The 57671-nt window shown below is 41.5% G+C and carries 59 protein-coding genes (1 of these 59 running past the window's edge); 16 read left to right on the forward strand and 43 right to left on the reverse strand.

What is annotated here, in order from left to right:
* Window positions 1-50 precede the first annotated feature (50 nt).
* Window positions 51-617 carry a D-glycero-beta-D-manno-heptose 1,7-bisphosphate 7-phosphatase gene (gmhB, locus tag PSF11_RS18440; RefSeq protein WP_004916695.1) on the reverse strand — a complete coding sequence of 189 codons (567 nt, stop codon included), beginning with the start codon at window positions 615-617 and terminating at the stop codon, window positions 51-53.
* Window positions 618-787: 170 nt separating this feature from the next.
* Between gmhB and metN the strand changes: the two genes are divergently transcribed.
* The 6 genes from metN to proS all read left to right on the forward strand — a co-directional run bounded on the left by metN (window position 788) and on the right by proS (window position 6474).
* Window positions 788-1819: a methionine ABC transporter ATP-binding protein MetN gene (metN, locus tag PSF11_RS18445; protein WP_004916698.1), complete on the forward strand. Its 1032-nt coding sequence runs from the start codon at window positions 788-790 to the stop codon at window positions 1817-1819.
* A complete protein-coding gene (metI, locus tag PSF11_RS18450; RefSeq protein WP_004916702.1) occupies window positions 1812-2465 on the forward strand; it encodes a methionine ABC transporter permease MetI in 654 nt (217 codons plus the stop codon). The genes metN and metI overlap by 8 nt, the downstream gene beginning before the upstream one ends.
* A 62-nt stretch (window positions 2466-2527) precedes the next feature.
* A complete protein-coding gene (locus PSF11_RS18455; RefSeq protein WP_004916705.1) occupies window positions 2528-3349 on the forward strand; it encodes a MetQ/NlpA family lipoprotein in 822 nt (273 codons plus the stop codon).
* Window positions 3350-3490: 141 nt separating this feature from the next.
* Window positions 3491-3895 carry an Rcs stress response system protein RcsF gene (gene rcsF / locus PSF11_RS18460; protein WP_004916709.1) on the forward strand — a complete coding sequence of 135 codons (405 nt, stop codon included), beginning with the start codon at window positions 3491-3493 and terminating at the stop codon, window positions 3893-3895.
* Window positions 3896-3902: 7 nt separating this feature from the next.
* Complete coding sequence (gene tsaA / locus PSF11_RS18465) at window positions 3903-4625, forward strand: tRNA (N6-threonylcarbamoyladenosine(37)-N6)-methyltransferase TrmO (RefSeq protein ID WP_060560934.1); 723 nt, start codon at window positions 3903-3905, stop codon at window positions 4623-4625.
* A 121-nt stretch (window positions 4626-4746) separates the two neighbouring features.
* Entirely contained in the window at window positions 4747-6474 is a 1728-nt protein-coding gene (gene proS, locus PSF11_RS18470) for a proline--tRNA ligase (RefSeq protein ID WP_004916715.1), read from the forward strand.
* 40 nt (window positions 6475-6514) lie between these two features.
* Here proS and chbG read toward each other — a convergent pair whose 3' ends face one another.
* From chbG to nlpE, 7 genes are all read right to left on the reverse strand, one after another.
* Window positions 6515-7270 (reverse strand): chitin disaccharide deacetylase, encoded by a 756-nt coding sequence (gene chbG / locus PSF11_RS18475; RefSeq protein ID WP_072502894.1) that lies wholly within the window; start codon window positions 7268-7270, stop codon window positions 6515-6517.
* On the reverse strand, window positions 7267-8655 hold the full coding sequence (locus PSF11_RS18480; protein ID WP_072502893.1) for a 6-phospho-beta-glucosidase: 1389 nt from the start codon (window positions 8653-8655) through the stop codon (window positions 7267-7269). The genes chbG and PSF11_RS18480 overlap by 4 nt, the downstream gene beginning before the upstream one ends.
* A gap of 55 nt (window positions 8656-8710) precedes the next feature.
* On the reverse strand, window positions 8711-9562 hold the full coding sequence (gene chbR / locus PSF11_RS18485; protein ID WP_014657692.1) for a transcriptional regulator ChbR: 852 nt from the start codon (window positions 9560-9562) through the stop codon (window positions 8711-8713).
* Between the two features lie 15 nt (window positions 9563-9577).
* On the reverse strand, window positions 9578-9919 hold the full coding sequence (gene chbA / locus PSF11_RS18490) for a PTS N,N'-diacetylchitobiose transporter subunit IIA (protein WP_004916722.1): 342 nt from the start codon (window positions 9917-9919) through the stop codon (window positions 9578-9580).
* 33 nt (window positions 9920-9952) lie between these two features.
* Window positions 9953-11311 carry a PTS N,N'-diacetylchitobiose transporter subunit IIC gene (gene chbC / locus PSF11_RS18495; protein ID WP_004916725.1) on the reverse strand — a complete coding sequence of 453 codons (1359 nt, stop codon included), beginning with the start codon at window positions 11309-11311 and terminating at the stop codon, window positions 9953-9955.
* Window positions 11312-11410: 99 nt separating this feature from the next.
* Entirely contained in the window at window positions 11411-11728 is a 318-nt protein-coding gene (locus tag PSF11_RS18500) for a PTS sugar transporter subunit IIB (RefSeq protein WP_036944146.1), read from the reverse strand.
* Between the two features lie 366 nt (window positions 11729-12094).
* Complete coding sequence (gene nlpE / locus PSF11_RS18505; RefSeq protein WP_004916731.1) at window positions 12095-12751, reverse strand: envelope stress response activation lipoprotein NlpE; 657 nt, start codon at window positions 12749-12751, stop codon at window positions 12095-12097.
* 272 nt (window positions 12752-13023) lie between these two features.
* Here nlpE and rof point away from each other — a divergent pair, with 272 nt between their 5' ends.
* Window positions 13024-13287 (forward strand): Rho-binding antiterminator, encoded by a 264-nt coding sequence (rof, locus tag PSF11_RS18510; RefSeq protein ID WP_004916733.1) that lies wholly within the window; start codon window positions 13024-13026, stop codon window positions 13285-13287.
* A 71-nt stretch (window positions 13288-13358) separates the two neighbouring features.
* Here the strand turns inward: rof and tilS are convergent, their stop codons facing one another.
* From tilS to rpsB, 19 genes are all read right to left on the reverse strand, one after another.
* Entirely contained in the window at window positions 13359-14711 is a 1353-nt protein-coding gene (gene tilS / locus PSF11_RS18515; protein ID WP_272682858.1) for a tRNA lysidine(34) synthetase TilS, read from the reverse strand.
* Window positions 14712-14730: 19 nt separating this feature from the next.
* The gene (locus PSF11_RS18520; RefSeq protein WP_072502892.1) at window positions 14731-15615 is read right to left on the reverse strand and encodes a DMT family transporter; all 885 of its coding nucleotides are present in this window, start codon (window positions 15613-15615) and stop codon (window positions 14731-14733) included.
* A 245-nt stretch (window positions 15616-15860) separates the two neighbouring features.
* A complete protein-coding gene (gene accA / locus PSF11_RS18525) occupies window positions 15861-16820 on the reverse strand; it encodes an acetyl-CoA carboxylase carboxyl transferase subunit alpha (RefSeq protein WP_004916741.1) in 960 nt (319 codons plus the stop codon).
* Window positions 16821-16832: 12 nt separating this feature from the next.
* Window positions 16833-20315, reverse strand: a complete 3483-nt coding sequence (dnaE, locus tag PSF11_RS18530) for a DNA polymerase III subunit alpha (RefSeq protein WP_040132401.1) — start codon at window positions 20313-20315, stop codon at window positions 16833-16835.
* Window positions 20316-20326: 11 nt separating this feature from the next.
* Window positions 20327-20920 carry a ribonuclease HII gene (rnhB, locus tag PSF11_RS18535; RefSeq protein ID WP_004916745.1) on the reverse strand — a complete coding sequence of 198 codons (594 nt, stop codon included), beginning with the start codon at window positions 20918-20920 and terminating at the stop codon, window positions 20327-20329.
* Entirely contained in the window at window positions 20920-22074 is a 1155-nt protein-coding gene (gene lpxB / locus PSF11_RS18540) for a lipid-A-disaccharide synthase (protein ID WP_036943426.1), read from the reverse strand. Before lpxB ends, rnhB begins: the two co-directional genes overlap by 1 nt.
* Window positions 22075-22121: 47 nt before the next feature.
* Window positions 22122-22919 carry an acyl-ACP--UDP-N-acetylglucosamine O-acyltransferase gene (lpxA, locus tag PSF11_RS18545; RefSeq protein ID WP_004916754.1) on the reverse strand — a complete coding sequence of 266 codons (798 nt, stop codon included), beginning with the start codon at window positions 22917-22919 and terminating at the stop codon, window positions 22122-22124.
* Between the two features lies 1 nt (window position 22920).
* Window positions 22921-23373 carry a 3-hydroxyacyl-ACP dehydratase FabZ gene (gene fabZ, locus PSF11_RS18550; RefSeq protein ID WP_004916757.1) on the reverse strand — a complete coding sequence of 151 codons (453 nt, stop codon included), beginning with the start codon at window positions 23371-23373 and terminating at the stop codon, window positions 22921-22923.
* A gap of 130 nt (window positions 23374-23503) precedes the next feature.
* Window positions 23504-24541, reverse strand: coding sequence for a UDP-3-O-(3-hydroxymyristoyl)glucosamine N-acyltransferase (gene lpxD, locus PSF11_RS18555; RefSeq protein ID WP_004916761.1), 1038 nt, complete (start codon window positions 24539-24541; stop codon window positions 23504-23506).
* A gap of 3 nt (window positions 24542-24544) precedes the next feature.
* Window positions 24545-25039 carry a molecular chaperone Skp gene (gene skp / locus PSF11_RS18560; RefSeq protein ID WP_004916764.1) on the reverse strand — a complete coding sequence of 165 codons (495 nt, stop codon included), beginning with the start codon at window positions 25037-25039 and terminating at the stop codon, window positions 24545-24547.
* 90 nt (window positions 25040-25129) lie between these two features.
* Window positions 25130-27544 (reverse strand): outer membrane protein assembly factor BamA, encoded by a 2415-nt coding sequence (gene bamA, locus PSF11_RS18565; protein WP_004916767.1) that lies wholly within the window; start codon window positions 27542-27544, stop codon window positions 25130-25132.
* Window positions 27545-27584: 40 nt separating this feature from the next.
* The gene (gene rseP / locus PSF11_RS18570; RefSeq protein WP_004916769.1) at window positions 27585-28937 is read right to left on the reverse strand and encodes a sigma E protease regulator RseP; all 1353 of its coding nucleotides are present in this window, start codon (window positions 28935-28937) and stop codon (window positions 27585-27587) included.
* Window positions 28938-28945: 8 nt separating this feature from the next.
* Complete coding sequence (cdsA, locus tag PSF11_RS18575; protein WP_072502891.1) at window positions 28946-29809, reverse strand: phosphatidate cytidylyltransferase; 864 nt, start codon at window positions 29807-29809, stop codon at window positions 28946-28948.
* Window positions 29810-29821: 12 nt separating this feature from the next.
* Entirely contained in the window at window positions 29822-30574 is a 753-nt protein-coding gene (uppS, locus tag PSF11_RS18580) for a polyprenyl diphosphate synthase (RefSeq protein WP_004916773.1), read from the reverse strand.
* Between the two features lie 180 nt (window positions 30575-30754).
* Window positions 30755-31954 carry a 1-deoxy-D-xylulose-5-phosphate reductoisomerase gene (gene ispC / locus PSF11_RS18585; RefSeq protein WP_036943421.1) on the reverse strand — a complete coding sequence of 400 codons (1200 nt, stop codon included), beginning with the start codon at window positions 31952-31954 and terminating at the stop codon, window positions 30755-30757.
* A gap of 134 nt (window positions 31955-32088) precedes the next feature.
* Window positions 32089-32646 carry a ribosome recycling factor gene (gene frr / locus PSF11_RS18590; protein WP_004916781.1) on the reverse strand — a complete coding sequence of 186 codons (558 nt, stop codon included), beginning with the start codon at window positions 32644-32646 and terminating at the stop codon, window positions 32089-32091.
* A 108-nt stretch (window positions 32647-32754) separates the two neighbouring features.
* Window positions 32755-33483, reverse strand: a complete 729-nt coding sequence (gene pyrH / locus PSF11_RS18595) for a UMP kinase (RefSeq protein WP_004916784.1) — start codon at window positions 33481-33483, stop codon at window positions 32755-32757.
* Window positions 33484-33636: 153 nt separating this feature from the next.
* Entirely contained in the window at window positions 33637-34488 is an 852-nt protein-coding gene (tsf, locus tag PSF11_RS18600) for a translation elongation factor Ts (protein WP_004916787.1), read from the reverse strand.
* Window positions 34489-34631: 143 nt separating this feature from the next.
* A complete protein-coding gene (gene rpsB, locus PSF11_RS18605; RefSeq protein ID WP_004916790.1) occupies window positions 34632-35357 on the reverse strand; it encodes a 30S ribosomal protein S2 in 726 nt (241 codons plus the stop codon).
* Between the two features lie 678 nt (window positions 35358-36035).
* Here rpsB and map point away from each other — a divergent pair.
* From map to PSF11_RS18625, 4 genes are all read left to right on the forward strand, one after another.
* Window positions 36036-36833 (forward strand): type I methionyl aminopeptidase, encoded by a 798-nt coding sequence (gene map, locus PSF11_RS18610; RefSeq protein ID WP_072502889.1) that lies wholly within the window; start codon window positions 36036-36038, stop codon window positions 36831-36833.
* Between the two features lie 185 nt (window positions 36834-37018).
* Window positions 37019-39658 carry a bifunctional uridylyltransferase/uridylyl-removing protein GlnD gene (gene glnD, locus PSF11_RS18615; RefSeq protein WP_072502888.1) on the forward strand — a complete coding sequence of 880 codons (2640 nt, stop codon included), beginning with the start codon at window positions 37019-37021 and terminating at the stop codon, window positions 39656-39658.
* Window positions 39659-39706: 48 nt separating this feature from the next.
* Window positions 39707-40531, forward strand: coding sequence for a 2,3,4,5-tetrahydropyridine-2,6-dicarboxylate N-succinyltransferase (gene dapD, locus PSF11_RS18620; RefSeq protein ID WP_040132403.1), 825 nt, complete (start codon window positions 39707-39709; stop codon window positions 40529-40531).
* A 331-nt stretch (window positions 40532-40862) separates the two neighbouring features.
* Window positions 40863-41249, forward strand: coding sequence for a DUF3461 family protein (locus PSF11_RS18625; RefSeq protein ID WP_014657679.1), 387 nt, complete (start codon window positions 40863-40865; stop codon window positions 41247-41249).
* Between the two features lie 61 nt (window positions 41250-41310).
* On the opposite strand, the gene PSF11_RS18630 is transcribed toward PSF11_RS18625, so the two are convergent.
* The 3 genes from PSF11_RS18630 to PSF11_RS18640 are packed head-to-tail and all read right to left on the reverse strand — an operon-like array spanning window position 41311 to window position 42886.
* Window positions 41311-41763, reverse strand: coding sequence for a flavodoxin (locus tag PSF11_RS18630; protein ID WP_072502887.1), 453 nt, complete (start codon window positions 41761-41763; stop codon window positions 41311-41313).
* A gap of 21 nt (window positions 41764-41784) precedes the next feature.
* The gene (gene truC / locus PSF11_RS18635; protein ID WP_004916802.1) at window positions 41785-42543 is read right to left on the reverse strand and encodes a tRNA pseudouridine(65) synthase TruC; all 759 of its coding nucleotides are present in this window, start codon (window positions 42541-42543) and stop codon (window positions 41785-41787) included.
* 7 nt (window positions 42544-42550) lie between these two features.
* The gene (locus tag PSF11_RS18640; protein ID WP_004916805.1) at window positions 42551-42886 is read right to left on the reverse strand and encodes a YqcC family protein; all 336 of its coding nucleotides are present in this window, start codon (window positions 42884-42886) and stop codon (window positions 42551-42553) included.
* A gap of 259 nt (window positions 42887-43145) precedes the next feature.
* Here PSF11_RS18640 and PSF11_RS18645 point away from each other — a divergent pair, with 259 nt between their 5' ends.
* The gene (locus PSF11_RS18645; RefSeq protein ID WP_036943413.1) at window positions 43146-44060 is read left to right on the forward strand and encodes a VirK/YbjX family protein; all 915 of its coding nucleotides are present in this window, start codon (window positions 43146-43148) and stop codon (window positions 44058-44060) included.
* Window positions 44061-44465: 405 nt separating this feature from the next.
* On the opposite strand, the gene syd is transcribed toward PSF11_RS18645, so the two are convergent.
* Window positions 44466-45026, reverse strand: a complete 561-nt coding sequence (gene syd, locus PSF11_RS18650; protein WP_072502886.1) for a SecY-interacting protein — start codon at window positions 45024-45026, stop codon at window positions 44466-44468.
* A 155-nt stretch (window positions 45027-45181) separates the two neighbouring features.
* Here syd and queF point away from each other — a divergent pair, with 155 nt between their 5' ends.
* Window positions 45182-46027, forward strand: a complete 846-nt coding sequence (gene queF / locus PSF11_RS18655) for an NADPH-dependent 7-cyano-7-deazaguanine reductase QueF (RefSeq protein WP_072502885.1) — start codon at window positions 45182-45184, stop codon at window positions 46025-46027.
* 484 nt (window positions 46028-46511) lie between these two features.
* Complete coding sequence (locus tag PSF11_RS18660; RefSeq protein WP_272682859.1) at window positions 46512-46772, forward strand: hypothetical protein; 261 nt, start codon at window positions 46512-46514, stop codon at window positions 46770-46772.
* Between the two features lie 109 nt (window positions 46773-46881).
* Here the strand turns inward: PSF11_RS18660 and PSF11_RS18665 are convergent, their stop codons facing one another.
* The 4 genes from PSF11_RS18665 to PSF11_RS18680 all read right to left on the reverse strand — a co-directional run bounded on the left by PSF11_RS18665 (window position 46882) and on the right by PSF11_RS18680 (window position 48799).
* Window positions 46882-47283, reverse strand: coding sequence for a type II toxin-antitoxin system death-on-curing family toxin (locus PSF11_RS18665; protein WP_210853565.1), 402 nt, complete (start codon window positions 47281-47283; stop codon window positions 46882-46884).
* A gap of 6 nt (window positions 47284-47289) precedes the next feature.
* The gene (locus PSF11_RS18670) at window positions 47290-47508 is read right to left on the reverse strand and encodes a hypothetical protein (protein ID WP_238564469.1); all 219 of its coding nucleotides are present in this window, start codon (window positions 47506-47508) and stop codon (window positions 47290-47292) included.
* An 81-nt stretch (window positions 47509-47589) separates the two neighbouring features.
* Window positions 47590-48645 (reverse strand): phage antirepressor N-terminal domain-containing protein, encoded by a 1056-nt coding sequence (locus tag PSF11_RS18675; protein ID WP_442958775.1) that lies wholly within the window; start codon window positions 48643-48645, stop codon window positions 47590-47592.
* A complete protein-coding gene (locus tag PSF11_RS18680; RefSeq protein WP_008915211.1) occupies window positions 48635-48799 on the reverse strand; it encodes an Arc family DNA-binding protein in 165 nt (54 codons plus the stop codon). The genes PSF11_RS18675 and PSF11_RS18680 overlap by 11 nt, the downstream gene beginning before the upstream one ends.
* A gap of 84 nt (window positions 48800-48883) precedes the next feature.
* On the opposite strand from PSF11_RS18680, the gene PSF11_RS18685 reads away from it, so the two are divergent.
* Both PSF11_RS18685 and PSF11_RS18690 read left to right on the forward strand, forming a co-directional pair.
* Window positions 48884-49138 (forward strand): Arc family DNA-binding protein, encoded by a 255-nt coding sequence (locus PSF11_RS18685; RefSeq protein ID WP_272682860.1) that lies wholly within the window; start codon window positions 48884-48886, stop codon window positions 49136-49138.
* Window positions 49139-49185: 47 nt separating this feature from the next.
* Window positions 49186-49719 carry a hypothetical protein gene (locus tag PSF11_RS18690; protein ID WP_272682861.1) on the forward strand — a complete coding sequence of 178 codons (534 nt, stop codon included), beginning with the start codon at window positions 49186-49188 and terminating at the stop codon, window positions 49717-49719.
* Here the strand turns inward: PSF11_RS18690 and PSF11_RS18695 are convergent.
* The 8 genes from PSF11_RS18695 to PSF11_RS18730 form a co-directional block, all read right to left on the reverse strand.
* Entirely contained in the window at window positions 49695-49973 is a 279-nt protein-coding gene (locus PSF11_RS18695; RefSeq protein ID WP_272682862.1) for a hypothetical protein, read from the reverse strand. The genes PSF11_RS18690 and PSF11_RS18695 overlap by 25 nt on opposite strands.
* Window positions 49974-50056: 83 nt before the next feature.
* Complete coding sequence (locus tag PSF11_RS18700; protein ID WP_272682863.1) at window positions 50057-51913, reverse strand: hypothetical protein; 1857 nt, start codon at window positions 51911-51913, stop codon at window positions 50057-50059.
* A 25-nt stretch (window positions 51914-51938) separates the two neighbouring features.
* A complete protein-coding gene (locus PSF11_RS18705; RefSeq protein ID WP_272682864.1) occupies window positions 51939-54413 on the reverse strand; it encodes a host specificity factor TipJ family phage tail protein in 2475 nt (824 codons plus the stop codon).
* Complete coding sequence (locus tag PSF11_RS18710) at window positions 54400-54792, reverse strand: NlpC/P60 family protein (RefSeq protein ID WP_036943377.1); 393 nt, start codon at window positions 54790-54792, stop codon at window positions 54400-54402. The genes PSF11_RS18705 and PSF11_RS18710 overlap by 14 nt, the downstream gene beginning before the upstream one ends.
* Window positions 54792-55259 (reverse strand): DUF1833 family protein, encoded by a 468-nt coding sequence (locus PSF11_RS18715; protein ID WP_036943373.1) that lies wholly within the window; start codon window positions 55257-55259, stop codon window positions 54792-54794. Before PSF11_RS18715 ends, PSF11_RS18710 begins: the two co-directional genes overlap by 1 nt.
* A complete protein-coding gene (locus tag PSF11_RS18720) occupies window positions 55256-55738 on the reverse strand; it encodes a hypothetical protein (protein ID WP_006661951.1) in 483 nt (160 codons plus the stop codon). Before PSF11_RS18720 ends, PSF11_RS18715 begins: the two co-directional genes overlap by 4 nt.
* A 32-nt stretch (window positions 55739-55770) precedes the next feature.
* Window positions 55771-56394, reverse strand: a complete 624-nt coding sequence (locus tag PSF11_RS18725) for a hypothetical protein (RefSeq protein ID WP_036943368.1) — start codon at window positions 56392-56394, stop codon at window positions 55771-55773.
* Window positions 56394-57671, reverse strand: partial view of a tape measure protein gene (locus tag PSF11_RS18730; protein WP_272682865.1) — the 3' portion only. 2058 nt of this gene lie beyond the right edge of the window; 1278 of the gene's 3336 nt are visible here — the last part of the coding sequence; the start codon falls outside the window, past its right edge; the stop codon is at window positions 56394-56396. The genes PSF11_RS18725 and PSF11_RS18730 overlap by 1 nt, the downstream gene beginning before the upstream one ends.

Consider the following 57671-nt stretch of genomic DNA (forward strand, 5'->3'; position numbering starts at 1 on the left):
GTGTTTTTTGAAAAAAAAATTATCACTTGGTCAAATATCACTCACAAAGCCTATTTTTTGATACTTTTTACTACTTTTGGTAGCTCTGCGATACTTTCAATCACCATATCGGCATTCGCAATCGCTTCTTCTGATACCGCTTCACCACTTTTCACTAGAATAGTTGTACCCACTTTTGCTGCTTTCCCTGCTTGCATGTCTGCTAATTTATCTCCCACCATTATAGAAGATGCCATATCTATATTAAGAAATGATTGAGCATCTAGCAGCATGCCGGGTTTAGGTTTACGACAATCGCAATCTTGACGATACTCTTTATCTTTAGCTTCTGGGTGATGAGGGCAAAAATAGATGCCATCCAGATCAACACCGCGGTCGGCTAATGACCAATCCATCCATTCTGTCAGTTGCATAAAACTATCTTCAGAATAGATCCCTCTACCGATGCCTGATTGGTTCGTCACTACGACAAGCGCGTAACCCATTTTCTTTAACTCAGCCATGGCTTCAATGGCACCTTCAATAAATTGAAAGTCATCTATTTTGTGTACATAGCCGTGATCAATATTGATTGTACCGTCTCTATCTAAAAAGATTGCTGGTATGCCTTTACTCACCGATTTACTCCTCAAACTAAATGAGTTTTAAGTATCTCATGAAAAGAAAATAAATGAGAATAGAATAAATAAACCAAACCTTGTTGACTTAGACGTCTAGACGCCTTAACATCCAACCATATTAGATTTAGACATCTAAAAATTGATTCCTATATACTTAGAAGAAATAAATGATAAAGCTCTCAAATATTAATAAAGTTTTCCAGCAAGGAAGCCGTAACATTCAGGCACTTACAGATATTAGCCTGCATGTTCCTGCTGGACAGATCTATGGTGTTATCGGTGCTTCTGGCGCGGGTAAAAGTACGCTAATCCGTTGTGTAAATATGCTTGAACGCCCTACCTCTGGGCAAGTTATCGTTGACGGTCAAGATTTAACGGCTTTACCTGAAAAATCTTTGACGAGAGCACGTCGTGGTATTGGCATGATCTTTCAACATTTTAATTTGCTATCTTCTAGGAACGTATTTGATAACGTGGCACTGCCACTTGAGCTAGATAATACGCCTAAAGATAAAATTAAAGCGCGTGTTAGCGAATTACTGGATCTTGTTGGCCTAACAGAGAAAAAAGATGCTTATCCCGCGAATCTTTCGGGAGGGCAAAAGCAGCGTGTAGCAATCGCGCGTGCATTAGCCAACTCGCCAAAAGTTTTATTATGTGATGAAGCTACGAGTGCACTGGATCCTGCGACAACACGCTCCATCTTAGAGTTACTCAAAGATATAAACCGCCGTTTAGGGCTAACTATTCTCTTAATCACCCATGAAATGGATGTGGTGAAGAATATTTGTGACCAAGTCGCTGTCATTAGTGGCGGTCAGTTGATTGAACAAGATAAAGTGAGTGAAGTTTTCTCTCATCCTAAAACGCCTGTAGCACAAGAGTTTATTAAATCAACGTTGGTCATTGATATTCCTGATGACTATAAAGAACGACTCAAAAATGAACCAGCAGCAGATTTATCGCCTTTATTGAAGCTAGAATTCACAGGGCAATCTGTTGATGCACCACTAATTTCTATGGCTGTTCGTAAATTTGACATCGATATCAATATATTAAGTTCACAAATTGACTATGCCGGTGGCGTAAAATTTGGCGTCATGCTCGCTGAATTACATGGGGTTAATGGCGGTGTTGAAGCAACCATTGAATTTTTGAAAGAGCATCATGTCAAAGTAGAGGTTTTGGGTTATGTCTGATGGAATGATTTCACTGCTTATATCGGGAACGATTGATACTATTATTATGACTTTCGTTTCGGCGATCCTCGGTTTTATCATGGGCGTACCTACAGGGGTTCTACTCTATGTGACTCGCCGAGGGCAAGTCATGGAAAATACGGCTCTTTATGCGGTGATCTCGGCTATAGTGAACATTTTCCGTTCAATACCATTTATTATTCTATTAGTCTGGATAAGCCCATTTACCAAGTTTTTAGTCGGCTCAGCAATCGGCATTGAAGGTGCTATTGTTCCCCTTACTGTTGGTGCAATCCCTTTTATTGCTCGTATGGTTGAAAATACCTTATTAGAAGTACCAAGTGGTTTGATTGAAGCATCCAGAGCTATGGGCGCTACACCACTGCAAATTATTCAAAAGGTTCTATTACCTGAGTCTTTACCTGGGATCATCAACGCTGCAACGATCACCTTAATTATGCTGGTTGGGTATTCTGCAATGGGCGGTGCTGTCGGTTCAGGTGGCCTAGGCCAAATAGCAATGCAGTATGGTTATTACAGTTATAATCCATTAGTGATGAATACTGTACTTGTCCTGTTAGTCATCTTAGTTTTCGCCATTCAATTTACTGGTGAATACTTAATGAAAAAAGTGTCACATAAATAGTCCGTAAAATAGCAGCGCCGTTATTAAGGTGCTATAAAGAAAAGCATTTAAGGGGTATATCTATGTCTATTAAGTTGAAATCTATCGCAGTTGTCGGCGCGCTATTAGGATCATTAGTTCTAGTGGGTTGCGGCGAAAAAGAAAAAGATCCCAATAGCATCAAAGTCGGTGTTATTATGGGGAAAGAGCTAGAAGTTGCTGAAGTTGCACAAAAAGTAGCAAAAGAAAAATATGGTTTGAATGTCGAACTGGTTGCGTTTAATGACTTTGTTCTACCAAACGAAACCTTAAGCAAAGGTGATCTTGATGCCAACGCATTCCAACACAAACCGTATCTTGATCAGCAAATTAAAGATCGTAACTATAAATTAGTGCCTGTAGGTAATACATTTATCTACCCAATCGCGGCATACTCTAAACAAATTAAATCAGTTGATGAACTTGCCGATGGCTCACAAATTGCGTTGCCTAACGATCCAACTAACTTAGGTCGTTCACTACTTCTGCTAGAAAAACAAGGCTTAATTAAACTGAAAGAAGGTACTGGTTTAATGCCGACCGCTTTGGATGTGGTCGAAAACCCTAAGAACTTGAAATTTGTTGAATTAGAAGCACCACAATTGCCACGTGCATTGGATGATAAAAAAATTGCTCTGGCCATCATCAACACAACTTGGGCGAGCAGCGCAACGCCTAAACTGACGCCAGCAAAAGATGGTTTATTTGTAGAAGATAAAGATTCTCCCTATGTCAACATTATTGTGACTCGTGACGATAATAAAGATAATGAGAATGTGAAGAAGTTTGTTCAAGCATATCAATCAGATGAAGTTGCTAAGAAGGCAGATGAAGTCTTTGATGGTGGTGCAGTTAAAGGCTGGTAATCTTTTTTATTAGTAAAAAAGCGATTAATATACTAGGTGGTCAGTGCCACCTAGTATTTTTTGTATTATATAAAGACAACACATAGCAAATATCATTTTCCCAATACCTATAAGACTATAAGATTAAAAAAGGAAAAACTTATGAGATTGTTATTGCTCACCCTAGCAACTTTTGTTCTCGCTGGGTGTGGAATGAATCAATACATTCATCAGGGTCCAAATAAAGGCTTCACAAGTATGAAGCTTTCAAAACCAGTACCAAAAACAGACACCAAACCTAGCACGACAAATGTAAAACTCATGAACAGCCCTGAAGAGCTATTGGGAATGCCATTTAAAGATTTAGGTGTTGTTTCAGGTCAATCATGTCGTGAAAGCCTTCAAAGCCCACCAGCAAATCTGAATACTGCGAAGAAAAGTATGTTAACCAAAGCAGCGTATATCGCCGCCGATGCTGTTGTATTGCATCAATGCCAAACAATGGCTTCTCCTGGTTGCTACCAAGCAACGATTTGTGAAGGTAGTGCGATAAAAATTGTCGAATAAATACCTAATGAAATCGTTCGAATGTAATGTAATTGGGCATATTGAATCCCCCTATAAGGAAAAATTTGCCATCCCACGCCAACCTGGACTTGTTCCAGGTGGCTCGGGGCGATTGCATTTGCATCCTCCCTATAATGATCCTAATTCGATTAGAGGTTTAGACCAGTTCAGCCATATTTGGGTACTATTTGTTTTCCACCAAACCATGCAAGGGGGGTGGAAACCACTAGTGCGCCCTCCTCGGCTTGGTGGTAATGAGAAAATGGGCGTTTTCGCTACACGCTCAACCTTTAGACCAAACCCAATTGGCATGTCATTAATTGAATTAAAAGGAATAAGCCAAAATAATAATCAAATTATTTTGGAGTTAGGGAGTTTAGATTTAGTTGATGGCACTCCAGTCATTGATATCAAACCATACTTACCTTTTGCTGAAGCTATCCCTACAGCGCAGGCTGGTTTTGCTCAAGATGCCCCGGCGGATGATATGCAAGTGATTTTTCATCCCCAAGTTCAGCAAGATTTATTAAAATACCAAACAAGCTACCCTGGGATCGCGCAATTTATACAGCAAGTTCTCATGCAAGATCCACGTCCAGCCTACAAGAAACAGGCTATGACTGAAGAGCGTAACTATGCTGTGCATTTACTCGATTTTAATGTGCGTTGGAGAGTGCTCAATAATATAACAGAAGTGTTCGCCATCGAACCTTATGAAAAAATCGACTAACCCCTTTTGGTAAAGCACGGTCGCTGGTAGACTAGCTGTTTTATCATGCTGCTTTTGCAACCTAGATTAAGTTGGCAAGAACATTTTTGCCATCACCCGTTGTTCTAATGGAACCTATACAATGCGTACTAGCAAATATCTGCTCTCAACACTAAAAGAGACTCCTGCAGATGCCGAAGTGATCAGTCACCAATTGATGCTTCGTGCAGGAATGATCCGTAAACTTGCATCTGGCCTTTATGACTGGTTACCGACTGGTGTCCGTGTTCTGCGTAAAGTCGAAAACATTGTCCGTGAAGAAATGGAAAATGCGGGCTCAATTGAAGTGTCTTTGCCCGTTGTTCAACCCGCTGATTTGTGGCAAGAGAGTGGTCGCTGGGAGCAGTATGGTCCTGAATTACTGCGTTTCGCTGATCGTGGCGAGCGCCCTTTCGTTTTAGGTCCAACCCATGAAGAAGTCATTACTGATTTAGTGCGTAATGAAATTACTTCATACAAACAGCTACCACTGAATTTATTCCAAATTCAGACAAAATTCCGTGATGAAGTGCGCCCACGTTTCGGTATCATGCGCTCACGTGAATTTATTATGAAAGATGCTTACTCTTTCCATACATCGCAAGAATCATTGCAAGAAACCTATGATGCAATGTATGAAGCCTACAGCAAAATCTTTACTCGTATCGGTTTTGATTTCCGTGCTGTACAAGCTGACACAGGCTCAATTGGGGGCAGTGCTTCTCACGAATTCCAAGTGCTTGCGCAAAGCGGTGAAGACGATATCGTATTCTCTACAGGCTCTGATTTCGCAGCAAATATTGAGCTGGCTGAAGCCATCACTCCGCTAACACCACGTTCAGCGCCAACAGAAGAAATGCGCCTTGTCGATACACCAAACGCAAAAACTATTGCGGAGTTGGTGGAGCAATTCGGTTTGCCTATCGAAAAAACCGTTAAAACACTCATTGTTAGAGCTAAAAAAGAGTCTGGGCACACATTAGTTGCCTTATTAATTCGTGGCGATCATGAATTAAACGAAGTTAAAGCGGAAAAACACCCATGGATCTCTAGCCCATTAGAGTTTGCATCTGAAGAAGAAATCAAAGCGGCAGTTAAAGCAGCACCGGGCTCATTAGGCCCTGTCAATATGCCTCTGCCAATGGTGATTGACCGTAGTGTTGCCGTAATGAGTGACTTTAGTGCAGGTGCCAATATCGATGGCAAACACTACTTTGGTATCAACTGGGAACGTGATTTAGCACAACCTGAAACGTTCGATTTACGCAATGTTGTTGAAGGGGATCCAAGCCCAGACGGCAAAGGCACATTGCTGATTAAGCGTGGTATTGAAGTAGGGCATATCTTCCAACTGGGGACTAAGTATTCAGAAGCGATGAAAGCTTCAGTACAAAATGAAGAAGGTCATAATCAAATCGTAACCATGGGTTGCTATGGTATTGGTGTTACGCGTATTGTTGCGGCGGCAATTGAACAGAGCCACGATGAGCGTGGTATCATTTGGCCAGATGCGATTGCGCCATTCCATGTTGCGATCCTGCCGATGAATATGCACAAATCTTATCGAGTCAAAGAAGTCGCGGAAAAACTGTATGCTGACTTAAAAGCACAAGGTATTGACGTTATTTTTGATGACCGTAAAGAGCGCCCAGGCGTTATGTTTGCTGATATGGAGCTTATCGGTGTTCCATACACCATTGTTATTGGCGACCGTAACTTAGACAATAATCAAGTTGAGTATAAAGCTCGCCGTAATGATGAAAAAGCCCTTATCGGTCTTGATAATGTTGTCAGTTTCTTAAAAGAGAAGCTCGCAAATACTGTGCGCTAATCCTTCCTGCCCAACCTATTACCTGATAGGTTGGGCATATTTATGATAAATCTAAATACGAACCAAGTAAAAACCCCTTCTCAGCAATAGCCGCTTTTAAGTTTTTTGACGTTAAAACGTCTAACTCTTTTACTCGGGAATACACATAGCCGCTATTTAATAATTCATTATCAATAAATGCGGGATGGCACATTATTTCAAGTGAACGCTCCCCTCGTTGCTTTGCCTTATGGAGTATTTCTAAAAAAAGCGACTCTGATATGCTATTTGGCTCCCCATAAAAGTCAGCGGAAAACGCATCTGTTGTACGTACTTGAGTATTTTTTATTTTATTGTGGTAACCGACCCGTAATGCTATCCCTTTTTGATTGGCGAAATCGACCATTAAAGGATAAAGGGACGCCATCATATGTACATGATGATGGCTATCAATGTGGCTGGGGGGTTTACCAAAAATATCAATAAACTGATTATATTGGCAGTGTAGCTCTTGCACTATTTCGGCTATAGGAAGTTGATCTGATTTTTCCATCTCCCATATCCACTTCCCTAATATACCGTTACGCACAAGCGAAGGCATTGGCGAACACGGTTTCCCCATTGTAAGGACAAAATGCATTCCTACAGCCAATAATGGCTGCTCTGTGGCTAATTGTGCCGCATGTTGGATACTAGGCATATTTACCATAGCCGTAGTTGATGTCACAATACCATTTCGATGAGCCTCTAAGATCCCATAATTGACTGACTTACATAAGCCAAAATCATCTGCGTTCACAATAAGTAAACTCGTCATACTGCAATGCCATTAAGATGGGGTTTATTCGCACTCCCCTCTTCTTCAAGATATTTAATTACCTTAGAAAAATTCGGTAAATAATGTTTATGGGCTAAAAGAAGTGCTTTAGCCATATCCCGAGCATCATTGTCTGAATGAACTAAAGGATTTAAGTTCATTGCTAATAAAAGCTCATTAAAATCGCCACTCACTGCCGCTTGGCTCGCGGCTATTTCAAATTCTTTGATGCTATAAATTAAGCCGAGAACTTTTTCATCGAACTGAGTCACTCTTTCGTGCGGTGTAACGCCATTACGCCCTAATTTACAGGTCATTTCGACAACCCAATTTTCAGGGATATTACTAATATGGCCGTTATGGGGAATATTCACATAATGCTCGGTCTGCTTGTCATTATACAGTGCATTTATCACTTCACAGGCGGCATCTGAATAATAAGCTCCCCCCCGCAATTCAAGCTGTTTTGGTTTAATTTTTAATTCGGGATCTTGGTATAATTCAAAAAGCTCTTTTTCAATTTTTTGTACAACTTGCGCTCTGGTGCCTTCTTTATAGAATTCCGCCATTTCAATCGCGAGCATTTCTTTATACTTAAAATAGTACTGTAAGTATGAGCATGGAATTAATTTCAAGGCCTTCAATAACCCACTATCAAAGGGTAAACCTGTAATATTTTTTACCGAGCTTGCTTTATAAGCTTTCGAAATAATGCCATTAAGTACTTCATCAAAGCGAGACACGCCGTCGACAAAAATGTCTTTGATAAATACCATATGATTTAAACCAAAAAGCGTTATCGACAAATTATTTTTTTTTGTTAAACCGAGCACATCCGTAATAAACATTTTCAGGCCAATTGGAATATTACAAACGCCTATAAAACGTCTAAATTGCGTATGCCGGTATACTGCTTCGGTTATCATTCCTGCTGGATTGGTAAAATTAATCACCCAGGCTTGGGGGCAGAGAGCTTCAATATCTTTAAGGATCTCAAAAATTACCGGAATGGTACGTAACCCTTTAAATAAGCCTCCTACTCCATTCGTTTCTTGCCCTAAGTATCCATATTGTAATGGTATTACTTCATCTTTCTCTCTTGCTTTTAATAACCCGACACGTAGCTGTGTCGTCACAAAATCAGCATCCTTTAGTGCAGCTTTGCGGTCTAATGTTTTATAGAGTTTTAACGGTATATTGGCATTTTTTATCATGCGCAACCCTAGCTCATAAATGATATCGAGTTTTTCTTTTCCTTCTTCAATATCAACCAGCCAAAGTTCACTAATCGGTAGTTCATGATAACGTTTAATAAAACCATCTATTAATTCAGGAGTGTAACTGCTTCCACCACCAATAGTGACGACTTTTAATTTATGCACCATATTAACACCTACCTATTTATTAATAAACATTGGCTATCATTTTCACTGGATATCTTTAATAAAAATTTGACTGTAGGCTTTTTCTATATTCACTTGGTGTTAATGATGTCGCCTCTTTAAATTTTTTCACAAATAAACTAGGGCTACTGTAACCTGATTCAAATGCAATATCAGTGATTGAATAATTTGTAATTTCTAGCTGTTTTTTAGCAAAATTAATTCTAATTTCATTAATGATTTGCATTGGCGTTTTTCCGCAATAGCGCTTTGTGGCACGAGTTAAATACTCTTGTGACTTCCCTGTTATTGTCACCATATTTTCTAACGCATTTTCATTAAACATTGCAATTTCATGCATTTCTTCAATCGTGTTTTTTAGCCATTGTGGCGTATCATCATAGACTTTGCTTTCTCTATAATGACGTAGTCTATTGACCACATTAAAGGTTACTACCTCAATAAACTCATTAAATTCACTATCACGAAAGTTTAATGACGCAATCACTGATTCTATATAAGCCATAAATTCATTTTTTAATGGGTAGGCTTGAGAGGCAACAAAAAATGATGGTAATAAGGGTGAAAAATATTTTTCGAAGAATGACTTTCTTATACCAACATTTAAAATTCTTGTTGCTCCAAAGTCATAGAAACTTTCATGATGAGAGCCAATTGGCAGAAAAACAAAATTCCCTCGTTCAAGCAATACTTTTCTGCCATTAATTTTTTGATAATAACGCCCTGTTAGGACAATCGTATATTCATAATAATCATGCTGATGCAGCCCTGTTGCACTTTCTGTTTTATTATAAATAACAACATGGAAATCCTTGTCATTAAATATATCATTCTCATAGACCATTTTAATCTCTATATTTGAGTTATTAACATTTAGTGTCGGCTGCATCATCATCCCCTTTATTTAATTTATTTTTTTATGGACTTCGATTAACTCCGTGATCAATTCACGAGCAAGTATCGTATTCATTAAGTGATCTTGAGCATGAACAAGTATTAAACTCACTTTAATTTTGCCTTCCCCCATATCCGTCTCTATCATTTTTGTCTGCACTTTATGGGCTTCAGTTAAGGCTTCTTTTGAATCTTCCATTAGCTCCATCGCCTCAACAAACTTGCCTTCCTTGGCATAAGTTAACGCTTTATAAGCGAGGCTTCTCGCCCTACCAGAATTAATGATTAACCCCATCACTACTTCTTCCAGACTGTCAGCAGAGAGTGTTCCATTACTATCTATGTCAATCATAACTTCCCCATTTATTATTCATTTTTAATATATTTAAAACTTCAATGCATTTTTGATCTCTTCTTCACTTTCCGTATTATTTGCAATAGTTTGCGCCTTATTAGAAATAATAACGAAAGGTAAATAAACAAGAACAGAAATACCAAGATTAAACAGTGCTAAAAATAAAGCAGAAATATTACCATTTGTGTTAAAGAATGCGCCTAATCCTGTTGGCATAGTCCATGGACCTATATTCGTAATCGGCGGAATAATACCTACATAATAGGCAATCACCGTGATTGCGGCTAACAGAGGTTGAATAATGATAAATGGAATAAAAAGGATTGGGTTCATGATCACAGGGATCCCAAATATAATTGGTTCATTAATTTGAAATATCCCCGCTGGTAACCCTAATTTAGCGACCTGCCGATAATCTGCTCGCCGTGAGGCTATAAATATGGCAATAATTAATCCAAGCGTAGCGCCTGTTCCACCAAGGAAAACATAGGAGTCTAATAAAGGTTTTGCCCACAGATGAAATGTCTGACCCGCCTCAATCGCATCATTAACCGAACCATATTGATTATATAACGCGACATTTTCTAGCGCCCAAGGCGTCATAATCCCTGAGTCTAGTGCTGTAAGAGCCAAAGCTCCATGAATACCAAAGAACCATAATAGTGAGGTGAAAATCGTATACGCCCAACCGACAACCCCTCCCAGAGAAGCTAATGGGGTTGAGATCGTATCCATAATAAATTGATGGAAGTGAGTCGCTTGCCCTGCTAGCACCCATGCAATAATCCCTACCACTAATAGTATCAGGAAACCTGGCACTAATGCAGAAAAGGAGCGGCTAACTGCTGGCGGTACTGTATCCGGTAATGTAATTACCCAGTTACGGCGGACAATAAAGGTAAAAGCTTCAGCAATAACTAAGCCAATGATAATACCTGAAATAATATTTGCGCCACCTAGCCAATTCGCACCGATAGCATAGGCTCCATTCACATCAAATGGTGTAACAGCCACAAAGGCTGCTATCGCAATAATTCCTGCCGCTATAGAGTCCACTTTGCGTTCTTCAGCGAGAGCCATAGCAATAAAAAAAGGCGTCATTAAAGACATAATCCCTAATGTACCGTTATATACATTACCGCCGATGCCTTTAAACTTATTAATGAACTCTATTGTTTCTGGTGATAGACGAACACCTAATGAATAGAAAAACGACCCTTCATTAAAACTCAGAAAAACGTTATTAATCAAAACAAACATTGCCCCAATTAACACTAATGGCATTAATCTAATAAAACCATTTTTTATTGCATTGATATGAGGTTGATTACCCAATTTTAATGCGATCGGAAGCAATACTTTTTCAAGAGAAGAGAGCATATGATCCATAGAATATCCTTAGATACTTTAATCACATATCTTGTTTGTATGCATAAGACGACCATAGCAAATAGATAAATAACTGAAGTTGTAACAAACTATAATTGATTAACGTGATTTATTTTTTATTGATGCGACCGCTGCTTTTAAAACACCTAAGCCATCAACTTTTCCATATAAAACCGAATCAATAACTTCAACATTTTTAGTTGGCAGTAAACGCTGGATTTCGGAATGCTTCCAAGCAATTTGAGGACCAAGTAAAACGAGATCTGCATCATTCCCTTTTTGGAGGACAAGCGTTTCAGAAAAAGCTTCTATAATAACGGGAACCTCATACTTTTCAGCTTGTTGCCTCATTTTAGAGACAAGTAGTGAGGTTGACATCCCAGCGGAACAAAACAAGTAAATAAGCTTCTTTTCCACAGTAATCCTCTCAATCATATCGTTCACTTAAAATACCTACCTCTCGCATCAGATATTTTTACGTTTTTTTGTTATCTAAATTCAGCTTGCGTCATTCGCGAGTTGCTTTTAGTTGAAGACATTATACGTAATATCCCTTGTAATGAATATTTCAGGGTTATAGTGAATTGTTTCTGATTGACTAATCGTTATGACGTTCTTCACATTTCATATAAATATATTATTGATAAAAAATATCAATTAATCATATTTTTATTATTATAAATTAAGTAATAATTTAAATTTTCTATTTTTATCCACTTATCAAAAAAAATATCGGCTCAAATTGAGCCGATATTTATTATTTTAATAATAGATTAAATCTATTTATTTACATGCGCTCGATTTATCAAACATAATATCACCTGTTTGCACTAACGCAGGATCAAATTTACCGTCTTCCATTGATGGCCTTACCGTATAGTAACCTTCAATTTCAGCATAAACAGGCGTTCCACCTGTCACACCTGTTGCACTATAACCTTTCTCAAGCTCTATCCCTGTTGCAGTATAAGTACGGCCTGTTTTACATTCGGTAAATGTTGCTGCATCAGCAAAGTAGCGGTATTCACCTGTTTTTTTGCTTGGTGCGACTTGGGTTAGCGTATAATTCAGTTGTGATTGAATTTTGTTGCCTTCCTGATCAAGCAAGACCATTGATTTATCATCTGCCGATGGTGCAAAGTACGCGCGCTCACCATTTGCATTCGTCATGCGTAATTTATCGCCATCTTTTGCCCATGTGCCCGTTTCATAAAATGTTTGGTCACCATCGCGAGACCCTAAATATACTAATTGCTCTACGTATGTACCATCTTGGTTAACCAGTAGAGTGGCCTCAATTCCAGAACAATCCGCACACGGTAAAATGCCTGTATATGCTCTATCAATATAAGTTACGCTAGGTTGTTTAACGGCTGTTTGGCAACCCACTAATGTCATCACACCGGTCGCCATTAATGCTAAGAATAGTGACTTTTTCATTACCTTTATCTCCTAACAGTTCAATTCTTATATTTTTAGTCTATATCTAATCATAACATTTTATGCAGAGAAAAATGGCGAGATTATTATATTTCGGACTTTACTGATATTAGTTCATTTTTTACCACATACGTTAATCATGAATTTACGTTTTCATCTATTGCTGATTATTGTTATTAAAATTACTGTGCTATTATCCTATGAAGCACATGATGCTTGGTAAAAAATAGTCAAGGCGGCAATAACCGCCACTAACATAGTGGTGAGGGAATATGTCTACAGATACTGAATATCAACCTATCAATTGTGATGATTACGAATATCTTGAAATCGCGTGCCAACGCCAATTGAAACTGGAAATTAAACTTCATGGCGGCGAAATCATTGAGGGGAAGGCCAGCGACTTGCTCTTGCGTAAAAAAGTTGAGTACCTAATCTTAGAGACTCAAGATGGAACAAAAGAGCTTCGTTTGGATCATATCAACACCTTCAGTCATCCTGAGATCGGCACTATCGTTGTCGATTGCTCTCACTAAAGCTCATACTCCATTGAGCCCCTCTATGCCCCTTATGAATGGTCACTGTCATAAGGGGCTCTCTATTTTATTTACACCTCTATTTGATATTCATCGAACTTATCCCAATGGAAGGCAACCCCAATTTCCTCATCTGCAACGAGGCCTTCAGGAGTGATAAAGCACCCAATGGCGGTAATTAATTGTTCATCATAATAAACTAGTGGGGTTCTTTCTCGCATCCAAGGAGAGATACCAAGCTCTTGCCAGATTTTTTTGCTACTTCTTGAATGCGTCCTACCCACAATGTTCAATGTGCCTTGTAAGCCAAAACGAACGGTCACTTTTTCTGTTGGCAGAGGCGGGCGAATTTGCCCTTCATCGGCAATAACCTCAAGTCGCCCTAATCCTTCAGGCAAAATAAAAGGTTGGGGATAATCCCAGCAAAATTGTTGCCCTAATAACGGGTTGATACGACGTACAATCCATAATGCACCTTGGTATCGACGAATATCGACATGGCCTAACTGACAAATCGGCTCAGCATCCTGACGGGCTAGCGCCACTTCTTGCCAAATGCGTTGTAGTTGATGGTAAGGTGGCATTGGCAAGCGGTGTAGACCAACCCAACGCCTAAGTAGCGCGTTACGTTTCGCTGGGCTGCAATCATGCAAGTTATCAATAAATAGACCACCGCGATAATCCATCATTTCATCCAGCGCATCTTGTAATAGCTCATCAAGCAGCGATTCCTGTTCAGCACATAAGGATGCACTACGCGAAACTGCGGCGGCAAAATGAGGCCAACGCTCAGTTAAAGTCGGCATAATATGTAACCGAAGGAAATTGCGATCATAACGATCGTCTTGATTACTGTCATCTTCGACCCACGTTAACGGATATTCACGTGCATAATTTTCCAGATCGCCGCGAGATATTGCTAATAACGGACGTAGTAACCACGTTTTCCCTTTTTCTGCATAAAATGGTGACAATTCGGGCATTGACGAAAGCCCAGCAGGTCCACTGCCACGCTTTAATGCCAACATAAAGGTTTCTGCTTGGTCATCAAGGTGCTGAGCGGTGGCTATGATTTCCCCCTCTGCCAACTCGTTTCGGTAAGCCTGATAACGCGCCTCACGAGCAGCCGCTTCAATACCACGACTTGAAGGATCAACTGTAACATGCGTGCAGACAAAGGGAATATGCCACTGTTCACACAAGTGTTGGCAGTGAGCTTCCCAATCGTCGGCCCTAACGTTAAGCCCATGATGAATGTGAATAGCCCGGATCTCTAACGAAGGAAGCTGATATTTTTTGATTTGGTAAAGTGCATGCAGCAATACGGTTGAATCAACGCCCCCGCTAAATCCCACCAGTATTTTTCGAAAATGACCTATTTTGTTGAGCACCTGCTCTATAATTGCTTGCGGCTGTAGCGCCATGAATCTGCCCTTCTTTACGCTAATATGATTGCTTTCTCTTCTGACCAACACATAACACACCAGAAACGATAACTAGCAATACACCGATGATATAAGCGATTTCAAACGGATCACTTAAAATGACCACCAACCAAAGTACGGATAATACTGGGGATAAAAATACGATGGAGGCAATTTTTGCAGAATGTCCCGTATTCATCGCCTTAAACCATAAAATGTAAGATACACCGTTAATGAGTACCCCGTTGATTACCGTCGGCCAAAATGCAGCTTTGGAAGGCAATTGTAGTTCACTAAATGACAGTAGTAACACCAATGAAGTTAACGTTGAAAAGATAAATAACCAAACTGTACTAATATAAGGGTCAATCGAATATTGCCGTGAGAACACCGACATCAGTGCGAAACAAAATGCACCGCTAAATACGAATAACAGAGCCACCGGATCCTCAACCTGTAGTTGAGTAATATGCCCTTTGGTAAAAGTGATAATCACTGCAATAAACCCGATAATCACGCCCACAATCTGCCTGCCAGCTAGCTTATCTTTTAATAAAAAGACCGACAGCAAGATAATGATTAAAGGCCAACTATACTGGATCACTAATACTGCAATACCATTTTCAATGGCGTAACCGTAATAAAGAAGCAAATAAAATAAGCAATCTAAAAAGCCAAGCACAAAGACTTTAAGGAGGATATCACGAGGAAGAATAAACAATTTGGTTGGCTTATAACCCGCGAACAGTGCAACCAGTATTACTGACATCGCTGAAATAAGATTAGACCAAAATAAAAATTGAAAGCTATCTAAACCATTTTGCCCAAACCGAGAAACAATTGGGATAAAACTCCATATTAATACACACATCAAGGCGTAAATTAAGTAGTTATATTGCCTCATTCTTATCTCTTATTTATGTCAGTTTTTAATCGGAAAAGTGACATCAACTTTGGAACGACCGTCGCTGCCTATATTCATTATTTTAGCAAAAACAATAAAGTGCTTATGTGGTTAACTACCCTATCAAAGTTACCAATTAATCACCACCTTGACTAGATTTCACGACTCAAAGAGCGAGATGCACGAATAAAAAACGGGAGCTGGCTATCCCAAACTCCCGTTTTTACTTTGCTAATAGGTCTTAATTAGCAATAGCCATATTCCATTAAACGCTGGTAGCGACGATTTTTTAATGCTTCTTCATCTAGCTCAAGCAATTCGTCTAAATCTTCGACGATACGTGCTTTTAAAGACGCCGCAACTTCATCGTAACTGCGGTGTGCGCCACCTAACGGCTCAGTGACCACATTATCAATAAGTTTCAACTCTTTAAGACGAGATGCGGTGATCCCCATTGCTTCTGCCGCTAATGGCGCTTTATCAGCGCTTTTCCACAGAATAGATGCACAACCTTCTGGAGAGATAACGGAATAGGTGCTGTATTGCAGCATATTCACTTTATCACCTACGCCGATAGCCAGCGCGCCACCAGACCCACCTTCACCAATAACGGTACAGATAACTGGCACTGATAAGCGAGACATTTCACGCAAGTTACGTGCAATGGCTTCCGACTGACCACGCTCTTCCGCGCCAACACCTGGGTAAGCCCCCGGAGTATCAATAAAGGTAATAATAGGTAAGTTGAAACGATCGGCCATTTCCATCAAGCGTAATGCCTTACGATAGCCTTCTGGTGCTGGCATACCAAAGTTACGGCGAATTTTTTCTTTTGTCTCACGCCCTTTTTGATGGCCAATAACCATAACAGGACGACCGTCCAAACGTGCAATACCGCCAACAATAGCTTTATCATCGGCATAAGCACGATCACCAGCGAGTTCTTGGAAGTCAGTAAATATACGAGAAATATAATCTAATGTATAAGGACGGCGTGGATGACGAGCAAGTTTAGCAATTTGCCATGCACCCAGATCAGAGAAAATCTTACGCGTCAGTTCAACACTTTTTTCACGTAAACGAGCAACCTCGTCATCTAGGTTGACTTCTAAATTGTTGTCTTGACGGCTAACTGCAGTCAGCGAATCAATTTTCGCTTCCAATTCAGCAATTGGCTGTTCAAAATCAAGAAAATCCAGACTCATAATATTCCTATTTTAGTCAAATTCTAATTCTACCTGCTCATTACCCAGCAGAGTTCGCAGAGAATTCAGAAGGTCATCAACGGGTGTTACGCGCCAAACAACACCAAATTTAAGCTTTGCTCTGGCATCATCCTTCTGATAATACAAATGAACCGGAATCGTTCCTGAACGATGGGGTTCAAGAGTGCTGCGAAGTCGGTTCAGTAACTGATCATTAATTTGTTTGTCTGACAGTGAAATTGCAAGTCCTCGCGCATATTTTTCCCTTGCTTCACTAATATCCATTAACTCCCGCACTGTCATTTTATTACCACCGTTGAAATCATCAAAGCTGACCTGACCGGTGGCAATCAGGATACTGTCTTTTTCCAGCAAGTGCTGGTATTTATCTAGTGCATCTGAAAATAACATAATATCCAGACGACCGGAACGATCATCAAGCGTACAAATACCAATTCGATTGCCACGCTTGGTAGTAATAACTTTGGCTGAAAGTACTAAACCTACCACAGTTGTCACCTGACCACGAGGGGTAGGGTTCACATCTTTCAATCTCAGACCATTAGTATAACGTTCTATTTCATTTAAATAACGCGTTATCGGGTGCCCTGTCAAATAAAGACCCAGCGTTTCCCTTTCACCGTCCAAAACAACTTGATCTGGCCATTTTGGTACGCTCGCGTATGAGCTTTCCACTTGTTCAGGGGCTTCTGCAAGCACACCAAACATATCAGTTTGCCCTATAGCCTCTGCTTTGGCGTGCTGATCCGCCGCTTTCAGCGCATCTTCCAGTGAAGACATTAAGGCTGCGCGGTGAGGCCCTAAATGATCGAACGCCCCCGCCATGATCAGTTTTTCCATGACGCGACGGTTAATTTTTTTAAGATCAACACGCGCACAAAGATCAAAAATTTCCTTAAAGATGCCACCTTTTTGGCGAGCTTCTATAATCGCCTCAATTGGGCCTTCACCGACACCTTTAATCGCACCGATACCGTAAACAATTTCACCTTCATCGTTAACGTGAAAATGATATAGCCCACTATTAATATCAGGAGGTAATACTTTTAACCCCATTCGCCAACATTCATCGACGAGGCCGACGACTTTCTCGGTGTTATCCATATCCGCGGTCATAACAGCCGCCATAAATTCAGCCGGATAATGCGCTTTAAGCCATAATGTCTGGTATGAAACGAGCGCATAAGCGGCGGAGTGAGATTTGTTAAATCCGTAACCGGCAAATTTTTCTACCAAGTCAAAGATTTTCATCGATAGCTCACCATCGATACCGTTTTTGATGGCTCCTTCCTCAAAGACGGAACGCTGTTTTGCCATCTCCTCCGGTTTCTTTTTCCCCATCGCACGACGTAACATATCCGCGCCGCCGAGAGTATAACCAGCGAGTACCTGTGCAATCTGCATCACCTGTTCCTGGTATAAGATAATGCCATACGTCGGCTCTAGAACAGGTTTTAATGATTCATGTTGCCACTGCACATCAGGGTATGAAATCTCTTCACGCCCATGCTTACGGTCGATAAAGTTATCCACCATCCCTGATTGCAATGGACCAGGGCGAAACAGTGCCACCAATGCAATCATATCTTCAAAGCAGTCAGGACGCAGGCGCTTGATCAAATCCTTCATCCCTCGGGATTCAAGCTGGAATACCGCCGTTGTTTCTGAACGCTGCAACATGTCGAAACTTTTTTGATCATCCAATGGTATTGCCGCAATATCCACTGGCTCAAGGTTTTTCTTAGCCCGCCTTGCGTTGATCATCTCTAACGCCCAGTTAATGATCGTGAGCGTACGTAATCCCAAAAAGTCGAACTTCACCAATCCCGCATATTCAACGTCGTTTTTATCAAATTGGGTGACTGGGTTATTCCCTTCCGCATCGCAATACAGAGGGGCAAAATCGGTAATTTTGGTAGGCGCAATAACCACGCCCCCAGCATGTTTCCCGGCGTTACGTGTGACCCCTTCAAGTTTACGCGCCATATCGATGAGTGCTTTCACCTCTTCATCGGCTTCGTAAATTTCAGGCAGTTGCGGCTCGGCCTCAAATGCTTTCTCTAATGTCATTCCCGGATCAGGGGGAACCAGTTTCGAGATCCGATCGACAAAACCGTATGGGTGGCCTAATACACGGCCTACGTCGCGGATAACCGCCTTCGCCGCCATCGTACCGAACGTGATGATCTGTGAAACCGCATCTCGTCCATACATTTGAGCAACGTGATCAATCACTTGATCGCGTTTTTCCATACAGAAGTCAACGTCAAAGTCAGGCATAGAAACCCGTTCCGGGTTTAAGAAACGTTCAAAAAGGAGATCGAACTCTAACGGATCTAAGTCCGTAATTTTTAGAGCGTAGGCAACCAAAGAACCTGCACCGGAGCCACGACCAGGCCCTACTGGTACACCGTTATCTTTTGACCATTGAATAAACTCCATCACGATCAAGAAATAACCAGGGAACCCCATTTGGTTAATAACGTTTAGCTCGACTTCTAGCCGTTCATCATATTCAGGACGTCTTTCGGCTCTCACTTTCTCATCAGGAAAAAGGAACTTCAGGCGCTCCTCTAATCCCTCTTTTGACCGCATAACCAAAAAGTCTTCCGTTTTCATATCCCCTGTTGGGAATTGGGGAAGGAAGTACTCACCAAGACGAATGGTTACGTTACAACGCTTAGCAATCTCTACACTATTTTCAAGTGCTTCAGGGATGTCGGCAAACAGCTCACACATCTCTTCTTCAGATCGTAAATATTGCTGAGGGCTATATTTTTTAGGCCTTTTAGGATCAGATAAAGTAAAACCATCATGGATAGCGACACGTATTTCATGCGCATCAAAGTCGCTACTTTCAATAAAACGTACATCATTAGTCGCAACAACAGGTAAACCACGCTGCGTTGCAAGCTCTACCGCCGCATGTAAATAACTCTCTTCGTCAGGCCTTCCTGTACGAATGAGTTCTAAATAGTAGCAACCGGGAAAGTGGGTTTCGTAAAATGCCAAGCATTCATCAACGAGAGCTTGATTACCGCGCAATAAAAATTGCCCTACATCCCCTTGGCGGCCACCTGAAAGCAGTATCAAACCTTCTTTATGCTTAACAAGCCAATCGCGATGGATCGTTGGCCCTATCGCCCCATAGCCTTTTTGATAGGCTTCTGAGATCAACAGTGTCAGGTTTTGGTAGCCTTCGTTATTACGAGCTAGTACGGTTAAGTGAGCAATCTCATCACCCAATTGCTCGCTTTCAACAAAAAAGTCAGCACCAATAATAGGTTTAATACCAGCACCGTGCGCTGCCCCATAGAACTTCACCAAACCACATAAGTTAGTGAAATCAGTGATCGCAAATGCTGGCATGCCCATTGCTGCCACTTTTTTAACTAATGGACCGGTTTTTGCCAGACCATCAATCATTGAATAGTCGCTGTGAACGCGTAAGTGAATAAAACGAGGTTCAGCCATCTAATTTATACTCAATCTTTCGCTTCTAATGCACGGCGCACAGGAGCAAAACTCTTGCGATGAAATTTTGTTGCGCCAAACTGTGCCAGTTTTTCTAAATGATAAGCCGTCGGATAGCCCTTATGTTTTGCAAAACCATATTCTGGATAAGCTTTATCTAGCTCAACCATTTCTCGGTCTCTAACCACTTTGGCTAAAATTGATGCCGCGCTTATTTCCTGCACTAAACTATCACCTTTAATCACCGCTTGTGAAGGCATTGATAAGGTTGGGCAACGGTTACCATCCACTAAAACAAAATCAGGTGTTATGCTTAAACCAGCAACAGCACGTTGCATCGCAAGCATGGTGGCATGCAGGATATTGATTTCATCAATTTCTTCAGGTTCGGCTCGCCCAATACACCAGCACAAGGCTTTTTCTTGGATCTCAACAAAGAGTTTTTCGCGTTTTTTCTCGGTGAGTTTTTTTGAGTCAGTCAAGCCAATGATTGGATTTTTAGGATCCAATATTACAGCGGCGGTCACCACCGCACCAACAAGGGGGCCGCGCCCAACTTCATCTACGCCAGCAATTAAGTTGGCTTTTGGGTATATAAAATCCATTAATTTCGAACCAAATCCAATACAGCTTCAGCCGCTTGTTTATCTGCATCACAGCGGATCAATTGATGGAGCTGTAAAAATGTTGCTTTTAATTGTTCTACCTGTTCGCCGCCTTCCAGTAAGGGAATTAGCTGCTGAGCTAACTTTTCAGGTTGGCACTCTTCCTGTAGTAACTCTTTGACTATCTCTTTTTCAGCTAACAAATTAGGCAATGAAACATAGGGTGTCTTTACTAAACGTTTTGCCAACCAAAAAGTAAATGGTTTCATACGATAACCCACTACCATTGGACATTTCGCTAGCATACATTCAAGAGCCGCCGTTCCCGATGCGAGCAACGTCGCATCCGCCGCGATCATCGCATCTCTGCCTTGGCCATCTAACATATGGACAGCTAGCTCTGGAGCGACTTGTTGACGGATCGCTTCAAACTGTTCACGCCGTTTTTGGTTGACCAAAGGCACGACAATGTGAAGATCCGTAAAATGCTGTTGTAAAATTTTCGCTGTTTTCAAAAAATCAGCACTTAGCATTTCAACTTCTGAGTGACGGCTGCCCGGTAAGAGGGCTAAACACTTCCCTTCTTCAGGTATACCAATGCGTTGCCTTGCCGCTGTTTTATCGACATGAAGCGGGATAGCATCTGCCATTGTGTGCCCAATAAAGCGACACGGAACATTAAAACGATCATAGAAGGCTTTTTCAAACGGCAAAAAGGCAAGCACTAAATTTGTTGCTCGACCAATTTTGAAGACGCGTTTCTGCCGCCATGCCCACACAGAAGGGCTGACGTAATGAATGGTTTTAATGCCTTTTGATTTTAACTTCCCTTCAAGGGTGATATTAAAATCAGGTGCATCAATACCAACAAAGATATCTGGCTGTAATTGTGTAAAGCGTTCGGTAAGATCTTTGCGAATAGCGAGTAACCGAGGAAGCCTGCCAAGCACTTCAACAATCCCCATTACCGCTAACTCTTCCATCTCATACCAAGCTTCACAGCCTTCTGCTTGCATTAAAGGCCCTGCGACACCTACAAAACGTGCATCAGGTACTTGTGCTTTGAGTGCTCGGATAAGCCCTGCGCCGAGTATATCGCCGGATGTTTCCCCAGCAACAAGGCCAATAGTAAGTGGGCGGTGATGATTCGCCAAAATGATCTCCTTAATAAAGGCCCTGACTTCGTTATCTTAACTACCGACTAACGAATAATACCACGATTAGACTCTGCGGAGTTCTCAAGGAACTCGCTGAACACTTTCACATGCGGGTTAGCTTGTGCAAGTTGAGCGATTTCGCTACGTGCTTCCTCTAGTGATTTACCTGAACGATAAAGGACTTTGTAAGCATTACGAATCGCATGTAGAGACTCTTTATCAAAACCGCGACGCTTCAAGCCTTCAATATTCAGGCCATAAGGCGTTGCATGGTTACCTTGCGCAATGACGTAAGGTGGAACATCTTGCGCCACACCTGAACAACCGCCAACCATAACATGAGCACCAATTTGGCAAAATTGATGAACGGCAGTCATTCCGCCAATAATTGCGAAGTCACCTAAAATAACATGACCACCCAGTGTACCGTTGTTTGCAATGATGCAGCGGTTACCAATAATACAATCGTGGGCAATATGCACATTCACCATAAATAGGTTATCGTCACCCACTTTGGTTAAACTACCGCCTTGGATCGTTCCGCGATGGATAGTGACACTTTCTCTTATACGGTTTCTGTCACCGATCTCGACTCGTGTTGGTTCACCTTGGTATTTCAGGTCTTGGTTGATTTCACCAATCGATGCGAACTGGAAGATCACATTGTCACGGCCAATTTTGGTGTGGCCATTAACAACAATGTGCGATTTGAGCTCAGTGCCTTCGCCGATTTCAACGTTAGCACCAATATAACAAAAAGGGCCAATACGAACATTGGCACCAATAATAGCTCCATCTTCGACAATCGATGAGGGATGAATACAGGCTGTTTTATCAATCATATCAGACCTCACGGCGACGGGCGCACATCATTTCAGCTTCGCAGGCCACTTCTCCATCAACTTTTGCAACACCTTTAAAACGTGCAACACCGCGACGTTCTTTAATAAACTCGACTTCGAGGATCATCTGATCTCCCGGCAACACTGGGCGCTTGAAACGAGCATTATCAATCGCTGCAAAATAGTACAATTCACCCGGTTCTAGTTTACCAACGCTCTTAAATGCTAGGATACCTGTTGCTTGAGCCATTGCTTCTAGGATCAACACACCTGGAAAAATAGGTTTGCCCGGAAAGTGGCCTTGGAAAAAGGGTTCATTGAATGACACATTTTTTACTGCGCGCAGAGATTTTCCTTTTTCAAAATCCAGTACACGGTCAACCAAAAGGAATGGGTAACGGTGTGGAAGTAATTCTAAAATCTCTTCAATATTCAGAGTATGATTATCACTCATCGAAATACTCTTCCTGTCTATTAATACAATTTAATTAACGAATCGGCCTGCTTTAACCATAAAGTTAGGTTAACTGGCAGGCCGGAAAAACGTAACTCAGTCGATTATTTTAACCTGAATTACGAAATGATTACTGATTTTTTTGAGTTTGACTATCTAATTCACGCTCAACAGCTTTTAAGCGCTTATTCATCTCATTGATATTCAAAACCAAAGCTGCTGTTTTACGCCAAACTTTATTAGGCTGTAAAGGAATACCAGAAGAGTATACACCAGGTTCAGTGATTGGTCTCATAACCATTCCCATCCCTGTGACAGTCACCTTATCGCAAATTTCCATGTGACCGTTAATAACACTCGCACCACCAATCATGCAGTAGCGACCAATTTTCAAGCTACCCGCCATGATAACGCCACCTGCTACGGCGGTATTATCACCGATGGTTACGTTGTGTGCTATCTGACATTGGTTATCAATAATAACACCATTACCAATAACTGTATTATCTAGCGCACCACGATCAATTGTTGTACAAGCGCCAATTTCTACGCGATCGCCAATAATAACTGTGCCTAGCTGAGGAATTTTGACCCAATTGCCACGATCATTCGCGTAGCCAAAACCATCAGAACCGATAACAGCTCCTGATTGGATCAAGCAGTGTTCACCAATTTCAACATTATGGTAAACGCTAACATTCGCCCATAAACGCGTACCAGCCCCGATACGAGTATTTTTACCAACAAAACAACCTGCGCCAATAACAACGTTATCGCCTAACACAACGCCGCTTTCAATCACGGCATTCGCCCCAATCGCCACGTTGTTTCCTAACTTCGCCCCTTCATCGATAACGGCTGACGAATGGATATTCTCTGCTGGGCTTGGCGTTGTATCCATGATTTGTGCCATGCGAGCATAGGCAAGATAAGGGTTATCGACTACCAGCGCCGCCACTTTACAAGCATCAAGATCTTTCGCTGTTAATACCACAGCGGCAGCCTGACACTCAGCGAGTTTGTCGCTGTAGCGACTATCTGATAGGAATGTAATTTGCTGATTATTTGCTGAATACATCGGTGCAATACCGGTGATGACGATATCGCCATCACCGTGTAACTGTGCATTCAACTGCTGAGCGAGGTCAGCCAATCGAATTGAGGACATCTATTATTTAACCTGTTTTTGAACCTTACTCGTGATGTCTACGCTATCTTTGGCATATGCAACAGCATTTGCATCGATAACCACATCATAACCTTCTTTGGCTGCAACAGATTTAATAGAATCCTGAATACGACTTAGGATTTTGTTACGCTCTTCCATTTGACGACGACGGTTGTCTTCTTCAAATTTTTGCGCTTTTTCTGCGAACTGATCACGTTTAGCCATCAGCTCTTTTTCTTGTTTTTCACGTTCGCTTTGCTTCATTGTTGCACCATCACGACGTAATTTTTCTACGCGTGATTGAAGGTCTTTTTCTAAATTTTGCAACTCTGTCGCACGGCTTTTGAATTCACTTTCAAGCTGTTTAGCTACAGCTTCGCGCGCTGGCATTTTTTGGAAAATTTCGCCAACGTTCACGACTGCAATTTTATCTGCATAAGCACCTGCTGACATCGCCAAAGCCAGAGTGACACCCGCCGCACACAACAATTTTTTCACACGAAACTCCTTAACCCATATTTATGGCTGGAAATTTTGGTCACCCTCACAATATATGCAAGGGCTTTCCTTAGATAGAGACGTTCTAGATTACCACGTTCTACCAATATTAAATTGGAACTGTTCTGATTTATCCCCTTCGTAATCCTTAATAGGTTGCGCATAGGAGAAGACCAGAGGCCCAAGCGGTGACATCCACTGTAGAGCAACCCCCGTAGAAACACGGACGTTTGTTGCTTTACCATAATCTGGCATGCCTTTACGCCAATCTGCATTGATACTGTTCCAGTTGGTATCCCATACTGTACCCGCATCAACAAATAACGATGTACGAACTGTATTTGAGTATTTCTCATCGATAAATGGAGTTGGTGTAATCAGCTCAAAGGACGCCGCATACATCGCATTACCACCTACCGCATCGCTTGATGGGCTACCCGGTTCAGGCTCACCTTTACCATTAACATTTTTCAGATAAACCGCTTTTGGCCCGATATTGTTAGAACGGAAACCACGCAGCGTACTTGAACCACCAGCATAGAAGTTTTCATAGAATGGCATTTGCTTGCTGCCAAGACCATCCCCGTAACCTGCTTGTGCACGACCTAAGATAACCCAAGTCTCATCTTCATTGATTGGGTAGTACTGTGCTGTATCAAAACGCAGTTTGTAGTACTCGTTATCAGAGCCTGGAACGGTGATTTTACCTGAAACACTGGTTTTATTACCCGATGTCGGGAAGAAACCACGGTTCAAGGAATTATAAGTCCAACCTAAGTTAACGGTGAAGTCATCCGCATTAAATTTCTCTTTATTGCGACCATCATCATTAATTGGTGGCTTATCGCCCATAGAATAGAGGTAATCCCACATTGCTGCTTGCGGACGCATATCAGACAATGAGTTATGAACGTAACCTGCACCAACACGGAATGAGTTATTCTCGTTGAATGGGAAGCTTAAGAACGTATCTAAACCATAGGTTTTATTGGTATAGCCAGACAAGTCAGCATCTTTCGCACGGAAATCATTATAGAAAACACGCCCGCCTAAGCTCACACCATTAACGGTGAAGTAAGGATCCGTAAACGACATTTCAACGTTGGTTGAGTAATCGTTTTTGCTTGCGTTGATCCCAACCGCATTACCGGTTCCTAACCAGTTGTCTTGACTTACACCGACTTGGAAACTCACACCACTTTCAGTACCGAAACCGACACCAAAGTTCATGGAGCCTGTATTACGCTCTTTAACTTTGTAGACCACATCGACTTGGTCTGGGCTACCCGGTACACGTTGCGTTTCGACATCAACAGTTTCAAAGAAACCCGTACGGTTAAGACGCTCTTTGCCTAATTCGACTAAATCATTACCAAGCCAAGCCCCTTCCATCTGGCGCATTTCACGACGGAGAACGGAGTCTTTACTTGTGTCATTACCTTGGAAACGGATTTGACGAACATAAAAGCGGTTACCTGCATCAATATTGACATGCAGTTTGACCGTTTTATCTTCATCATTAATTTCAGGTTGTGTCATTACACGAGGATAGGCATAACCATAACGACCAAGAAGATCCTTGATTTTGTTTTCCATACTCGTCACCTGCGTGCCGTTATACAGCTCGCCTGGGGTGATCGTAATGAGTTCTTGAATTTCAGTCAGATGATCTGCGGTATTACCATTAATTTCCACACCAGAGATCTTATATTGATCGCCTTCAGTGACATTAATTGTAATGTAGATATCTTTTTTGTCTGGCGTCAAACTGACTTGAGTGGAATCAATATTGAAACGCGCATAGCCACGGTCAAGATAGAAGCTACGAAGAGTTTCTAAATCACCAGCCAGTTTTTGTTTTTGATATTTTTGGTCTGCCGCTAGGTTCCACCATGGCACATCATCACGCAATTGGAATTTATTAACCAATTCAGCCGTCGTGTAATTTTTGTTTCCTACGACGTTAATCTGCTGAATTTTTGCAGACACGCCCTCAGAGAACACAAATTTTAAATCTACACGGTTACGAGGCAGTGGCGTAGCCACTGCTTTTACTGTCGCATTGTATTTACCAACACTATAGTAAAAGTCTTCCAGACCTTTCTCGATATTCGCTATTTTCGTGCGGTCCAAAGCCTCACCAACACGAATGTTTGATGCTTCCAAGTTTTGTTTGAGCATATCATCTTTAACAGATTTATTGCCTGTAAAAGTGATACTCGCGATGGTTGGTCGCTCTTTAACTTGAACGATCAGCGTGTTTCCATCACGCAGGACCCTAACATCTTCGAAGTTGCCAGTAGAGAATAGAGATCGAATTGAACGGCTAATATCTTCGTTATCAATCGAGTCACCTACCCTGACAGGCATGTTCAATAATGCTGCACCAACGGCGACGCGTTGTAGACCTTCGAAACGAATGTCCTTAACTACGAATCCGTCTGAACCGTATGCAGTCGCGCTGCCAAATAGCAGCGACGCTATGAGCAACTTTTTCATCGCCATCGTTGTTATGCGTATTCCTTACTGGTCCCCAGCTTACTTGTTAGAAGCGAGAGAAATCATTAAAAAGTGCAAGTCCCATTAACAGAATCAATGCCATTGCACCTATCCGATAACTAAAGTCTTGTACTCGCTCAGACACTGGACTTCCTTTAATTTTCTCAATTAACAGGAAGAGCAAGTGCCCCCCATCTAATACAGGCAATGGAAACAAATTGATAATGCCCAAGTTTACGCTTATCAGCGCAATGAACATCAAATAATATACCAAGCCTGACTCTGCCGATACCCCTGCACCTTTCGCAATAGATATCGGTCCACTCAAGTTGTTAAGTTTGACATCCCCAACAACGAGTTTGCCCATCATATTCACGGTCAGTTTCATCAACTGCCACGTTTTATCGCTAGCTTGATAGATGGCAGAAAATGGCCCATATTGCTGCACCATTCTATATTCATCTGCTAACGGTAACACTGAAAGTTCAACTCCCGCAAATCCAATTTGCTCGCCACCCTTTCCATTTTGACTATCAGGCGTCAATGTGAGTGAGATGATCTGATTATTTCTTTCAACAGCTAACTTCAACGGTTGATTCGGACTATTACGAATCAACCGAGTTACCGGATTCCACAAATCTAATGTTTCGCCATTTACGCTAACAATTCTATCTCCGGGTTGCAAACCTGCTCGCTCACCAGCTAAACCCGGTGAAACTTTCGATATCACAGGATCAATTCTAGCGGAAACCGGCATAATTCCCATGGAAAGAACGGGATCTTGCTTTTCAGGATCAAATTGCCATGCGGTTAAATCTACCGTTTTAGTCACTGGTTCACTAAACCCTTGAGGCAATACGGACACAGTGAGTTCACTGTCGCCAATTTTGCCAACTAAGGCTAATCGAATTGAATTCCAGTCAGGCGTTTCGATACCATCAATCGATTTTAGTTCCATTCCCGGCAAAATATTTGCACTAGCGGCAACGGAGCCAGGTTTCACATCTTCAATCACAGGGCGTACTGATGGAATCCCCATCATGAACACCACCCAGTAGACAACAATTGCAAGTAAAAAGTTCGCAATTGGGCCAGCACTAATGATGGCGGCTCTCTGACCAACCGTTTTATTGTTAAACGCTAAATGACGGCGTTCAGGTGACACATCACCGACGCGCTCATCAAGCATTTTGACATAACCGCCTAGCGGGATCAGGGCAATAACAAATTCGGTTCCTTGTCGATCCACCTTGCGCCATAACGTTTTCCCAAAGCCGATAGAAAAACGTTCTACATAAACACCGCAGCGACGTGCAACCCAAAAGTGACCAAATTCATGTACGGTAATTAACACCCCAATGGCGATGATAAATGCCGCTAGACTCCAAAAAAATCCCATGTCTTATCCTAGAGACCGAACCCGTTAAAAACTAACAAATTTACCCCTGCAAATACAGGTATTGCCGCTGTTAGACTGTCAATTCGATCAAGAATTCCACCGTGACCAGGAATTAAATGGCTACTGTCTTTAATTCCTGACTGGCGTTTAAACATACTTTCCGTCAAATCACCGAACACAGATACTACAACAACAATAATTGATGTAACCAGCAAATAATCAGGCATTACTGGGATTGGCGCAAATGAACTAAATAGCCAAGAAATAATACCTGCGGTGATCAACCCACCAACAAGGCCTTCCCAGGTTTTACCGGGGGAAACCTTAGGTGCCATCTTATGGCGCCCCATTGTACGACCAAAGGCATAAGCACCTGAATCAGCACCCCACACCAGCAACATAACATATAGCAACCACCAAGCACCAAAAAAGGTGTCACTATGGTAACCAATGGTTCGAAGCACCATCATACCGCAATAAAAAGGAATGATAGTTAACAGCCCAAACAGTACACGTACTAACGCCGATTGCCCCCATGCTTTTGCCGATGCTGGGAAAGTAATCACAAGTAAAATTGCCACTATCCACCAAATAAGACCGGCCCATAAACCATATAAAATAAGCGGCTCATTCTTTAACGTTGTGATATCAGCAAAAGAGAACTGCATGGCTAGCAGTATGATGGCAAAAACCACCGCAAGACCAATTCGCTTAGCTTGTGTGTGCCAACCTGCAAATTGCGCCCATTCCCAAGCCCCTAAAGCACATACGGCAATCACCACATAACCAAAAGCGGCAGGTGAAAGCAAAAAAAGCGCAGCAATAACCAGCGGTATTAATACAATCGCTGTCATTAAACGATATTTCAGCACAATTTACCCCTTTTATTTAACGAGCTCATCATCAGACTCAGCTCCACCATAACGCCGCTCGCGTTGACTAAAAGCATCAATTGCATTCTGAAACACCATTTCATCAAAATCTGGCCACAGTACATTGGTGAAATAGAATTCCGCATAAGCAACCTGCCATAATAAAAAGTTACTGATACGGTGTTCTCCACCAGTTCTGATAACCAAATCAACATTTTCTTGATCATGCATACAAACATAATGGTCAATGGTATTTTCATTGATATCGTCAAGAGAAAGTTGCCCACTTTGTACGCGCGCAAAGATTTGCTTCATACTATTAGCAATATCCCAACGACCACCATAATTCGCCGCAATATTGAGTTTTAAGCCCGTGTTATTTGCAGTTAATTTTTCTGCTTTTTGAATACGTTTTTGAAGACGCTCACTAAATCGACTAATATCACCAATAACCAATAATTTTACATTATTTTTATGTAGATTCTTGACTTCATTATCTAACGCAAAAACAAATAGCTCCATCAGTGAACTGACTTCTTTTTCTGGTCTTCTCCAGTTTTCACTACTAAATGCATACAGCGTCAGTGAGCTAATCTTGTTTTTTACTGCAAAACGTACTGCATTACGCACAGACTCAACGCCAGCCTTGTGCCCTGTTATTCTTAGTTTTCCTCTCTGCTTTGCCCAACGCCCATTGCCATCCATGATAATCGCAACATGTTTTGGCAAGGCTGAATGAGAGAGATTTTCACCACTAGAGTTCATTAAATAGTAATCCTTGTATGCATAGCGTCGAGAATTCAGCATTATCATAACCGCTATTGTTGAGTTTGCTGATAAGACACATCCTTAATTCTCCGCTAAATACTGATATTATCTTTCGTTCTTATAAGCGTCACATATTAAAGACTTATTATACTTATCAGCAACTAAATAAATCACATACTAGACTGAAAATGTATGTTTGATTAGTTGTGCAGCTTCTCGACGAGCTTGATTGTCGATGTCTAAGACCTCATCAATCGAAACTGGTTCAGATAAATGCAATTTTTCTAATGTACTTAGGTTAATTTTTGCAATATCTGTAAAGCGTATTTTACCGTCCAAGAATGCAGCGACAGCGATTTCATTAGCGCCATTTAGAATAGTTGTGGCTGCTTGCCCAGCATGGCAGGCATCGATAGCCAATTTTAAACAAGGGTAACGTTGATAATCTGGCTGTACAAAGGTTAATGATGACAATTTTGTAAAATCTAACGGTTCGACACCAGAAGAAATACGCTGCGGATAAGCCATGCTGTATGAAATTGGGGTGCACATATCAGGCGTACCTAGCTGAGCTATCACGCTACCATCACGATAACGCACCATAGAATGGATAACGGATTGAGGGTGAATAATCACTTCCATTTGTTGTTGATTGGCATTAAAGAAATAACAAGCCTCAATATATTCAAGCCCCTTATTCATCATCGTCGCTGAATCAACAGAAATTTTACGCCCCATAGACCAATTTGGATGGTTGCATGCTTCGTCCGGCGTCACATTATCTAGGTGCGACAACGGAGTATCCCTAAAAGGACCACCAGAACCTGTCAAAATAATGCTTGAAATTCCCGAGGCCGATAAATCGGCAAAGCCCAAGTTGAGTTGAATGTTTTCAGGTAAACTTTGGAAAATCGCATTATGTTCGCTATCGATAGGAAAGACTGTCGCACCGTGCTCACGAATCGCATTAAAGAATAGACGACCGCTCGTGATCAGCGATTCTTTATTCGCTAATAAAATTCGTTTGCCTTTGCGGATTGCGGCTAAGGTAGGAAGTAGTCCAGCGACACCAGTAATAGCGGACATCACTTGGTCCGCATCATCCAAGCCTGCAAGTTGAATGGCAGCATCTGTTCCTGATAAAACTTCTGTTTTGCAATTATTTTCAGACAAAATTGCCCGTAATGCTTGAGCAGAAGATTCATCAGCCATAGAGGCGTATTGAGGTTGAAATTCAAGGCATTGGTTTGCTAATTCCGCCACATTGCGACCAGCAACTAAAGCGACAATTTGAAATTTATCACGGTTATTTCTGACAACAGAAAGTGTGCTTTTACCAATTGAACCTGTTGATCCTAGAATAGTAAGACGTTTCATTATGCGGATGCTCTGTATTTACTCAATACTGAGATTATATCAGCTTGAAAGGGAAGAAAGGATTTTTATTAGATATGAATGAATAAAGCCATCAGAGATTTCCCTCTAGATGGCTTTATTCGCTACTTGATAGATTAGAATTCCATCAATTCAGCTTCTTTCTGCGCTAATGCTTCATCAACTTTCTTAATGTAGCCATCAGTCAGTTTTTGGATGTCATCTTGTGAACGACGTTCTTCGTCTTCACTGATCTCTTTATCTTTCAGCAGGGCTTTAATTTTATCGTTCGCATCACGACGAATGTTACGAACAGCAACACGACCTTGCTCAGCTTCCGCTCTAACAACTTTGATCAGGTCTTTACGGCGCTCTTCTGTCAGTGGAGGAAGTGGAACACGGATAACAGTACCGGCAGAAGATGGGTTTAAACCTAAATCAGACGCCATAATCGCTTTTTCAATCGCGGGAGACATTGAGCGATCAAAGACTGAAATCGCTAAAGTACGCGCATCTTCAACAGTTACGTTAGCAAGTTGGCGCAAAGGCGTTGCGGCGCCATAATAGTCAACCATGATGCCATCAAGTAGGCTTGGTGACGCACGGCCTGTACGAACTTTACTGATTTGGTTTTTTAGTGCTTCAACACTCTTTTCCATACGGTCTTGAGCATCTTTTTTGATTTCATTAATCACGTTTTCAACCCTTAAGAACTGGTTATTAAAGGCCGCAATGCAGCCTCGCTTAAATTGTCTGAACTTATATTAGATAATACAGTTAAACGTGGTTGATGTCTCTGAGTATTAATTGTGAGAAATCAGAGTTCCTTCATTTTCACCCATTACAACACGACGTAGAGCGCCAGGTTTATTCATATTGAAAACACGAATAGGCAAGTTATGATCACGTGCTAACGTAAACGCTGCCAAATCCATCACTTTCAATTCACGCTCAAGCACCTCTTGATAAGTCAGCGTTTCATAAAGTACGGCATCTGGGTTCTTTGCAGGATCCGCTGAATAAACACCATCAACTTTTGTTGCTTTCAATACAACATCCGCTTCAATCTCAATACCACGTAAACACGCGGCAGAGTCAGTTGTAAAGAATGGGTTACCTGTTCCAGCAGAAAAAATCACAACACGACCATGGCGTAACAGACTGATAGCTTCAGCCCAGCTATAGTTATCACACACGCCGTTAAGAGGAATAGCAGACATCAGTCTTGCATTCACGTAAGCACGATGCAATGCATCACGCATCGCTAGCCCGTTCATCACAGTGGCTAGCATTCCCATATGGTCACCGACCACACGGTTCATCCCCGCCTGTGCCAAACCAGCACCACGAAACAGGTTACCACCGCCAATAACGACACCGACCTGTACACCCAGCTCTATAAGTTCTTTGATTTCCTGAGCCATACGATCTAAAACGCTAGCATCGATTCCAAAACCTTCTGCGCCTTGTAAGGCTTCGCCACTGAGCTTAAGCAGGATACGCTGATAAACGGGTTTTGCATTGGTTGCCATGGTGTTCTGTCCTACACAGATAATTTATTGGGGTAACACACGCAGAATACTTAAAGGTGGATTCTACGTACCTTAATTATTGAATTCGTTGTATTACTACAATGTATATTAAAACAGAGCCGCCAATCGGCGGCTCCTTGTAAAACTGACGACTTATTTGCTCATTGCAGCAACTTCAGCTGCAAAGTCAGTTTCAACTTTCTCAATACCTTCACCCACTTCGAAACGGATGAAGTTAGTGACTTTCGCATTTTTCTCTTTCAGCAGATCACCAACAGATTTGCTTGGATCCATCACGAAAGGCTGGCCAGTCAGAGAGATTTCGCCAGTAAATTTGTTCATACGGCCAGTAACCATTTTCTCTGCGATTTCGCGTGGTTTACCTGACTGCATAGCGATGTCTAATTGGATTTGGTGCTCGTGAGCAACAACGTCCGCTGGTACATCGTCTGGAGTAACATATTCAGGCTTGCTTGCAGCAATGTGCATTGCAATGTGTTTTAGCAGCTCTTCATCAGCGCCTTCAGCCGCAACCAAAACACCGATACGCGCACCGTGCAGGTAGCTACCTACTTGTGCACCGTCTAGGATTGCGACGCGACGAATGTTGATGTTTTCACCGATTTTAGCGACCAGAGCAGTACGTGCATCTTCGAATTTCGCTTTAACTGCTTCGATATCAGTATTTCTATCAGCGATAACAGAAGCCATAACTTCTTTACCAAATGCCAAGAAACCAGCATCTTTAGCAACGAAGTCAGTTTCACAGTTCAGTTCGATCAGAGCACCGCTTTTGCCATCAGCAAAAACTTCTGCAAGGATAACACCTTCAGCAGCAACACGGCCTGCTTTCTTAGCAGCTTTAGCTTGACCTGATTTACGCATGTTGTCGATTGCTAATTCGATATCACCATTAGCTTCAACTAGTGCTTTTTTACATTCCATCATACCTGCGCCAGTACGTTCGCGCAGTTCTTTTACCAATGCAGCGGTAATTCCAGACATGTGATTTATTCCTCGATATACCTCGTAGGGGGCTCCCTACAAGGGTCATTCTGATTCAGATAGATAAAAGGGGCCATATAGGCCCCCTTCTAACCATATAGCAATACCTGGTTTATAAGGGCTCTTTATTAGAGCAGGCCTTATTATTCAGCTTCTACTAAGCCTTCTTCTGCTTGAACAGCCAGATCCTGAGAACGACCTTCACGAACGGAAGTTGCTACAGCGCTCAGATACAATTTGATTGCACGGATTGCGTCGTCGTTACCAGGGATAACGAAGTCGATACCGTCTGGATCAGAGTTAGTATCAACGATAGCAAATACTGGGATACCCAGGTTGTTTGCTTCTTTGATAGCAATGTGTTCGTGTTCTGCATCGATAACGAACAGAGCGTCAGGTAAACCGCCCATATCTTTGATACCGCCTAAGCTGTTTTCTAACTTACCAAGTTCACGAGAACGCATCAGCGCTTCTTTTTTGGTCAGTTTGTCGAAAGTACCGTCTTGTGACTGAACTTCCAGATCTTTCAGACGTTTGATTGACTGACGAACAGTTTTCCAGTTAGTCAGCATACCACCTAACCAACGGTGGTTAACGAAATACTGGTCACAGCTATTAGCAGCTTCTTGAACGGCTTCGCTTGCTGCACGTTTAGTACCAACAAACAGAATCTTGCCTTTACGAGAAGCAATTTTAGTCAACTCAGCCAGAGCTTCGTTGAACATTGGAACGGTTTTTTCCAAGTTAATGATATGTACTTTGTTACGAGCGCCGAAAATGAAAGGTTTCATTTTAGGGTTCCAGTAACGAGTCTGGTGACCAAAGTGTACGCCCGCTTGTAGCATATCGCGCATGGAAACAGTTGCCATTTAATACCTCTGTATTTTAAGTAATTGGGGTTATGCCTCCACGGATCCCATAACACCGACTCCAAAGCTGCGCTAAAACGCATAAGAGCACCCCGGTGCATGTGTCGACCCGTGTGTGTTATACACAATTGAGTTTAGTTTTCGCTAATCCATAATGCCAATCGAATACGCTTTAACAGGGTAGCAAAACGATTTTTTCGAAGAGATAATGTGGATCGCCGGCGCGCTTTATACCATAAAATGGATCAATAAGCCAACTTTTGTTGTTTTTTTACGGGGTGAAAAAACACCATCAAATGGCTTGAATCTCTTCATTAAAACGAGGCGAAATCGCCTTGGTAAGCATCATTGAGCGTTTTATACACGGCGTATGGATAGCGTTTTTTCTTTTTATTATTTGATAAAAAAATCTTCAACGACAAATACTCGTGTTTCACTATCCATAATATCAGACCCAAAGTGTATTTGCTCTCAATACCTTTTATTTAATGGCGTACATTCCAGCCTGATATTTCACTCTAAAGGCTAAGAAGCATCAATGCCTAGTTGGCAGAAAATGCAGTGGCTGATACCATAAACATCATCATGTTGATATAGATGGTGCTATCGCTCATCTATTAAACCCTTTTCATACAAACTATGTCACAGAGTCGTTACTGACATAAATGGACTGAATTCATGGCTATTATTATCAAAACTGAAGAAGATATTCAGAAAATGCGCGTTGCTGGTCGTTTAGCAGCCGAAGTGTTAGAAATTATTGCTCCCCATGTAAAACCGGGCGTTAGCACGGGGGAGTTGGATCGCATTTGTCATCAGCACATTGTCGATGTACAACAAGCGATACCGGCTTGCTTAAATTATCATGGTTTCCCTAAATCAGTCTGTATTTCAGTCAATGATGTTATCTGCCATGGTATCCCTAGTGATGATAAGATTCTAAAAGACGGCGACGTTGTGAATATCGATGTTACCGTGATTAAAGAGGGTTTTCATGGCGATACCTCAAAAATGTTCATTGTTGGTAAGCCAACCATCCAAGGCGAACGCCTGTGCCATATTACCCAAGAGAGCCTCTATTTAGCGTTACGTATGGTAAAACCGGGTATCCGCCTACACACCTTGGGCAAAGCGATTCAACAATTTGTCGAGAAACATGACTTCTCTGTTGTTCGTGAATATTGTGGTCATGGTATCGGTGAAGGTTTCCATGAAGAGCCACAAGTCCTTCATTATGATGCCGATGACAGCGGTGTTGTATTACAAAAAGGCATGGCTTTTACTATCGAACCGATGGTCAACGTCGGTGATTACCGCATCCGTACTATGAATGATGGTTGGACCGTAAAAACCAAAGATAGAAGCTGGTCGGCTCAATATGAGCATACGCTAGTTGTCACCGACAACGGGTGTGAAATCATGACATTACGTAAAGAAGAAGAGCCATATATCTCAGCGGTGCTGGTTAACGATTAATTTTTAGCACGCGGCTCTTATGTGGCATGTTACCTGTTAGAGAAAACAACTTTCGTAACATGCCGTATACTTAAGGCTTCCCTTCTCTTTTTTTACTCGAAATAATTTAATTTGCGGCTGTTCATCCATGAAAATCCCCAGTAAGCTGTTCACTATTGTGTTCAGCCTATCGATGCGGAAAGATAATGATGACACCATCCTCTGTAGCGTTTTTATCACCCACTTTATTTCAATCTTCTGACCTCGAACTGCTTCGCCTCAAGCAGCATGTCGAATCTTTCCATAACCACTTAGAAGCCGCATTCAAGCAAAACGAGTCCGTGATTGATTTAGTCCATGTGCGCAGTGATTACTTAGATGCCCTACTCACGCGTTTATGGAAAGAGTATCAATTTGACCGACAACCCAATATGTCTTTAATTGCTGTAGGTGGATACGGGCGACATGAGCTGCATCCCTTATCAGACATTGATATTTTAGTGTTAAGTGCAGAGCCTCTTTCTGAACAGATAGCCTCAAAAATAGGCCAGTTTATTACTCTATTGTGGGATCTTAAATTTGATATCGGCCATAGTGTTCGCTCATTGCAAGAGTGTATTGATGCGGGTATCGCCGATTTAACCGTTGCGACAAACCTTATTGAATCGCGCCTAATTTGTGGTGATATCGCCCTATTCTTACGCTTACAAAAAACCATTTTTAGTGATAGTTTTTGGCCTTCAGCAACCTTTTTTGCCGCAAAACTCGAAGAGCAGCAAGATCGCCATCATCGCTATCACAGTACTAGCTATAACTTAGAGCCAGATATAAAAAGTAGCCCTGGAGGGTTACGCGATATCCATACGCTACTTTGGGTCGTTCGGCGGCACTTTGGAGCCACCACCGTCGATGAAATGGTCGGGTTTGGTTTTCTTACTGAAGAAGAGCGCCAAGAGCTAAAAGAGTGTCTCACTTTTTTATGGAAAATCCGCTTCGCTTTGCACTTAGTCGTCAAACGCTATGACAATCGCCTTTTATTTGATCGCCAATTTAGTGTCGCTCGCTTACTCGGCTACCAAGGGGAAAAAAACCAGCCCGTTGAACTGATGATGAAGGATTTTTATCGTGTGACACGCCGCGTTCGTGAACTCAATCAGATGTTATTACAACTGTTTGATGACGCTATTCTTACTCTCAATCCTGATGAAAAACCTCGTCCACTAGATGAACAATTTCAGTTGCGGGGGCCATTAATCGATGTTATTGATGATATGCTGTTCGTTAAGCAACCCGCCGCCATTTTAAAAATGTTCTATTTAATGGCTCGATACCCCAATATCACGGGGATCTACTCAACGACCTTGCGCCAACTGCGCTTTGCGCGACGTAATTTAACCGCTCCTTTATGCGAACTCCCTGAAGCTAGGCGGCTTTTTATCAAAATATTACGTCACCCTAGAGCCATTAAAGGGGCTTTCGTTCCCATGCATCTGCACAGTGTATTAAGTGCTTATACCCCTTATTGGAGCAATATCGTTGGTCAAATGCAGTTTGACCTTTTTCATGCGTATACGGTCGATGAGCACACCATCCGAGTGCTACAAAAAATAGATAGCTTTACTCATGAAGAAAATCGCCGCGACCATCCACTCTGTGTTAGCGTTTACCCTAAGCTGTTGCATCCAGAAACATTAAGGCTTGCCGCATTATTCCACGATATTGCGAAAGGGCGTTCGGGAGATCATTCTGATTTAGGGGCTGAATTTGTGTATGAGTTTGCTCTGCAACATGGTTTGCCGCTCAAGGAAGCTGAGTTAGCCTCTTGGTTAGTAAAAAGCCATTTATTAATGTCAGTTACGGCACAACGTCGCGACATTCAAGACCCCGATGTCATCAAACAATTTGCCCTCGAGGTCAAAACAGTGACGCGGCTAAACTATTTGATGTGTTTAACTGTTGCCGATATTTGTGCAACTAACAGTACGCTTTGGAATAGTTGGAAGCAGAGCCTAATTCGAGAACTGTTTTTATCTACTGAACATCAACTCAACCAAGGAATGCAAAGTACTCCTGATTTACGAGAACGTATCCGCCATCATCGCCACCAAGCGTTAGCGTTATTACGCCAATCTTCAATCAATGAAGAAAAATTAAACCAATTATGGTCTCGCTGTCATGCAGACTATTTTTTGCGTCACACGCCTTCTCAATTAGCTTGGCATGCCTGTAACCTATTAAAACATGATCTTGAGCAGCCTCTCGTGTTGATCAGCACACAGCCAAAACACGGTGGAACCGAAATTTTTATTTGGTGCCCCGATAAGCCACACTTATTTGCGGCCGTGGCTGGGGAGCTTGATAGGCGCAACCTGAGTATCCACAGTGCACAGATTTTCACCAACAAAGACAACATGGCAATGGATACCTTTGTGGTGTTAGAACCGAATGGCACGCCATTATCAAAAGATAGATATGAACAGATCCGCCATAGCCTGCTACACGCGGTACAACAACCTGCGATCTCACTTCCCCAGGCTCGCACCCTACCGTCAAAACTACGCCATTTTACCGTTCCTACCAAAGTGAATTTTTTACGCTCAACCAATGAGCGCCGTAGCTATATGGAGCTCTTTGCTCTCGATCAACCGGGGTTATTAGCACGGGTTGGGCATGTGCTCGCTCAGATGGAAATCTCGTTACATGGTGCACGGATCACCACAATTGGCGAGAAAGTGGAAGATTTTTTCGTCCTTGCAGATAAAAATCACAAAGCGCTCGATAAAAAAATGCAACAAGAGTTATCAGAAAGGTTGACAGAAACCCTCAACTCGAAGGATAAATGTTAGGTTTTATAAGCAATATTATTACTGGTCCTTAAAGGGGAAAATTAATCAATGCAGCAATTACAAGCCATCATTGAACAAGCATTTGAAGATAGAGCGGCTATCACACCATCCACAGTGACCCCCGCCGTTCGCCAAGCGGTGACAGAAACCATTGCCCTACTTGATAGTGGTAAACTGCGTGTTGCTGAAAAAATTTCAGGGGTTTGGGTAACACATCAATGGTTGAAAAAAGCAGTATTACTCTCCTTCCGCATTCACGATAATCAGGTAATCGAAGGGGCTGAAAGCCGTTATTTTGATAAAGTCCCCATGAAATTTGCGGATTACGATCAGGCTCGCTTTGAACGCGAAGGCTTCCGTGTTGTTCCACCCGCGGCTGTTCGCCAAGGGGCATATATCGCTAAAAACAGTGTTTTGATGCCTTCTTATGTCAACATTGGTGCTTATATTGATGAAGGCACCATGGTAGACACATGGGCGACAGTAGGCTCTTGTGCCCAAATCGGTAAAAATGTGCATTTATCCGGCGGAGTTGGTATTGGTGGCGTACTTGAACCACTACAAGCTAACCCAACCATCATTGAAGACAACTGCTTTATTGGCGCCCGTTCAGAAATTGTTGAAGGCGTTATTATTGAAGAAGGGTCTGTCATTTCAATGGGGGTTTATATTGGTCAAAGCACAAAAATTTATGACCGCGAAACTGGTGAGATCCACTATGGACGTGTGCCAGCGGGCTCTGTGGTTGTATCGGGTAATCTGCCATCGAAAGACGGTAGCTACAGCCTTTATTGTGCCGTGATTGTTAAAAAGGTCGATGACAAAACCCGTGGAAAAGTCGGTATTAATGAGCTATTAAGAAGCATTGACTAATCCCACATCCTCGCTCGGCTAGAGATAAAACACGTTCTCTACCCAATCTAAAAATGATAGACCTCTTTTTCTTATGATGAGGGGTTTGTCAATTTCCTCATTTCGCGCATAATATATAAGTTTAGCTATTGTCGGGCTTTCGAGAATATAAACTGTATGATTTTATTTTTTGCCTTTTTAAAACACAGATTAATAGCATCGCTAAGTGTTATTCGCTTTAATGCGCGTGTTTTTAATTCCTGCCAAAAATAGAATAATACTGTTTCTGCTGGCATATGCTAACGGCTCTGTGCCTCTACAAATTTCGGTTTCCTATAACTCGGTGAACAACATGTACGATAATCTAAAAAGTTTAGGTATTAGCAACCCTCAAGATATTGACCGTTATACGCTACGCCAAGAAGCAAATAACGATATTTTAAAAATCTATTTTCGCAAAGATAAAGGGGAATTCTTTGCGAAAAGTGTAAAATTTAAATATCCACGCCAACGCAAAACTGTAGCCGCGGCAGATGGTAGCAATAATTTCAAAGAAATTAATGAGATCAACTCCAACCTACGTTACGCTATTGAAGAACTAGACCAAATTTGCCAAAACGATACAAGTGATATTGATTTGAAACACAAAATTTTGGATGACCTACGTCATCTTGAGCATGTGGTCTCAAACAAAATCGCTGAAATTGAAGCTGACCTTGAAAAATTAACCCGTAAATAGTTTTAAAATACCGCTCTTATTTTCTTTACTGCACCGAGAATCCTATTCACGGTGCAGTAATTTACAGTTGCTCACCCCAAGATTGTATCCAAGGCTTCGCATATTCTTCGGGTACATCTTCTTCTATCGCGTCAATGAACAAAACCTCACCAATCCGTGTTCCCGATTGTTCAGTTAATAACTCATCAAAACGCTTTCCTGCTCCACAAAAATTTTCGTAGCTGCTATCACCTAAAGCGATTAACCCGTAACGTAATTCAGGTTGATAACCAACAACATCTTGAATTTCATAAAATAGTGGAGCAATCGTATCGGGTAAATCCCCTTGCCCTGTGGAGGAAGTGATGACTAGGGCGATCCCTTCACCCGCATTATATTGCTGCCAGTCACTGAGCATTGGCTCATCAAAAATCGTGACCTCATGGCCGAGTTGCTCCAATATTTCCTGAGCAGATTCAGCCACCGCTAAGGAATTACCATAAACTGTTCCCACAAAAATACCAATTTTTGACACGAACACCTCCTATTGACCCAACTACAGTGATGAATTGAATTCTCCCATTCCCAATTTGCTGGCGATATGCTGCCACCCAAACTGATTTACCAATGACAACCATGACTCATCCCATTGTGCAATCAGAGAGATACGCTCCCCTGAAATGGGATGATCTAATACTAGCTGGCTGGCATGCAACATTAGCCGTGAAACGGCAAAATGTTGGCTTACACCGCGGTTTTGACGTAAATCACCGTGTTTACTATCGCCAATAATGGGGTGACGAATGTGCGACATATGACGTCGTAACTGATGTTTGCGCCCTGTTTCTGGTTTCAATTCTAGTAAACTAAACCGAGATGTTGGATAACGCCCAATTGCGACTGAGCACTCAACTTGAGCGATTGGCTGGCAATGTGTAACACACTCTTGCAATGCTGGCTCTCTGGTCGCATGTTTATCCGCAATTTTGTCCAACTGCTCAAGTAATGGATAATCAATGGTTTGAGGCGCTTCAACATAGCCACGAACCACCGCATGGTAGATTTTTTCTATTTGATGAGATTCAAACTGCGCCGCTAATTGCCTCGCCACATCACTGGATAGTGCAAACAACAACACACCCGATGTTGGCCTATCAAGACGATGGATTGGATAAACAAATTGACCAATTTGGTCTCGTAATGTTTGCATAACAAACACAGTTTCCTTGCTGTCTAACCAGCTGCGATGCACCAACATACCGGCAGGCTTATTAACAGCAACCATATACTCATCTTGATAAATAATCTCTAACATCAATGAGCTACCTACCCAACTGAGTACTGAAAAAATCATCTAATTCACGAAGGTGAATCAACAATAAATGATATTGCCCTTCCTCATCATTCTTATAAACTTCTTCAAAATAAGGGGCTATAGCAAAAGCTCCGGGTAAAACAGCGCCTTGCTCAATGAGTGCTTGTAAACGAGGGATAAGTACCCATTGTAACCACTCTGTTGCTTCCATCGTATCAATTGAAAAAGGCTCTGTACTTTCAAAAGCTTCAGGGCTAGGTGGTAATTCACGCCAAAGTGCCTTCGCTCTCATTTCCTCTTCAATATGACGAAGCTTTTCCATGATGCGCTGTTCAATATTCATATAAAAACCTACTTAATAAACTTGATTCGAAATATACGGCATATCCTTCATTAATTCTGTCGTAAATATGGGGTGTAGAACAACCAAAATAATTTCCCACACAAAATCCTAGTTACTTTCACGTAACCCATCTTGCCGCAAGCACTTTTATAAGTTTATTTAAAGTTTATTTACCTTTTGTTGTAGTTAATAAGAGTAATATCAGACGCTTTTCACTTTACTGAATAAAAAACACTCAACAATCAAGTATGGTTTATATATGGGATTATTAAAGCAGTGGCGTAAACAAAATAAATTTTGGCAGTCTATTAACAACAGCTATGACCATTTAAAACGACAAGTCCGCATTGCCAAACTCCCGTCTAAACCTTATCAGCAATTTCAATCCATGTGTGAAAGCTACACCAGTGCCCGCATGTCTAAGGAATTAAATAATATTCCTGATTTTGCTGAACGCCCCTTAAATAAGTATTTGCATCGCGAGTGGAACGGAAAACAAAAATTACTCACCGCGAGTCACACCCTAGAACTCATCGAAAAAACATTTTCGACGGATGCTATCAAAGCAATGTTTTCTATTGATCGCCAAGGGTTAAAAGTTGCAGATATCGAATTAAAATCGGGAGATTATGCGCAATTAAGGCTTGTTTACTCCCAATATCCACGCGAAGGTGACCTCACCTTACACCTGCTAAACGAAACAGGGGATGATATCTATTTAATGAGCTTTTCGTTTGGTACTGAGGGCCAACTTTATATCTGTTCTTTACAGGGGCCTGCTACTGAACAAAGTACCGAACAAGTGAAGTCCATTACGAAGCAAATGCATGGGATGCGACCTAAAAATTTATTGATGTCATCTATTTATGCAGTTGCCGCTTTTTTCCACTGTACATCTATTATGGGTATTTCAAACCATTGCCATATTAAGCGCCAACATTTGAAATCAAGCTACGATAATTTTTGGCAAGAGTGTAATGGTACGGTTTCCGCGGATGGCTGGTATCACTTGCCTTTAACAGAGCCTGTTCGTGATATCGAATCGGTCAAAAGCCAACACCGCTCTGCGTTCCGTAAGCGTGAGTCTCTAAGAGAAGCCATGTATCAAAGTGTGTTAAACGCATTAACGCAATATTCTACCGACCCACATCAAAAGACACGAACGCAACACTAAGTGAAAAAGAAGCCAGCCAACAAGAGGGTTGACTGGCTTATCTCATGTTTTAAAGGGTGTTAAAGCATCCTGCAAAAACGACCTCCTGCCGTTCGACATCCTGTCGCTAATAAACAGATTAAAGTCAGCGACATGCGCCACTTTGCCATCCATGACCTCTGTTTACTGATAAAGCAGCAAACTCACTGCTCCCTCATTCAGTCGTTTAAGAATGTATTAAAAACACTAATGAAACAACCTAGTGCAATAAACTTAAAAACAGCCTTAAACCTTCAATTTAAGAGATTGATAGTAACTACATGAAATTAAATGTTAAATAATGCTCACTTAGATAAATTAAGAAAATTAAGGTTTATTTCTTAATTGATTTGTAAGCTATTTCCTACAGCTTCTATCAGCAATATCTTACTCAAGCGGTTCTACTACTGGGGTTAACTCTTGAATAAAATGGATAAGATTAGGCGCTAACACGCGTTTTTCCTTACTACCAAATTTTTCTAAAATAATTTCTCCCGTTAAATTACATAACGAAATCATTTCTAAATCAGATTCTAATGTTGCTATAAATAATGTTGGTGATAGTTTTAAACGCTTTTGGGTAACTAGATGACCAATTAAATTTTCTTGCAAACGGATAAAATCCTCTTCGCTCCACACTTGAACCAAATTCAATAGATGACCTTCAAATTGAGCCTTCATATCCCCCGCAAGCTGAGTGGTATAAAAAGGATGGATCATCGGCTGTAATTCAATATCCAATGCTGTCGCTACTTTATTTAAGTTTTTATCTGCTATTGGGAAGGCTTGTGGCTCCCAATAAACCCAATTTTCCCCCGTCCGAATGACACAAGGAGACGGAATGCCATATAGATCACGGGAAGCAGGCGATAGACCTGTTTGCTCCTTCCATTTGGTCACATATTGTTGAGTAAATTGAGTAAGCGCTTCAGAAACGGTTGTATTCATAATGATTTAATAACTTTAGATTGAGTGAACTGAAATGGCGGCAATATCATTAATAAATGATATTATGACAGAAGTTAACCGATGAATGAATTGCTCTCATTTTCAGCCGTTTTATGGTATCGCGTGCTTTTAGTACATGAAGTTTAAGGATCACTATGTCACACTATCAAAATAACCCTGCTTTGGATAATCTCACACTAGGAAAAAAAACGGCATATTATGATCAATATGACCCAAGCCTACTCCAAGCCGTTCCGCGCAGCTTAAATAGAGATCCGTTAGATATTCACGCTGATAGCCTACCGTTTCATGGGGCTGATATTTGGACCTTATACGAGCTATCTTGGCTCAACAAGAAAGGTGTTCCGCAAGTCGCTATTGGTTCAGTCCATGTCGATGCACAAAGTGAAAATTTGATCGAATCAAAAAGTTTTAAACTCTACCTAAATAGTTTTAACCAAACTCGCTATGATTCATGGGAAAATGTGCGAAGTGTTTTGCAAAACGACTTAAGCAATTGTGCTAATGGAAAAGTTGGCGTTACACTCCATAAACTTGATGAGTTTTCACAGCAAGCGATTTGCCAATTTGAAGGGATTTGTATTGATGAACAGGATATCGAGATCAATCAATATGAATTTAGTCGTGATTATCTCGCAAATAGCACGGAAAATGAAAACGTAGAAGAAACACTAGTTAGCCATTTATTAAAGTCGAATTGTTTGATTACTAACCAACCCGATTGGGGGTCAGTACAAATTCGTTATCGTGGCCCGAAGATCAACCGTGAAGCACTGCTGCGCTATTTGGTCTCTTTCCGTCATCATAACGAATTCCATGAACAATGCGTCGAACGTATTTTTAATGATATAACACAACTGTGTAAGCCTGAACAACTCAGTGTTTACGCACGCTATACGCGCCGTGGTGGTCTTGATATCAATCCATGGCGTAGTAATACCCAATTTACGCCTGAAATAGGACGTTTAGCACGGCAATAAGCACCTTAATTAAGTTAATTGATATAATTTTATATACTCTAAATAGTTCGAGGTACAGCAAGGCGACCGGTAGACCAGTCGTAGCAAGGCAGAAATAACGATGCCAATGGTGCGAAAGTAAACTGAGTCAATGACGCCGTAACTTGAAGTATGGCGAGTATATCAAGATCCCTTTGGGATAAAGGAGAGTTACTTGATTACTCATATCAGTCCATTAGGTTACCAAAGCAACAAAAAGCATTAAATATCAATAACTTAATTTATTATCAGTTCATTTTTCATGCTACAAAACACTACATTTCATTCTAAATGAATCAATAAGTTACCCCTTCATTTCGAACGAAAAAGAGGGGTAATCAACCCCTCACCTCTCATTTTTGCGGCACAGTTCGTCACAGTGATATCTGATAACATTACGACCAATATTGATATCGCGCCATTGTCTGACTGCTTATAATTAACTCCAGACTTTATTGGAGGGTTTATGACCAGTACGCAACTTATCTTACTCGCACTTACTTGCATCAATGAAAATAGAGAGCCGTCTCACACTGAACAATCACGTATCTATGTTTTCTATAAAACAGAGATAGATGACAAGGCTATTTCGATCAATGAGTTTACACTCTTACTTTCTCATTCATCTTTGTACTGCCAGATAGAGCAACCAAAAAGAGCTCCAGTAATTGAGTTCATGGAAAGTTATCTAAGCAGTTCTGCTGATAAATCACACGCAAGAAAGTAGAATAATCATGCACAATCTCGCAAATCTAACTCAGTGAGTAAGAGATTTCCGCGGGGGTATGAGTACAGTAAGGAGGGTTAGAAACAAAAAAGAGGCCGCAGCCTCTTGTCTAGATATATCCGCTTCTTGTTTCTTCAACTAAATCATCTCGATAATCAGATAGAATACGCAATGTAGCTGATGCTTGCTTATAATCAAACTCACCCATAGCTGATAAGATTGTTAACTTAACTAAGTAAACAGAAGGGAATAATTTAATATTGTTTAACTTCAGAAATATTGTTGCAGCCTGAAATGCCGTCCGCTTATTTGCATCATTGAAGGCGTGCGCCTTAGCTATGGCAACAAGGTACATTCCCGCTAAATCAAATAAGTCATCACAATTTTCATAATCAATAAGTGATTGAACACGACCAAGGGCGCCTGATAGTTTATCTATATTTGGCTCTCCGCTTTTAGGTAGCGTTGATTTCTGTATTCTTATCACTTCATCTACAGTTAATAGCCTCATGACTTATCACTTATCTTCTAAATCTTTAATTATCTGAGCATACTCTAATTGTGTATCTTTAAGTGCCTGCTCAAAGTCAGAGGTTGTAGTAATTGAACCTATGCAACGCTTTATAGTGCCGCTAGATGTCCCAACTGTGCTTGAGGTATTGAAATTAAAAAGAACTCCATCACCTTTTCTTACTGTAGGTGATGAGCCTGTTTTATTTGTTTTCTTTGTAGTCATGATAATTACCTCCCAACTATCTGTATGTATAGAATAGCAGTAAATCATCAGGTTTTACTAGCCCATCCTTGGGCTATGTGGTTATTTGGCTATTGGCTTGTTAACGTCATTTTGAAGTGATTTAACTAGACCTGTAGCTGTTATAATCCTCTCGGTCATGGTGACCTCAATACTTGATTTTAACGCCTGTAATGATGGTCGTATGTTGTCTATATATAACTGTTGAATGCCTATAATATGAGAGTGAAGTGCATTAACGTTCATCTTTGAAATAGCTGAATTTCCAATCTCATCTTTCTTAACCATGACATAACCGCGACTTTCTGCTAAATCAGCAAATACTTTCGGGCTGGTTAATTGCTCATCATCTGCTGCGATTTCAGATTTAACAATCGCGCCTTTATCGTCATAGTGATGAAGTACGCGACAACCAACGAATCGCTCAGTTTGTTTTGGTAAATATTCACCTTCAAGCGGAACACGCGCAGCCAGTGATAATGCTTCTGTGAATTTATCGCTATCAATTTCTTTGTACGTGCAACCGAAATGACTTTTTAGCGATGACCACATAGTTATCATTGCTTTAGCTTGCTTCTCTTTGGGTAATGCTTTGCCGCGATTTAAAACGAGCTGCTTAATTGCTTCTTGCTGCTCTGAGGTAATACGACCAGCAATTTGTTTAACCTGCTTACGAGGCTTAGCCTTAACTTCGCCAGTAACCCAATACTCATAGAGTACGTCGTCGCATTCTTCTTGGTACTGGATCACCTTATCACGGATTTCAGGTTTAACTTTGTTAGGGCTGATAGTGTGAAGCCAACCAGCGAGTTTGCGGAGAGCTAGGCAAATCATATTGCGCTCTTTACCGTCTGCGGCAACTATAGAGATTTCCTCTACGGTTGATTTAAACTTTTGTTTTAGCTTGTTTAACTGGCCAGTCCAGTCCATCCCCATTCCCTCTACGATAGGGCGCATAGGAACATATGGCTGACCGTTATAATTAACCACATATAAATTATCACCGTGGAAAGGTACGTTAATTGTTGATACACTATTCATGTCGGTTTTCTCCAGTATTACTGACAAATTAGAAGCCTCGACTGTTCCCGCAGTTGGGGCTTCGCTACTAATTGGCATTGATAGCGCCTTCTTTCTTCAAAAAATCCATCACAATTCTGTGAACTTCATTATTTAAAGATCTTCCGTTTTTCTCTGCCCACTGCTTAACTAGCTCGATATCTTTTTCAGGCCAACGAAAATTAAGCTGTGGTAGCTTTCTCGCTCCTTTCATATCCTCTCCTTAATGAACCACCGTGGTTCAATTGAGAATGTACTATCACCGTTATAGACTGTCAAGAAAAATTAAGGTGATTACATGAGCAGAGAATACCCACAATTCAAATTGCGGATGCCGCCCGAGACAAGAGACAAACTAAAAGTTAGGGCAGATATGAACGGTAGATCCGTCAATGCTGAACTCCTGCAAATTATAAATGATGCGCTATCAACGCCATCGTCAGTTTCTGGCTATAAAAACGACATTGAAAAATTAGCCGACCAGCAATCTGAAGAAGTTAAAAAGATGGTCTTTAAAACTCTGGTCGGACTGTATGGAAAAGACAAAGTCTAAAATCGTATTTTGTTAAACCCTCCAAAAACAAATAAGGAAGTTAAATAATGTCTTACGATAAATACAACCCTGAGTGGCAACAAAATATATTACTTGCATTTTATCACTGCAAAAATGGCATAGTAAGTCGAGAGCAATGGGAAGAGCTCTGTGAGCCTTACGAAACCTACAAAGATTTTTACGACAATATAATTTATCTATCTGATAGCGGCCTGCTGAACATATCCAATTGTCCAATATCTAATGCCGCTGATGATCATGAAATTAATATGCCAATAGTACTAGAGCCAAGTTGGATAAGGATAACCAACAGAGGCGTTGATTTTCTTAGGGCTGATGGAGGTTTAAGTGCGATTCTAAATGTGAATGTTATTAAACTTCACGACGACACACTGTTAGCTCTAACTTCTTATATAGATAAAATGAATATAAGTGACGGTGAGAAAAACGTTATCAAAAATGAACTAAAAAAATTACCTGTTGATGGATTGCGACATGTGATGACTAAAGCCATAGATACAGCCTTAAATAACCCGTCAGAGATACTCAGAGTAATTCAAATGGCTATATTGCCATCATGATTTAACGCTCTTTCGACTATATCCAATGCCATTCTTGAATGTGGCGAGTCACTTTCATCATATGGCATTGTGTTTGTTAATACTGGCTCTTCGCCTTGCATCTGCGTGTAATACTTAACCTCGCCATTACTAAACTCGGTTATCAGGAATTTACCTTTTAAAACCTCGTTCATAAAAACAAGTTTAAATCTTTCGTTACCCAACAATAAGCCACCTTGGCTTTCTTTATTCAAGTAAATATCTAACTGATTCATTTTCTATCCTCAATAAAAAAGCCCCTCGGGGCTTGTTCTCATACAAGAAACCCCAAGTGTTAGCTTGGGGTTGGGGGGGGTTATCAATAATCGTATTTATTAAAGTTAAATACACAACCACATAGGGTCACCTGAACATTGTTAGTCATACTAAGAACTAAAGTAATTTCTCCATTATCGTCAGATAATGCTGGAGTTCCTAGCCATTCATTAGAGCCTGACTCGATATAAAGGGTTGTTGATGTTAATAAAACAGTAATTGGAATCTTTACCAGCCCACCATTAGCAATCGTGTATGTTTGACTTAACGAGTTTTCACCCTGAATATTTGATAACCCAAAACCTAATCGAACATTCGCTTCGCTTCCTGATGTATTTCGAACGAAAGCAAAACCAGTTAAGCTAAGTGGAAGCTTATCTTTACTGCGATAAAATAACTTTCTACTAGCAATGCTTACAGCATTCCCACTTGGAATTACTCTCTCGCTTTTCAGGAAGAATAAAGAAGATGCCATTGTTATTGGGGTTGTTAAGTCTGAAAAATGGTAAGGTCTATGAAGTAATGTGAATTGCCCTATGTCTTGTCTATCGGTTCCATATGTGCTACCAATGTACGTATTTCTAGAATTTACAAAGTTATCAACAGTAACAAACTGATTTGTTATTGACGGGAAGTTACGGCTACCAACTATATTCGCTACCCCTTTCACTAAAATTGAAGTTGAATGTAATTTAGGGTATTCATAATCCCATACATGACCATCAACCGTATTTCTTACCCCATAAATATGAATAACATCCTCTGACTGTGCATCAGTCTGATAGTTGATAAAGTAGTTATTCGCGGCTATCTCTAACTTATTAATTGCACCATGGGTGTATTCTTGTTGTATAAGTCCTCTACGACATTGCCATATGGTTAGATTAATATCATTGTTGTTTATGTATGTAGCATCTGACTCTGTACCATTTCGAGATGCTATTTCTTCATAAGCAGTATCCATTCCTTTAATTGAAGCATTAACTTGAATTCCTGCAATGATACCTGATTTATTGTCAGACCCTGTGCTAGCATCAAGCACTAGCCCCCTACCTTTCCGGTATTCACTTTCAATTGTGAAGTTAGCAATCACAGGCCTTCCTACACCTAGAATCATTGCAGGTCTTGTAGAGCCTTTAATTGTCACAACATCCATTTCGTAATCTAGACATACTAGGCTAGGCGCATAAAACTGAGAGCTTCTATTGAGTATGAATTTTTTACCAGTCCCGCCAAGTAAATTTCTTTTTTGCCCGATAGGAGGCAGTACAGTCAGAGTTTTATGAGTTGGTATTTCTATTGTTCCATCAATACGCTCCGCTCTTAATAAAACGTGGTCGTGAATTGTAAATGCTGATATAGCATCCTGCTCAGTAAAAACAATCGTATCACAAGGTAAATTACCCAAATAATCATCAAGGTTAACGCCATCATTTACCCCAATAAGCTTAGACCCATCATTGGCAGATAACTCCCCTCTCAAACTAGCATCCCCAACACTAACCCAAGCGCCTTTACCGATGCCTCCAGTTGATTGTGGAGTTGAGCCTGCTGGAACGGGTTTAGGTAAGTCGCCATCCCAACGGTAGTGGTCTCCATCGCCATCTGGCAGTTTCCACAACACTGTTTCATTTCTATTGGCTAACTCTGCACCCTCTTGGAATGTGCCAACTGGTACGTATCCAGCGACTAAAATAGCCTGCTCCATTTCAACTTTAAATCGTTCAATGAGCTGAGTTGCAACCCAGTTAATTCCCTCGATAGTTCGGTGGCACTGTCCGAATCTATCTTTATATTCGTGCTGTAATGATGTAACGAACTCATCAATTCTTTCTGCGTTATAAGCTAAATCACGCATTTCTTTACTTGGTACAGGTTTGTTTGTTGGTACTGTAGACATAAGTTGTCCTCTCCTAATTTTGCCGTTATGCGTTATAGTCTGCTTTTGCGTCGAAATATTCAGTTGCTGTTATCGTGTAGCGTTCGCCACCGAGTGGGCGTTTATCGGTTATCACCCATTTGATGCTTTCAGTTTCCACTGACGTTGCGATAACGTACCGCGATGGTGACTGCACTCGATATCCATCATAGAAATTGAGCTCAATATCTTCTGGCACACTTGCGATAAAGCCGAACTCAGTATCTTGTCTAGGCTCTGCTTTGAACTTCTGTGTTGTGTAACCCATCGAGTCAGTGAGATACACCCACATTTCCTCATCAAATTTGATTTTCTCACTGGTTGTGAATACCTCTCCCTTTCTCTCAGTTATGTAACCTGCTTGCTGATTTGAGTCGTAAGTATCGGCTATCAGCACCATGTCTGACGGGTACACATTCCCGCCATCTGCAAGAGTTGTCAGACTGATACTTGTCCGTTGGTGAATGAGTCGATTAGCTTCTAACAGCGCCCTATCCATTGCTTGGTAGCGATTTCGGCAACCCTGCAAAACAATCTTATTCGGCGTGCGTGATAACCCTTCCGTAATGCCATTTTCATCAACTCGAAATCGGATATAGTCTTTCTTGTTGCGAACCGGTTCGACATATTCAAGTTCAATTCCGTCATACCCACTTGGCATCGACATGTCATAGGAAATTTTCATGTCGTTACCTGTGATGTTAGAACGGTTGAATGTGGTCATTGGGAATTCACTGGACTGTTCGCGGGAAAAAGTAAGGACTGCATTATCGAAATAAGCAGTTACTCTCGCAGCATTACAGATAGTTTCGATGCGTTGACCAAGGGAAATATCCTCATCGTCAAATGTGTAGTCGAAATACCCTAGGCGCTCATCAGGCAAGCTATCGTAAATCCGATACAGCCCGTCGATATCGATATTTTTCTCACTTTCGCCAGCAGTAATTAACCATGTATGCAGCACTGCATCAGCAAAACTCCGCGATGGCCTGAGCGTATAATCAACTTGCTTTGATGCTCGGTCATACGAAATAACCATGCGCGTGGCCAATAAATTATACTTGCGCTCTCTTGCTCCTGTTGGCGCTTCGGTGGCTCTTACTGACACATTAACAATCGTGTCATTCTCAAAAACGACATTCTCACGAACTCGGACAATGTGAGCGTTTTCGATTTTCATGATGCTCTGGTCGCTGCTGTTATTGCGACGAGTGAGCTGCACAGCGTAACGGCCACGCCCTGAATTAAGAGTTACTTTGTCTGTTTTGTAATAAACTCGCGCGCCGTTGTTAGCGCTTAGTGCAGTATTGAAACTTTGACGAGTGCCAGCTATCTCCTCGTTATCCGCATTTACCTTCCAGATTTCGACAGTTGCATTGCAGTTATCACCTCCACCAAGTTGCGCTTGTAAGTGGATCCACATTTGGTCACCATCAACAGGGGAAAAGAACGGGCCCACTGTTAAAAACTGATTGTCATACAGAATGAATTTCGTTGTGTTCACTACTGCATTAGGTGGAAGTTGCGCTAAATCAGTTCCGCTTAGGTTAGTAAAGAAGAATTCGTAATACTCAACTGGGTTAATCAATGAGCCATCGTCACTCTCTTTAGCATCAACTAACTGAGCGTCGATTTTTACATCTTTAGTTACAGAGCCCTGCGGCGTGTCGTAGCTCACATTCACAGTCATTGAGATGGAGCGTGGCTTTGTCAGTTCGTAGAAGTATTCAAACTCATCTTGCTTAACGATTTTTATCGCAACCTCACCGCCTTTTATCTCACCTGAAACCACTTCGTTAGCGGTTGCGGTTTGCTGTGGGATATCTTTGCTTTCATTAGGCCCCGGCAATTCTTGACCGTCGATATCAGGAAACTCAAATCCCTCGTTAATCAGCGGGATAACTTCTTTTGGCTTGTATATCTTGTAACTAGCGCCTGCCATCGCCGTGAAATCAGACTCAGCAAATCGGATGCTTTCCGTTTTATACTCACCAATACCGATGTTTAGCCACTCGGTTACTGTCTTGAGGTTGTTGTTATACTCAAACATCGATTGCTGAATGAGGTCAGGGAACGCCCTTACTTGACCGTGAATTTCTGGTCTTGCTTGGTATGCCCGAGCAACGTTCGTTTGCCCTGTGAGCCGGTTATTCGGGCTATCTTTAACATTCGACTCAGCCACAGAAAATGACGGCGTTTTTGGTGCAAGAAACGAGAATACTTTTGTGACAAGGTTGAACACGGGATTCAGGATATCGCCGATAACGCTCTTTGGTTGATCGAACACTTGAATAAAGTGAGTTGGTGTTATCTCGAAATCTAACTCGTCATCTTCTTGCAGCTCACGCCCGTTAACGATAATCACCACATCGGTATGCAACTGTTGATGCACTAGAAAATCGCTATAAAAAAAAGAGCCGACTTTTAAATCGACTCTTTCTTTAGGTGTTCCCGCTACTAGCTGAATTTCAACTATCGGCATATTTCATAAACTCCAATTTCGTGAATTTCTTCTCAAGCACAATGAGCCTATCCATTCTTACAGCCCCATTCTCGCCGCGACTATGGAATGCATTGCCATCGATAATTAACCCGATGTGAGCTGGCTGAGAGCCGCGATAACCAATGAATATCCCGTCATCTACTGGGTGGTCGGTACGTTGCCAGAATTCGACTTCATTCTCATAGCAAGTTACAAAATCATGGTCCGATTCGTAGCCAGCATCATGATGAATTTCCGTACCCAGTACGTACCTAAAATATAAGACCACTAAGCCCCAGCAATCACACGCCTCAAACGTACACGCCCGATTCTTCCACGGCTTGCCTATCATCAGATTAATAAACTCTAATTTCGTCATTAAACCGTCTCCAAGCCTGTGAACTCTTCCATCGTGTAAATACGCCCAACGTTCTTATTCAGCGGGTTATTCATCGACAGCGTGACAGTGACCGATTCGGCATCAAGTGAGCAGTCTTTCACGTACAGCGACCACTCGCTTATCGGATTATCTTTGTCGGCTGAGTCAAATAACCTGAACGTTGCGATAATTGGCTTCATTCGAGTATTTGACCGCCATAACTTGAGCTGCTGCTTAAAGTCCTGCGCGACTCGGCTAAACTTAACCGACGCATCGATAATCGGCGTTTTACTCTGCTGGCTCTCTGCTAGCTCAAAGTTACACGGCTGATACTCAACACCGCCCAATACCTTAGGCTCTATCTGCAAGCTGACTAAATGAATGTTTCCGAATGATGGGTGATAGAACTGGATGGTTTCGTAGAATGTGCGCATCGGTCGTTGCGCTCTGTACTCTCTTAACTTCATTCCCCCCCCTTGCATCGAGGTAGACGCTCGGTGACAACGATATCGAGTAGACCCCAATCTCTCGGCGGTATCTCAACAATTAAATCGCCAAACTCGTCATCTTCATTAAACAGCTTGCGACAGATAACCGAGCCCGTCCAAGTTACTACGCTGCCATTAATCGACGTTTGCACTGGATAACTAACAAAGTGAAGCTCCTGTGGTTGCAGCCCAGAACCACCAAGATTAATCGGCATCCTGAACCACTTAGTACAGTTATCCAAATAATTAGGGCTTCTCAACCATTGCTGAAAAGCCCTTTCTTCACCTAGTTGGAATATCCATTTAACATTCCAAACCGTTTTAATGTCATCCGTTAGCTTCTGGAATATCGGTGCCCCAACTTGAGGCTGGTCCGTTCGAAACCCAGTGTCAAACGTCATGTTCTTATCCGCTTTTTGTGGTAACGGGAACCATTCAGGGTAGTCGATTATTTCCATGTGATATCCATTAAAAAACCCGCCGTAGCGGGTTATCCAAATATATAGCGCTTGTTTTCTTGGTAGTCATTAAACTCACCAAGATTGTAATATGTGGCTTTATCTTTTTCCAAGTGAATAGCTCTCACCTCACCACCTATATAAATGCGACTATCTTCAGGTTGATTTTTTTGGATGTCTCGCTGCATTTGCATCATGGTCGGAATATTCTCGATTAGGTTACCTTCTAAAATCTCACACTCTGGTTTAACTGCCGTTCCATATGGAAGCCTTTCGCACTTAAAGCTATTAAGTGATCTAAAGGCGAAAGCAACCATTTTAGCTTCTTCTTGTGAATATCCTATGTGATAAATAGTTGAGCTCTCAGTACCTGATAAGTTATACCTTTGGCAATACTCCGCATATAATTTTCTAAGCTCTTCCTCTGAGAAATAATTCAAGTGCTCTATATCAGCGACCCTCATGTTTCTGTTTACATTTTCAGCCCATTCAGACCCGAATCCACCAAGCCCTAACCCACAGATAACAGTATTTAGGGTCTGGAGGTATGTGAATTTATTAGTGAATAGATAAGGATTGCCTTCTGCTGTAACTGCTAATGTATCCATGGCAATAAAAGCCATATCCTCTTGAATATAAAAAATTAGTGATGACACTAAAAACCTCCTAGAGCTTTCCTGCTTGCATTATGGTAAGTCGCCATTGCTCCGCTTACTTCTCTTCCCTCTGCAATGCTGCGGACAACAATATTAATTACATCTTGTTCATTTAAACCTTTCTCAGTGGATACATCAACTGTTGCACCAGAGGCTTGTTGATAAACATTGATAATCGGAGGAAGGCTACCGCCTCCTTGCAAGTCTTTGTTAGGAATTACTTTCCCACCCTCACCAGGCAAGAGATAGTTTTTCCCAGAACTTGTCCGTAAAATCTCTGGCTTACCGCCCTCACCAAAACGATAGTAACTATTTGGGTTTACTGATCCGCCATTGTAACGACCTCCGCCATAGCTTCTAAAATCAGTAGGCATACCCATGCCACCAATATTAGACAGTGATGTAACGCTACTTGCTACGCTGGCTATATTAGGAATAGCACCCAGTCCGCCCATAAAAGTACCTAGTATTGTTCTGGTAATTAGCGCCTGAACTGCCATTTGCATTAATTGCTGTACCATCGCGTTCAAGGCTGTGTTAGCCAAGTTACGCATAGCGTCACCAGCCGATTGCGTTCCAGATAACATAGCCGAAACCGCCGTTGCTGTTCCGCTGCTCAATGAATCTATCGCAGTTCCCATGAGGTTGTTTAAATCATTCTGACCCTTCCAAAGCCCCCACATTGCATCAAATCTAGACTGCTCATATTCTCTATTAGCAGCATTCATTAATGCTAAGCCTTGCTCTTCAGTAAGAACTTTTTGATTAACATACTCTTGGATTAAAGCGAGCTTTTGAGCGTTCTCATTAGCTAATCGTTGAACAGGGTCTAACTGACCTGCCATTTCTTGCGTAGGTGTTATGACTGATTTGGCGTTTTCCTCTGCAATCTTCTTAGAGTATTCCGCATTTATTTCAGCTCGACGTTTCTGATATTGTTCCTCTGTGACTAGGTTGGCGTTAAGTTGCCTATCTAGTTGCTCTAATGCTAACTTCTGCTCTCTTGCAGCTTGTAGTCCTAAATTTTGCTTGTAAGCGTCCTCCCTATCTTTGATGGCCTGTTTTAAGTCGAACTCCTTTCCAGCAAGCTCAGATATTTCTTCAATCTGCGCTTTCGTGGCTTTTTTGCCAAGTTTTAAAACTGCTTCAAGTATCGCTGCTTCTCTGTGCAAGCCTTTTGTTTCTAGCGCCGCGACTTTGTTTGCGTTGGCTAATTCGGCGAGTTGTGTTGCGCGCTTCTTTGCTTCTGATTCGTCAGACGATGTTGATTTCTTTGC

The sequence above is a fragment of the Providencia sp. PROV119 genome, from assembly GCF_028482435.1.
Taxonomy (GTDB): Bacteria; Pseudomonadota; Gammaproteobacteria; order Enterobacterales; family Enterobacteriaceae; genus Providencia; species Providencia stuartii.

Bases quoted from the DNA above. Each gene is read 5' to 3' on its own strand.
- rof (WP_004916733.1), top strand. From the start codon at position 13,024: ATGTCTACAGATACTGAATATCAACCTATCAATTGTGATGATTACGAA.
- tsf (WP_004916787.1), bottom strand. From the start codon at position 34,488: ATGTCTGGAATTACCGCTGCATTGGTAAAAGAACTGCGCGAACGTACT.
- PSF11_RS18665 (WP_210853565.1), bottom strand. From the start codon at position 47,283: ATGAGGCTATTAACTGTAGATGAAGTGATAAGAATACAGAAATCAACG.
- nlpE (WP_004916731.1), bottom strand. From the start codon at position 12,751: ATGAAAAAGTCACTATTCTTAGCATTAATGGCGACCGGTGTGATGACA.
- rcsF (WP_004916709.1), top strand. From the start codon at position 3,491: ATGAGATTGTTATTGCTCACCCTAGCAACTTTTGTTCTCGCTGGGTGT.
- proS (WP_004916715.1), top strand. From the start codon at position 4,747: ATGCGTACTAGCAAATATCTGCTCTCAACACTAAAAGAGACTCCTGCA.
- PSF11_RS18480 (WP_072502893.1), bottom strand. From the start codon at position 8,655: ATGGTGCATAAATTAAAAGTCGTCACTATTGGTGGTGGAAGCAGTTAC.
- PSF11_RS18695 (WP_272682862.1), bottom strand. From the start codon at position 49,973: ATGAATCAGTTAGATATTTACTTGAATAAAGAAAGCCAAGGTGGCTTA.
- PSF11_RS18705 (WP_272682864.1), bottom strand. From the start codon at position 54,413: ATGCCGATAGTTGAAATTCAGCTAGTAGCGGGAACACCTAAAGAAAGA.
- fabZ (WP_004916757.1), bottom strand. From the start codon at position 23,373: ATGAGTGATAATCATACTCTGAATATTGAAGAGATTTTAGAATTACTT.
- chbA (WP_004916722.1), bottom strand. From the start codon at position 9,919: ATGATTGACATAGATAGTAATGGAACACTCTCTGCTGACAGTCTGGAA.
- PSF11_RS18680 (WP_008915211.1), bottom strand. From the start codon at position 48,799: ATGAAAGGAGCGAGAAAGCTACCACAGCTTAATTTTCGTTGGCCTGAA.
- PSF11_RS18660 (WP_272682859.1), top strand. From the start codon at position 46,512: ATGACCAGTACGCAACTTATCTTACTCGCACTTACTTGCATCAATGAA.
- queF (WP_072502885.1), top strand. From the start codon at position 45,182: ATGTCACACTATCAAAATAACCCTGCTTTGGATAATCTCACACTAGGA.
- tilS (WP_272682858.1), bottom strand. From the start codon at position 14,711: ATGGCGCTACAGCCGCAAGCAATTATAGAGCAGGTGCTCAACAAAATA.
- glnD (WP_072502888.1), top strand. From the start codon at position 37,019: ATGATGACACCATCCTCTGTAGCGTTTTTATCACCCACTTTATTTCAA.
- PSF11_RS18675 (WP_442958775.1), bottom strand. From the start codon at position 48,645: ATGCCAATTAGTAGCGAAGCCCCAACTGCGGGAACAGTCGAGGCTTCT.
- dnaE (WP_040132401.1), bottom strand. From the start codon at position 20,315: ATGGCTGAACCTCGTTTTATTCACTTACGCGTTCACAGCGACTATTCA.
- tsaA (WP_060560934.1), top strand. From the start codon at position 3,903: ATGAAATCGTTCGAATGTAATGTAATTGGGCATATTGAATCCCCCTAT.
- bamA (WP_004916767.1), bottom strand. From the start codon at position 27,544: ATGGCGATGAAAAAGTTGCTCATAGCGTCGCTGCTATTTGGCAGCGCG.
- rseP (WP_004916769.1), bottom strand. From the start codon at position 28,937: ATGGGATTTTTTTGGAGTCTAGCGGCATTTATCATCGCCATTGGGGTG.
- lpxA (WP_004916754.1), bottom strand. From the start codon at position 22,919: ATGATTGATAAAACAGCCTGTATTCATCCCTCATCGATTGTCGAAGAT.
- PSF11_RS18520 (WP_072502892.1), bottom strand. From the start codon at position 15,615: ATGAGGCAATATAACTACTTAATTTACGCCTTGATGTGTGTATTAATA.
- accA (WP_004916741.1), bottom strand. From the start codon at position 16,820: ATGAGTCTGGATTTTCTTGATTTTGAACAGCCAATTGCTGAATTGGAA.
- PSF11_RS18690 (WP_272682861.1), top strand. From the start codon at position 49,186: ATGTCTTACGATAAATACAACCCTGAGTGGCAACAAAATATATTACTT.
- PSF11_RS18625 (WP_014657679.1), top strand. From the start codon at position 40,863: ATGTACGATAATCTAAAAAGTTTAGGTATTAGCAACCCTCAAGATATT.
- PSF11_RS18710 (WP_036943377.1), bottom strand. From the start codon at position 54,792: ATGACGAAATTAGAGTTTATTAATCTGATGATAGGCAAGCCGTGGAAG.
- dapD (WP_040132403.1), top strand. From the start codon at position 39,707: ATGCAGCAATTACAAGCCATCATTGAACAAGCATTTGAAGATAGAGCG.
- uppS (WP_004916773.1), bottom strand. From the start codon at position 30,574: ATGAACTCTAGTGGTGAAAATCTCTCTCATTCAGCCTTGCCAAAACAT.
- chbG (WP_072502894.1), bottom strand. From the start codon at position 7,270: ATGACGAGTTTACTTATTGTGAACGCAGATGATTTTGGCTTATGTAAG.
- pyrH (WP_004916784.1), bottom strand. From the start codon at position 33,483: ATGGCAACCAATGCAAAACCCGTTTATCAGCGTATCCTGCTTAAGCTC.
- metI (WP_004916702.1), top strand. From the start codon at position 1,812: ATGTCTGATGGAATGATTTCACTGCTTATATCGGGAACGATTGATACT.
- truC (WP_004916802.1), bottom strand. From the start codon at position 42,543: ATGTTAGAGATTATTTATCAAGATGAGTATATGGTTGCTGTTAATAAG.
- ispC (WP_036943421.1), bottom strand. From the start codon at position 31,954: ATGAAACGTCTTACTATTCTAGGATCAACAGGTTCAATTGGTAAAAGC.
- PSF11_RS18645 (WP_036943413.1), top strand. From the start codon at position 43,146: ATGGGATTATTAAAGCAGTGGCGTAAACAAAATAAATTTTGGCAGTCT.
- PSF11_RS18685 (WP_272682860.1), top strand. From the start codon at position 48,884: ATGAGCAGAGAATACCCACAATTCAAATTGCGGATGCCGCCCGAGACA.
- PSF11_RS18715 (WP_036943373.1), bottom strand. From the start codon at position 55,259: ATGAAGTTAAGAGAGTACAGAGCGCAACGACCGATGCGCACATTCTAC.
- syd (WP_072502886.1), bottom strand. From the start codon at position 45,026: ATGAATACAACCGTTTCTGAAGCGCTTACTCAATTTACTCAACAATAT.
- map (WP_072502889.1), top strand. From the start codon at position 36,036: ATGGCTATTATTATCAAAACTGAAGAAGATATTCAGAAAATGCGCGTT.
- PSF11_RS18455 (WP_004916705.1), top strand. From the start codon at position 2,528: ATGTCTATTAAGTTGAAATCTATCGCAGTTGTCGGCGCGCTATTAGGA.
- metN (WP_004916698.1), top strand. From the start codon at position 788: ATGATAAAGCTCTCAAATATTAATAAAGTTTTCCAGCAAGGAAGCCGT.
- chbC (WP_004916725.1), bottom strand. From the start codon at position 11,311: ATGGATCATATGCTCTCTTCTCTTGAAAAAGTATTGCTTCCGATCGCA.
- lpxD (WP_004916761.1), bottom strand. From the start codon at position 24,541: ATGTCCTCAATTCGATTGGCTGACCTCGCTCAGCAGTTGAATGCACAG.
- rnhB (WP_004916745.1), bottom strand. From the start codon at position 20,920: ATGGATTTTATATACCCAAAAGCCAACTTAATTGCTGGCGTAGATGAA.
- PSF11_RS18640 (WP_004916805.1), bottom strand. From the start codon at position 42,886: ATGAATATTGAACAGCGCATCATGGAAAAGCTTCGTCATATTGAAGAG.
- PSF11_RS18720 (WP_006661951.1), bottom strand. From the start codon at position 55,738: ATGGAAATAATCGACTACCCTGAATGGTTCCCGTTACCACAAAAAGCG.
- PSF11_RS18700 (WP_272682863.1), bottom strand. From the start codon at position 51,913: ATGTCTACAGTACCAACAAACAAACCTGTACCAAGTAAAGAAATGCGT.
- rpsB (WP_004916790.1), bottom strand. From the start codon at position 35,357: ATGGCAACTGTTTCCATGCGCGATATGCTACAAGCGGGCGTACACTTT.
- PSF11_RS18670 (WP_238564469.1), bottom strand. From the start codon at position 47,508: ATGACTACAAAGAAAACAAATAAAACAGGCTCATCACCTACAGTAAGA.
- chbR (WP_014657692.1), bottom strand. From the start codon at position 9,562: ATGCAGCCGACACTAAATGTTAATAACTCAAATATAGAGATTAAAATG.